The organism is Burkholderia stagnalis (assembly GCF_902830275.1).
Taxonomy (GTDB): domain Bacteria; phylum Pseudomonadota; class Gammaproteobacteria; order Burkholderiales; family Burkholderiaceae; genus Burkholderia; species Burkholderia stagnalis.
In genome coordinates, this window is record NZ_CADESW010000002.1 from 448,401 (window position 1) to 503,709 (window position 55,309).

Consider the following 55,309-nt stretch of genomic DNA (forward strand, 5'->3'; position numbering starts at 1 on the left):
TCGCATGGTTCGAGTGCCACAACCGCAGCCGCTACGACGAAGGCGACCACGTGATCTTCGTCGGCGAGGTCGAGCGCTGCGGCGTGCATCCGGACGCCGCCGCCGCCGCGCCGCTCGTGTTCCACGGCGGCGCCTTCCACGGCCTCACACGGCTTTGATCGCGCCGGTGCGCGCAAGCGCGACCGGCGGGCCTGCCTCGTCCTTCAGCGTCTGCAGCACGATGTTCGAGCGGATGTCCATCACGCCCGGCGCCTTGTACAGGCGATTGAGCACGAAATCGGAATAGTGCTTGAGGTTGTGCGCGAGCACGCGCAGCAGGTAGTGGCTCTCGCCCGTCACGACGAACGCGCCGACCACCTCCGGCCATTCGCGCAGTTCCTCGGCGAAGCGTTCGTGCCATTGCGTCTGCTCGTTGCGCATCGACACCTGCACGAATGCCTCCAGCTCGAAGCCGAGCTTCTCGCGGCTCAGGCAGGCGCGGTAATGCTCGATGACGCCCTGGTCTTCCAGCAGGCGCATGCGCCGCAGGCAAGCCGATGGCGACAGCGAAATCCGTTCCGCGAGATCCAGGTTGCTGATTCTGCCTTCCTCCTGCAGGACCGCCAGAATCCGGCAGTCGGTGGCATCGAGCGTGATCGCATGCATTTTTGGTCCCCGTTTTCCCTGTGATTCGAATTATCTGCCAATCTGGCGCTTTGTCCATGGCTATTTCGCAAGCACTTTCTGCGAGCGTCCGCCTATCATGCGAAGCATCAATTCGCCGATTCGTCACGCCATGGACACACTCTGGGACATCTCCCCGCCCGTCGATCCCGCCACCCCCGTGTGGCCGGGCGACACGCCCGTCACGGTCGAACGCGTGTGGCGGATGGAGGCCGGCTCGCCCGTCAACGTCGCGCGCCTGACGCTGTCGCCGCACACCGGCGCGCACACCGACGCGCCGCTGCACTACGACGCCGACGGCGCGCCGATCGGCGCGGTGCCGCTCGACGTGTACCTCGGCCCGTGCCGCGTGATCCACTGCATCGGCGCATCGCCGGTCGTCACCCCGGACGCCGTCGCGGCCGCGCTCGACGGCGTGCCGCCGCGCGTGCTGCTGCGCACCTATGCGCAGGCGCCCGCCGCGCAATGGGATCCGGCTTTCTGCGCGGTCGCGCCCGCGACCATCGACCTGCTCGCCGAACATGGCGTGAAGCTGATCGGCATCGACACGCCCTCGCTCGACCCGCAGGAATCGAAGACGATGGATGCGCATCGTCGCATCCGCGCGCACCGGATGGCGATCCTCGAAGGCATCGTGCTCGACGCGGTGCCGCCCGGCGACTACGAACTCATCGCGCTGCCGCTCAAGCTCGCGACGCTCGACGCGAGCCCCGTGCGCGCCGTGCTGCGCAAGCTGCCCGGCCGCCCCGACTGAACCACCCGCAACCCGCACCCGACCATCATGATCAAGACCCGTGAAGACGCGCTCGCGCTCGACCGCGACGACCCGCTCGCCCCGCTGCGCGACCAGTTCGCATTGCCAAGCAACGTGATCTACCTCGACGGCAATTCGCTCGGCGCGCAGCCGCGCGCGTCGGCCGCCCGCGCGCAGCAGGTGATCGGCGCCGAGTGGGGCGACGGCCTGATCCGCAGCTGGAACACCGCCGGCTGGTTCGCGCTGCCGCGCCGCCTCGGCAACAAGCTCGCGACGCTGATCGGCGGCGCGCCCGACGAGACCGTCGTGACCGACACGATCTCGATCAACCTGTTCAAGCTGCTCTCCGCAATGCTGCGCTATCAGGCCGAGCGCGCGCCCGAGCGCCGCGTGATCGTGTCGGAGCGCTCGAACTTCCCGACCGACCTGTACATCGCACAGGGGTTGATCGAACAGCTCGGCGGCGACTACGAACTGCGCCTGATCGACGATCCGGCCGAGCTGCCCGACGCGCTCGGCGAGGACACCGCGGTCGCGATGATCACGCACGTGAACTACCGCACCGGCTACATGCACGACATGCCGGCCGTCACGCAGCTCGTGCACGACGCGGGCGCGCTGATGCTGTGGGATCTCGCGCATTCGGCGGGCGCGGTGCCGGTCGACCTGAACGGCGCGCACGCGGACGGCGCGGTCGGCTGCACGTACAAGTACCTGAACGGCGGCCCCGGCTCGCCCGCGTTCGTGTGGGTGCCGGCGCGCCACCACGCGCATTTCTCGCAGCCGCTGTCCGGCTGGTGGGGCCACCGCGCGCCGTTCGCGATGCAGCCCGAGTTCGCGCCCGACCCCGGCATCGCGCGCTTCCTGTGCGGCACGCAGCCGATCGTGTCGATGTCGATGGTCGAATGCGGGCTCGACGTGTTCCTGCAGACCGACATGCACGCGATCCGCCGCAAGTCGCTCGCGCTGACCGACGCGTTCGTCGCGCTCGTCGAGGCGCGCTGCGAAGGCCACGCGCTGAAGCTCGTCACGCCGCGCGCGCATCAGCAGCGCGGCTCGCAGGCGAGCTTCGAACATCCGCACGGCTACGAAGTGATGCAGGCGCTGATCGCGCGCGGCGTGATCGGCGACTATCGCGAGCCGCACGTGCTGCGCTTCGGCTTCACGCCGCTCTATACGCGCTTCGTCGACGTGTGGGACGCGGTCGAAACGCTGCGCGACATCCTCGACACCGGCGCGTGGAAGGCGCCCGAGTTCGCCACGCGCGGCGCGGTGACCTGAGCGGCCCCGGCCGGCGCGTGCGATGCGCACACGCCGGCGGGCCATGCGCCCCGCCGCCCCCTCTTTCAATCCTGGAGACAGTCGTGAACTCTGGTCATATGCAGCCGCCCGGCAACGACGCGCCGGCGGGTTGCCCGTTCTCGGGCGCTCAAACGGCACGCCCCGCGCACGAAGCGCCGCACGTACCGGGCGAAGCCGGCGAGCAAGCCGGCTGGCACAACGCGCAGCTCGATTTCTCGAAGTCGATGAGCTACGGCGACTACCTGTCGCTGAACAAGATCCTCGATGCGCAGCATCCGCTGTCGCCCGATCACAACGAGATGCTGTTCATCATCCAGCATCAGACGAGCGAGCTGTGGATGAAGCTCGCGCTGTTCGAGCTGCGCGAGGCGCTCGACGCAGTGCATCGCGACGCGCTGCCGCCCGCGTTCAAGATGCTCGCGCGCGTGTCGCGCATCCTCGAGCAGCTCGTGCAGGCGTGGAACGTGCTCGCGACGATGACGCCGTCCGAGTATTCGGCGATGCGGCCGTATCTCGGCCAGTCGTCGGGCTTCCAGTCGTACCAGTACCGCCAGCTCGAATTCCTGCTCGGCAACAAGAACGTGCAGATGCTGCAGCCGCACGCGCATCGCCCGGACATCCTCGAACAGGTGCGCGCGACGCTCGAGGCGCCGTCGTTCTACGACGAGGTCGTGCGCCTGCTCGCGCGACGCGGCTTCCCGATCGCGCCCGAGCGGCTCGCGCGCGACTGGACGCAGCCGACGCAGCACGACGAAACGGTCGAGGCCGCGTGGCTCGAGGTGTACCGTCATCCGCAGCAGTACTGGGAGCTGTACGAGATGGCCGAGGAACTCGTCGATCTCGAGGACGCGTTCCGCCAGTGGCGCTTCCGCCACGTGACGACCGTCGAGCGCATCATCGGCTTCAAGCAGGGCACCGGCGGCACGAGCGGCGCGCCGTATCTGCGCAAGATGCTCGACGTCGTGCTGTTCCCCGAGCTCTGGCACGTGCGCACGACGCTGTAACCTGCCGCCCGCCCGGCGCCGTCATGGCGACGTGCGGGCCGCTTCCCCCCTTCCCGCCGAGCCGATCGCGCTCACCCCGCCGCGCCGCCGTCGCCAGCGGCTGCCCGGCCTCGCCGCAGCGCACCATCGAAAGTCCGCGTCCCTGCCTTGACTTTCGCTCGCCCGAATACGATCATTCGCCCACATAGAGAGCAAATGATCTATCGCGACCGCAGGCGGCCGCCCGCCTGCATGGGATCCGGGCGGCGTGCCCAGGCGCCAACCCCGGTCGACAGGAGACATCAGATGAGCGATTCGTCCCCCGCCCACGCGCCCGTGCTGCTGCACATCGGCGCGGGCTCGTTCCACCGCGCGCACCAGGCGTGGTACCTGCATCGCGTGAACGCGGCCGTGCCGGCCGCCGAGCGCTGGTCGCTCGTCGTCGGCAACATCCGCGACGACATGCGCGCGACGATGGACGCGCTCGCCGCGCAGCACGGCGTCTATACGCTCGAGACGGTCACGCCGCAAGGCGAGCGCGCGTACGAGACGATCCGCGCGATCACGCGCGTGCTGCCGTGGTCGATCGATCTCGCCGCGCTGATCGACGCGGGCGCCGATCCGGCTTGCCGGATCGTGTCGTTCACCGTCACCGAAGGCGGCTACTACCTCGACGAGCACAACCGGCTCGACCTCGCGAACCCCGACCTCGCAGCCGACCTGCAGGGCGCGCGCACGACGCTGTACGGCGCGCTCGCGGCCCTGCTCGCCGAGCGGATGAAGCGCGGCGCGGGCCCGCTCACGCTGCAGAGCTGCGACAACCTGCGCAGCAACGGCGCGCGCTTTCGCGCGGGCATGCGCGCGTTCCTCGAACGGCGCGGCATGGATGAACTGCTCGCGTGGTTCGACGCAAACGTCGCGTGCCCGAGCGCGATGGTCGACCGGATCACGCCGCGCCCGACCGACGACGTGCGCGAGCGCGTGCGCGCGGCGACCGGCGTCGACGACGCGTGCCCGGTGATGGGCGAAGCGTTCATCCAGTGGGTGATCGAGGACCGCTTCGCGGCCGGCCGGCCGAAGTGGGAGCTGGCGGGCGCGGAACTCGTCGACGACGTGCACCCGTACGAGGAAGCGAAGATCCGCATCCTCAACGCGACCCACAGCTGCATCGCATGGGCCGGCACGCTCGCGGGCCACACCTACATCCACGAAGGCACGCACGACGCGGCGATCCGCCGCTTCGCGCACGACTACGTGACGCAGGACGTGATCCCGTGCCTGAGCCCGAGCCCGCTCGATCTCGCGCGCTACCGCGACGTCGTGCTCGAACGCTTCGGCAATCCGTACGTGCTCGACACGAACCAGCGGGTCGCCGCGGACGGCTTCTCGAAGATTCCCGGCTTCATCGCGCCGACGCTCGCCGAATGCTTCGCGCGCGGCGCGGCGCCCGTCGCGACCGCGGTGCTGCCCGCGCTGTTCCTGCGCTTTCTCGAACGCTGGGCGCGCGGCGCGCTGCCGTATGCGTACCAGGACAGCGTGATGGACGAACACGCGGCGCGCGCGATCGTCGGCGCGGACGACCCGGTCGCCGCACTGTGCGCGGACCGTCAGCTATGGGGCTCGCTCGCCGGCAACGCGGCGCTGTTCGAAGCGATGCGCGCGGCGCTCGCGCGCGTCGACGCCTGGCTCGCGCCACGCTGACGCGCACGGGGCGCGGCGCGCGCGTCGGGTCAAACCGGCATTGGCACACGCCGTCCCGCGCGGCTAAAGTAGCGGCTCCCCCCTGACGGAACGGATCGCACATGTATCTCGGCATCGACCTCGGCACCTCGGAAGTGAAGGTGCTGCTGCTGGCCCCGGACGGCACGGTCGTCGGCACCGCGGGCACGCCGTTCACCGTGTCGCGGCCGCATCCGCGCTGGGCCGAGCAGCATCCGGACGACTGGTGGCGCGGCACCGTCGATGCGCTCGCCGCGCTGCGCGCGCGTCACCCGCAGGCGTTCGCGCAGGTGCGCGGCATCGGCCTGTCCGGCCAGATGCACGGCGCGGTGCTGCTCGACCGCGCCGAGCGCGTGCTGCGCCCCGCGATCCTGTGGAACGACATGCGCAGCGCCGACGAATGCGCGCTGCTCACCGAACGCGCGCCCGGCCTGCACGCGCTCGCCGGCAACCTCGCGATGCCGGGCTTCACCGCGCCGAAGCTGCTGTGGGTCGCGCGGCACGAACCCGACGTGTTCGCGGCCACCGCGTGCGTGCTGATGCCGAAGGACTACCTGCGCTTGCGGCTGACCGGCGCGAAGGTGTCCGATCCGTCCGATGCGGCCGGCACGCTGTGGCTCGACGTCGCGCGCCGCGACTGGTCCGACGCGCTGCTCGCCGCGTGCGGGATGACGCGCGCGCAGATGCCGCGCATCGTCGAAGGCAATGCGCCGTCCGGCACGCTGCGCGCCGACGTCGCGCGTGAACTCGGGCTGTCGGAGGCCGTCGTCGTCGCGGGCGGCGGCGGCGACAATGCAACCAGCGCGCTCGGCATCGGCGCGATCCATGCGGGCGACGGCTTCGTGTCGCTCGGCACGTCGGGCGTGCTGAGCGTCGTCGGCGACCGCTTCATGCCGAACCCGGCCTCCGCGGTGCACGCGTTCTGCCACGCGATTCCGGACCGCTGGCAGCTGATGAGCGTCGTGCTGTCGGCGGCGAGCTGCCTGCGCTGGGTCTGCAAGCTGACCGGCACCGACGAGCCGGCGCTGCTCGCGGAAGTCGAGGCGCTCGACCCCGACGCACGGGCGAACGCGCCGCTGTTCCTGCCTTACCTGTCCGGCGAGCGTACGCCGCACAACGACCCGTACGCGCAGGGCGTGTTCTTCGGGATGACCCATGCGACCGAGCGCGCGCATCTCGGCTATGCGGTGCTCGAAGGCGTGACGCTCGGCCTCGCCGACGGCTTCGATGCGCTGCATGCGGCCGGCGTCGAGACCGACAGCCTGTCGCTGATCGGCGGCGGCGCGCGCAGCGCGTTCTGGGCGCAGCTGATCGCCGATGCGCTGGACGTGCGCACGCGCCAGCACGGCGGCGGCGAGACGGGCGCTGCGCTCGGCGCGGCGCGGCTCGGCTGGCTCGCGGTCGGCGGCGATCCGCGCACGGTGCTCGCGAAGCCGCCGGTGCGCGCGGAGTACGTGCCCGATGCGGCCCGCCATGCGATGCTGCGCACGCGCCTCGCGGCGTTCCGCGAGCTGTACACGCACGTGCGCCCGCTCTACGAACCGTCGCGCGCGCGGCTCGCCTGAGCGGCCCGCGCCCGCGCGCCGCGCGTGGGCGGTGCGCGCACGGCCGCCGGCGCCGAGTGCGGTACAGTGCAACCCATTGCGCCGCCCGCCGGCCCGCCAAGATCCGAATCGAATCGCTATCGTGCCCAAGTCCTCAGAAAAACTCGATCTCGCCACCCGCGCGGCGTGGCTCTACTACGTCGCGGGCGACACGCAGAACGAAATCGCCGAGAAGCTGCAGGTGTCGCGCCCGGTCGCGCAGCGCCTCGTCGCGTTCGCGGTGGAGAAGAACCTGATCCGCGTGCGCGTCGATCACCAGCTCGCCGACTGCCTCGACCTCGGCATGCAGCTGTCGAAGCGCTACGGCCTGTCGATGTGCGAAATCGTGCCGGTCGACGACGATGCGCCCGAAGCGATCGACCGCAAGCTCGCAGTCGCCGGCGCGCAGGTGATGGAGCGCTACCTGAACGAGACGCGGCCGATGGTGATCGCGGTCAGCAGCGGCCGCACGCTGAAGGCCGCGGTCGCGCAGATCGCGCAGCTCGACCGGCCGCAGCACCGGCTCGTGTCGATGGTCGGCGCGATCGCCGCCGACGGCTCGTCGAACCGCTACGACGTCGCGCAGTACATCTCCGAGAAGACGGGCGGCAAGCATTTCCTGCTGCCCGCGCCGCTGTTCGCGGACAGCGACGCCGAGCGCGCGCAGTGGTGCAATCACCGGCTGTACCGGATCGTCGAGGCGCTGTCCGGCGAAGCCGACGTCGCGTTCGTCGGCATCGGCAACATCGGCCCGCACTGCCCGCTTTACGAGGACGGCTTCATCACCGCGCCTGAGCGCGACGAGATGATCGCGCTCGGCGCGGTGGCCGAACTGCTCGGCGAACCGATCGACGCGCAGGGGCGCCGGATCGCGGCGTCGACCAGCGCGCGCGTGACGAGCGTGTCGCTCGGCACGCCGCCGAAGCGGCCGACGATCGCGTTCGCGGGCGGGCCGAAGAAGCACGACGCGGTGATCGCCGCGCTGCGCGGCGGCTGGCTGTCGGGGCTCGTCACCGACGAGGCCTGCGCGCGGGCGGCGCTGGAGGCGCGGGCCGCCTGAGAGCGCCGCGCAGCATTCACGCCGGCTGCGGCGCGGTGAACCCGTGGCGATGCGCGCGCCACGCGCCGAGCCATGCCGCCGCCAGCAGCCCGGCCAGCACCCACGGCATCACGCCCGCACCGGGCCCGTCGAGCAGCAGGCCGCCGACGATGCCGCCGCCCGCGATCGCGAGATTCCACACGGTCACCAGCATCGATTGCGCGACGTCGGCGGCGTCCCCCGCCGCATTCGCGGCAGCGGTCTGGAACAGCGTCGGCGCGCCGCCGAACGCGAGCCCCCACAGCGCGACGCCCGCATAAACGGCCGGCACGCCGCCGCCCGCGCCGAGCATCAGCGCCGCGCATGCGAACAGCGCGATGCCGGCGAGCGTCAGCCGCCGCTGCGCGTGGCCGATCCATGCGCCGGTAAGCGCGATGCCAACCAGCGATGCCACGCCGAACACGAGCAGCACCGCGTCGACCTGGCCGCCCATCCCCGCCCCCGCGAGAAACGGCGCGATGTACGTATAGAGGATGTTGTGCGCCAGCACGTACGCGAACATCACCGCCAGCACCGGGCGCACGCCGGGCAGCGTCAGCACGCCGAGCACCGGCCGGCGCGCGCCGGCCGGCTGCCCCGGATGGTCGGGCACGCACGCGCGCACCCACACGATCAGCGCGAGCGCCGCGAGCGTGATGCACGCGAACGCGATGCGCCAGCCGAGCGCCGTGCCGAGCGCGGTGCCGGCCGGAATGCCGATCGACATCGCGACCGGCGCGCCGAGCATCGCGACCGCGATCGCGCGGCCACGGAGCCGCTCGCCGACCATCCGGCTCGCGTAGCCGGCCAGCAGCGCCCACAGCAGGCCGCCCGACATCCCCGCGACGAACCGCGCGACGAGCGTGAGCACGTAGTACGGCGAGACGGCCGTCAGCGTGTTCGACACGACGAAGCCGGCCAGCGCGGACAGCAGGAGCCGGCGGCGGCGCATCCCGCGCGTCGCCGCGACGAGCGGGATCGCCGCGACGATCGAGCCGATCGCGTACACCGTCACGAGCTGGCCGACCAGCGCCTCGGTCACGCGCAGGTCGCGGCCCATCTGCGTCAGCAGGCCGGCCGGCAGCGCCTCGGTGAGGATCGTGACGAAGCCGGCCGCGGCCAGCGCGAGCAGGTTCGCGACCGGCAGGCGTTCGCGCGCCGCCGCCTGCTCGTGCGCGGGCCGCCCGGAAACCGATGCGCAATCGCTCATGCCGCGCTCCGTGCGTCGACGCCGTACACCGCATCGCGCACGTCGGTCACGATGCGCCCGTGCATGCCTTCGTACAGCGTGTTGCTCAGCGCGACGACCGTCAGCCCGGCCGCACGATCGACGAACCACGCATGCCCGTACGCGCCGCCCCAGCGCCAGGTGCCGACCGACTCCGGCGACTGCGCGGCCGCCGGATCGCGCAGCACCGAAAAACCGAGCCCGAAGCCGAACCCCGGCGCGGCCGGCAAATCGTGCGCGCCCGGCTGGATGCGCGCCATCTCGTCGATCCAGCCGGCTTCCAGCCAGCCGTCGCGGCCGGTGCGCAGCGCTTCGAGCAGCGCCAAACAATCGCGCGCGGACCCCACCATGCCCGCGCCGCCCGACGGCCATGCCTGCGCGTCGAACGCGCGCGCGGGCGCGAAGCGGATGCCGATGGTGTCGTCGAACACCGGCACGAGATCGGCGTCCGCCATCCGGCGCGGCGCGCCGGCCGTGCTCACGTAAGGCGTCGCGAAGCGCGCGGCGTCGTGCGCGACGAACGCGGTGTCGGTCATGCCGAGCGGCGTCGTGACGAGCGCCGCGACCGCGTCGGCGAGCGGCCGTCCGTCGACCGCCTCGATCAGCGCGCCGGCCACGTCGATCGCCAGCGAATAGCCCCACGACGTGCCGGGCGCGTACTGCAGCGGCACGCTCGCGATGCGCCGCACGTTATCGGCGAGCGTGATGCGCGCGAGGTCCATCCCGTCGGACACGCCGGCGCGCGCATACGGGCCGTCGCCGTCGGCTTCGAGGAAGCGGTAGCCGAGGCCGGCCGTATGCGACAGCAGATGACGCAGCGTGATGCGCGCGGGCTGGCCGTCGGGCAGGGTCGGCGTGAAGTCGGGCAGCCAGCGCGCGACCGGGTCGTCGAGCCCGATGCGGCCCGCCGCGACGAGGCGCATGACCGCGGCCGTCACGATCGGCTTGGTGACCGACGCGAGCCGGAACAGCGCGTCCTCGCGCATGGGCGTGCCCGCTTCGCGATCGGCGAGCCCGACGGCGCGCGCGTAGCGCAGCGCACCGTGGCGCGCGACCAGCACGACCGCGCCGACCATGCGCTCGTCGGCGAGCGCGCGCTCGAGCGCGCCGTCGAGCCGGCTGCACAGCGCGGCGTCCGGTTCGGCTTCGTAAGCGGTGACAGGCAGGGATGACATGGCGTGACCTCGGCAGTGGAAGGAACGCCCATCGTAGGGAGCCGGCAAAACAAGAAAAACTGGGCTAGAGTTCCGGACACTCCGGACGCCGGCGTCCGCAATCGGGGATCGTGCATGGAAAGTCTGGGCGGCTTCGTCGTCTTCGTTCAGGTCGCGGAAACGCGCAGCTTCGTCGCGGCCGGGCGCGCGCTCGGGCTGTCGGCGTCGGCGGTCGGCAAGCGGATCGCGCGGCTCGAGGCGCGCCTGAACGTGCGGCTCTTTCACCGCAGCACGCGCAGCATCACGCTGACGGCCGAAGGCACGCGCTTTCTCGAACGGTGCCGGCGCGTGCTCGCCGAAATCGACGCGGCCGAGCAGGAGCTGACGCACAGCGCCGAAGCGCCGCGCGGGCGGCTGCGCGTGAGCCTGCCGACGATCGGCACGCTGCTGCTGCCGGTGCTCGCCGACTTCATGGCCGCGTATCCGGAGATCGAACTCGACATCGATTTCAGCGACCGGCTCGTCGACGTCGTCGACGAAGGCTTCGACGCGGTGCTGCGCACCGGCCGGCCGTCCGACTCGCGGCTGTCGTCGCGGCTGCTCGGCCATTTCCGCCAGCATCTCGTCGCCTCGCCCGCCTACCTCGAACGGCACGGCACGCCGCGCACGCCGGCCGACCTCGCGATGCACCGCTGCCTGCACTATCGATTCCCCAGCAGCGGCAAGCTCGAAATCTGGCCGCTGCGCGCGCCGCACTCGGGCCTGCAGCCCGAGGTGCCCGTCTCGATGGTCAGCAACAACGCGGAAACGCGCCTGTGCTTCGCGCTGCGCGGGCTCGGCATCGCCTGCCTGCCCGAATTCTTCGTGCACGACGGGCTCGCCGACGGCAGGCTGCGCGCGGTGCTCGACGAACACGTCGCGAGCCTCACGCCGTTCTACGTGCTGTGGCCGTCAGGCCGCCATCCGACGCCGAAGCTGCGCGCGTTCGTCGACTACATGGCGCAGCACCTGCGCCTCTGATCCAGCGTCACGCCGCCTTCGCATGCGGGCTGAGCCGCCGGAACGCCTGCCCCTGCTCGTCGAACAGGTGGCAGTGCCCGGCGTCCGCCTGCACGCGCAGCGCCTCGCCGGTGCGATACGTGTCGAGCGGCGGAATCCGCGCGATCAGCCCGTCCGGCGCGACGGCCGACTCCGCATACAGGTACGCGGCATCCCCGAGCGATTCGACGGCCATCGTTCGCGCGGCAACGCCGTCGGCCCCTGCCCCGACCCTCAGATGCTCGGGCCGCACGCCGACCGTCACCGCCGCGCCGCGCTGCAGCCCGCCCGCGTCCACCGCGACGCGCTGCGTCTCGCCGCTGTCGAAGCGCACCAGCACGCCGTCCGCGTCGACCGCTTCGACCGTGCCCTTCAGGAAGTTCATCTTCGGCGAGCCGATGAAGCCCGCGACGAACTGGTTCGCCGGCGCGTGGTACAGCGTGTTCGGCGTGCCGACCTGCTGCACGCTGCCGCCCGACAGCACGACGATCTTGTCCGCGAGCGTCATCGCCTCGACCTGGTCGTGCGTCACGTAGATCATCGTCGTCTTCAGCTCGTCGTGCAGCCGCGCGAATTCCAGCCGCATCTTCACGCGCAGCGCCGCGTCGAGGTTCGACAGCGGCTCGTCGAACAGGAACACTTTCGGCTTGCGCGTGATCGCGCGGCCGATCGCGACGCGCTGCCGCTGGCCGCCCGACAGCTGCTTCGGCTTGCGGTCGAGCAGGTGGTCGATGTGCAGGATCTTCGCGGCCTGCTTGACGGCCTGGTCGATCTCGGGCTTCTTCGCGCCGGCGAGCTTCAGGCCGAACGCCATGTTGTCGTACAGCGTCATGTGCGGGTACAGCGCATACGACTGGAACACCATCGCGATGCCGCGCTTCGCGCTCGGCACGTCGTTGACCTTCGCGCCGTCGATCAGCAGGTCGCCGCTCGAGATGTCCTCGAGCCCCGCGATCATCCGCATCAGGGTGGATTTGCCGCAGCCGCTCGGGCCGACGAACACGACGAACTCGCCGTCGGCGATGTCGAGGTTCACGTCGCGCAGCACGTCGTTGTCGTCGTAGCGCTTCGCGATGTTGCGCAGGAGCACGCTTGCCATGATCTGTCTCCGTTGGATTCGTTGAATCCGTTGAATTCGTTTGATGCGCCGCGCGCGCGGCGCGTGGTTCAGTGCGGCAGCACCGCGCCCGTCGCCTGCCAGCGCGCGACGTAGCCGGGCAGCTCGCGCATGTCGTCGAACACGTGCCGCGCGCCGATGCCGCGCAGCGCGTCGACCTGCGCGGGCGATGCGTGCCCCGCGCCGACGAAGCCGAGCACCGTCATGCCGGCCGCGGCCGCCGCGGTGATGCCGGCCGTGCTGTCCTCGACGACGAGGCATTGCGCAGGCGACGCGCCGAGCGCGTGCGCGGCCGCGAGATACACGTCCGGCGCGGGCTTCGGGCGCGCGACGGCGTCCGCGCAGAACAGCCGCTCGCCGAAGAAGCGCTTGAGGCCCGTGCGCGCGAGCGCCGCCTCGACGTACGCGCGGTAGCTGTTGCTCGCGCACGCGATCGGAAGCGACAGCGCGTCGAGCGCGGCCGCGATGCCGTCGACGGCCGGCGCGTTCACGGCCGCCGCCTCGACCGCGCGCCGGATCGCGTCGACGTCGGCCACGCCCAGCGCACGGCCCGCCGCGTCGCTCGCGCCGGCCAGCACGCGTTCGATCCGCAGGCCGAGCAGCGGCATCACGACCGGCCGCGCGTCGACGCCGGGCCAGCGCGCTTCGAGCTCGCGCACCAGCACGTCGGCGGCCACCGCCTCGCTGTCGATCAGCACGCCGTCGCAATCGCAGATCAACACGCCGTCGTGCTGCATGTCGCTCACACGTTCGCCGGCAGCACCTTCTCCGACGGCACTCATTTCACCGCCCCGAACGTGAGCCCGCGCACGAGCTGCTTCTGCGACAGCCAGCCGACGATCAGGATCGGCGCGACCGCGAGCAGCGAAGCGGCGGACAGCTTCGCCCAGAACAGCCCCTCGGGGCTCGAGTACGACGCGATGAACACCGTCAGCGGCGCCGCGTTCGAGCTCGACAGGTTGATGCTCCAGAACGCCTCGTTCCACGACAGGATCACGAGCAGCAGCGCGGTGGACGCGAGCCCCGGCAGCGCCATCGGCATCAGCAGGTAGACGATCTCCTGCCACGTCGACGCGCCGTCGATGCGGCCTGCCTCGAGGATGTCCTTCGGAATCTCGTTGAAGTAGGTGAACGTCATCCACACCGCGATCGGCAGGTTGATCAGCGTGTAGACGATCACGAGCCCCGACACGGTGTCGAGCAGGCCCGCGTTCTTCCACAGCAGGTAGATCGGCACCAGCACGCCGACCGACGGCATCATCTTGGTCGACAGCATCCACAGCAGCACCTTCTGCGTGCGGCGGTTCGGGAAGAACGCCATCGCGTACGCGGCCGGCACCGCGAACAGCAGGCAGATCGCCGTGACGCCCGCCGAGATCAGCACCGAGTTCCACGCGAATGCGAAGTAGTCGCTGCGCGCGAGCACCTCGCGGAAGCTGTCGAGCGTCGGCATGAAGAACAGCGTCGACGCATACGCCTGCTGCTCGGTCTTGAACGCGGTGATCGCCATCCAGAAGATCGGGAAGAACAGCAGCAGCGCGATCAGCCACGCGAACGCGCCGGGCAGCGCGCGCCGCACGAGGCCGAACACCGCCGGCATGCGCCGGCCGGCATCGAGAGTCAGGTCGCTCATTTCTCGTACTCCCCCTTCAGGTTGCGCGCGAGCATCCGTACCAGGAAGAACGACACGACGTTCGCGACGACGACGGCGAGGATCCCGCCCGCCGACGCGAGGCCGACGTCGAACTGCTGCAGGCCGAGCGCGTAGATCAGGTACGACAGGTTGGTCGTCGCGTTGCCGGGGCCGCCGCCCGTCGTCGTGTAGATCTCCGCGAAGATCGACAGCAGGAAGATCGTCTCCATCATCACGACCACCGCGATCGCGCGCTTCAGGTGCGGCAGCGTGATGTAGAAGAACATCGCGAACGGGCCGGCGCCGTCGATGCGCGCGGCCTCCTTCTGCTCCTGGTCGAGCGACTGGATCGCGGTGAACAGGATCAGGAACGCGAACGGCAGCCACTGCCATGCGACGATGATCACCACCGCGGTGAGCGGATAGTCGGCGAACCAGTCGACCGGCGTCATGCCGAGCGCGCGCATCGCGTTCGCGACGAGCCCGTACACCGGGTGCAGGATCATGTTCTTCCAGATCAGCGCGGAGACCGTCGGCATCACGAAGAACGGCGCGATCGCGAACAGGCGCGCGATGCCCTGCCCGTAGAACTTGCGGTCGAACAGCACCGCCATCAGCACGCCGCCGATCACGGTGATCGCGAGCACCGCGCCGATCAGCGCGAGCGTGTGCCAGATCGCCGGCAGGAACGACGGATCGGTTGCGAGGAACCGGTAGTTGTCGAGGCCCGCGAAACCCTTCACGTCCGGGTTCAGCAGGTTGTAGCGCGAGAACGAGAACCAGATCGTCATCGCGAGCGGAATCGACATCCACAGCAGCAGCACCGCGACGGACGGCGACACGAGCCAGCTCGCGCCGCCGCGCGGGCGGCCGGGCGCGGCGCCCGGCGGCGCATCGCCGACCGGCGCCGCATGGCTCAGGGGAAGACGTAAGTGACGCATGATCGGGACCACCTCCGATTGAAACGCGGGCGCAACGGCCTGCCCGCCTTGCTGCGTTGTCGCGCGCCGCGCGCGACGGCGCGGCGCGCGGCGCGTTACTTCTGGTAGCCGGCCTGCCGCACCGCGCGGTCGGCCGCGGCCTGCCCGGCCGCGAGCGCCTGGTCGACGCTCGATTGCCCCGCCACCGCGCCCGCGACGCTCTGCCCGACCACCGTGCCGAACGACTGGAATTCAGGAATCCCGACGTATTGCACGCCCGTGTACGGCACCTTCTTCGCGGACGGATCGGTCGGGTCGGCCGTCTGGATCGCCTTCAGCACGAAATCGGAGAACGGTGCGGCGGCCTTGTACTCGGCGCGCTGGTAGGTCGACGTGCGCGTGCCTGGCGGCACCGACGCCCAGCCTTCATCCTTGCCGACCATCTCGATGTACTGCTTCGACGTCGCCCACGCGATGAACTTCCTTGCCGCGTCCTGCTGCTTCGACGTCTTCGGGATCGCGAGCGCCCACGCCCACAGCCAGTGCGAGCCCTTCGGCGTCGCCGCGACCGGCGCGGCCGCATAGCCGATCTTGTCCGAGACCTGCGACTGCTGCTTGTTGTAGAGGATCCCCGCCGCAACCGTCGCGTCGATCCACATCGCGCACTTGCCGGACGCGGTCAGCGTCAGGTTCTCGTTGAAGCCGTTCGAACTCGCGCCCGGCGGGCCGTTCTTCTTCAGCAGGTTCACGTAGAACGTGACCGCCTTCTTCCATTCCGGCGACGTGAGCTGCGCATTCCATTTCTCGTCGAACCAGCGGCCGCCGAACGTGTTCACCACGGTCGACAGGTATGCCATGTTCTCGCCCCAGCCGGCCTTGCCGCGCAGGCAGATGCCGTACACGCCGTTCGACTTGTCGGTCAGCTTGTCCGCGAACTCGGCAATCTGGTCGTAGGTCGGCTGGTCGGGCATCTTCAACCCCTTCGCCGCGAACAGGTCCTTGCGATAGAACGTCATCGAGCTCTCGACGTAGAACGGCAGCGCGTACAGCTGGCCGTTGTACGACAGGCTGTCGCGCGCGGTCTTCACGACATCGTTCAGGTCGTAGTCGGCCGGCAGGTTCGTCACCGGCGCGAGCCAGCCGCGCTTGCCCCACTGCGGCGTCTCGTAGGTACCGATCATCACGACGTCGAACTGGCCGCTGCCGGTCGTGATGTCGGTGGTCGCGCGCTGCCGCAGCACGTTCTCCTCGAGGATCACCCAGTTCAGCTTGACGTCGGGGTTGGCCTTTTCGAACGCGGGCGACAGCTTCTTCAGCTCGATCATGTCCGGATTGTTCAGCGTGGCGACGGTCAGCGTCGCTGCGTGCGCGCCGCAGGCAGCCGTCGCGAGCGCGGCGCACGCGAACAGGCGGGCGGCGGAGGGCGATTTTCGTTGCATGGCGTGTCTCCTGTGTTTTATTGATGGTGTCGATGTGTCGTCGGCCAGCGCGCGGGCGGCCGGGTTGCCGCCCCATTCCGTGCGCGCGGGCCGCCTGTCTCAGCTCATCCAGTTGCCGCCGTCGACGTTCAGCGTCTGGGCGGTCACGTAGTCGGCATCGGCCGACGCGAGGAACAGCGCGGCGCCCGTCAGGTCGGCGGGCACGCCCATCCGGCCGAGCGGCACCGCTTCGCCGACGAGCCGCTTCTTCTCGCCGAGCGGCCGGTTCTCGTAGCGCGCGAACAGCGCGTCGACCTGCTCCCACATCGGCGTGTCCACCACGCCCGGCGCGATCCCGTTCACGTTGATCCGGTGCGGCGCGAGCGCGAGCGCGGCCGACTGCGTGTAGCTGATCACCGCGGCCTTGGTCGCGCAGTAGTGCGACACGAGCGCCTCGCCGCGCCGCCCGGCCTGCGACGACATGTTGACGATCTTGCCGCCGCGCCCCTGCTCGACCATCCGCTGCGCGACCGCCTGCATCAGGAAGAACATCCCCTTCACGTTGACCGCGAACAGGCGGTCGAACACGTCCCAGGATTCGTCGAGGAGCGGGCGCATGTCGAACAGCGCCGCGTTGTTGAACAGGATGTCGATGCCGCCGAACCGCTCGGCCGCGGTGGCGACGATGCGCGCGATGTCGTCGCGGCGGGTGACGTCGGCGCTCACCGCGATCGCGCGGCCCGGATGGGCTTCGATGAGCCGCGCGAGCGATCCGCCGGCCGGCTTCACGTCGACGAGCACGCAGCGCGCGCCCTCGTCCAGATAGCGTTGCGCGACCGCTTCGCCGATGCCGCTTGCGGCGCCCGTCAGGATCGCGACCTTGTCCTGCAATCTCACTGGCTGTCTCCGGTTCGTTCTGCGTTGTGCGACGTGCCGCCGGGTGAGCGATTGCTCGCGACACGAATAATTGCTCTGATTGCGATCAAATGATCGGATACGGAACCGAGGCTGTCAAGGCGGATCGCACCGGTTTCGATGATGCGGTGCGGCACGACGGCGTGCGAGGAATGGCGGTGGACGCCGGCCGGGCAAGGCGCAGCGGGATTGTGTGCGGCGCGGATCGACACGAACGTGTCGGCTGGCCGCATGCGCGGCGGCGCGATACGTTATATCATCGCGATATTCTCGTTCCCATCGCCCGTATTGCGCCATGGCTACTTCATCGTCACATGCGTCACACGCATCGATCGCCGAGCGGCTCGCGCGCGCCGACGCGTTCGCCGCGGAGCACGGCCTCGCGTGGACGCCGCTGCGCCGGCAGGTCTACGAACGCGTGCTCGCCGCGCAGCGCCCGATCGGCGCGTACGACCTGCTCGCCGAACTCGAGCCGCAGCGCGGCCGGGTGCCGCCCACGACCGTGTATCGCGCGCTGGATTTCCTCGTCGAGCACGGCTTCATCCACCGGATCGAATCGAAGAACGCGTTCTTCGCGTGCTGCGAGATCGGGGTGCCGCACGAAGGCCAGTTCCTGATCTGCGAAGCCTGCGGCGAAACCGTCGAGATTCCCGGCGGCGACCTCGCGAAGCAGTTGTCCGCGAGCGCGCCCGCGCACGGTTTCGAGGTGCACCACCAGGTCGTCGAGCTGAGCGGCCTGTGCGGACACTGCAAGGCCAAACCGGCGCAGCGCTGACGCCGCGCTTTCCACACGAGGAGATTCATGTCCCATGCCCTGACGCGCGCGCCGCTGCGTGCGCCGCTGCCCGCCCCGACGCGCGTTGCGCGTCCCGTCCGCTGGCTCGCCGCCGGCCTCGCCGCGCTGTCGCTCGCCGTGCCCGCGCTCGCGCAGGCGGCGGCCGTGAACGTGGTCGCGGCCGAGAATTTCTACGGCGACGTCGCGTCGCAGATCGGCGGCCGCCACGTCGCGGTGACGAGCATCCTCAGCAACCCCGACCAGGATCCGCACCTGTTCGAGGCGAGCCCGAAAACCGCGCGCGCGCTGCAGCAGGCGCAGCTCGTGATCTACAACGGCGCCAACTACGATCCGTGGATGGCCAAGCTGCTCGGCGCGTCGAAGCAGGCGAAGCGCGCGACGATCGTCGTCGCCGATCTGGTCGGCAAGAAGGCCGGCGACAACCCGCACCTGTGGTACGACCCGGCGACGATGCCGGCCGCCGCGCGCGCGATCGCCGCGGCGCTGGGCCGCGCGGACCCGGCGAACCAGGCCGACTACGATGCGAACCTCGCGAAGTTCGTCGCGTCGCTGAAGCCGATCGACGACAAGGTCGCCGCGCTGCGCGCGCAGTACAAGGGCGTGCCGGTGACCGCCACCGAACCCGTGCTCGGCTATCTCGCCGACGCGATCGGCGTCGAGATGCGCAACCAGCGCTTCCAGCTCGCGACGATGAACGACACCGAGGCGAGCGCGTCGGACATCGCCGCGTTCGAGAACGACCTGCGCAAGAAGCAGGTACGCGCGCTGATCTACAACAGCCAGGCCGAGGAGCCGATGACGAAGCGCATGCTGAAGCTCGCGCGCGACGCCGGCGTGCCGACCGTGAGCGTCACCGAGACGCAGCCGGCCGGCAAGACCTTCCAGCAATGGATGCTGGGCGAGCTCGACGCGCTCGACAAGGCGCTTTCCGGCAGCAAGCCATGAGCGCGACGCCTCACGCCCTCGAACTCGATCACGTCACGCTCGACCTGGGCGGACGCACGATCCTGCGCGACGTCAGCTTCTCGATCGAGCCCGGCGAGTTCGTCGGCGTGCTCGGGCCGAACGGCGCCGGCAAGACCACGCTGATGCGCGCGGTGCTCGGCCTCGTGCCGGTGGCCGGCGGCGCGCTGCGCGTCGGCGGCACGCCGGTCGCGCGCGGCAACCCGTCGATCGGCTACATGCCGCAGATCCGGAGCGGCCTCGCGAGCCGCCGGATGCGCGGCTACGACTTCGTCGCGATGGCCGCCGACGGGCACCGCTGGGGCCTGCCGCATGCGAACGCCGCGACCCGGCGCGACGTCGACCGCGTGCTCGAGCTCGTCGACGGCCGCGCGCTCGCGCGCCGGCCGCTGTCGGAGCTGTCCGGCGGCGAACGGCAGCGGCTGCTGCTCGCGCAATGCCTGCTCGGCAGCCCCGGGCTGCTGCTGCTCGACGAGCCGCTGATCAGCCTCGATCCGAACCACCAGCGCGGCGTCGTCGAGCTGGTGCGGCGCGTGCAGCGCGAGCTCGGCATCACGGTGCTGTTCTCCGCGCACGAACTGAACCCGCTGCTCAACGCGCTCGACCGCGTGCTGTATCTCGGCAACGGCGTCGCGGCGCTCGGCACCGTCGACGAGGTGATCACCAAGCCGGTGCTGTCGCGGCTGTACGGCTCGCCGATCGACGTGATGCGCGTGAACGGCAGGATCTTCGTGATGTCGGGCGACGTGGAGGTCGAGAAGCACGACCACGAGCACGAAGGCGACGACGACGGCCACGCGCACGGCGGCCACGGCCATCACCACCACGGACACGCGCACCCTCACGCGAGCGGGCAATCACACGATGTTTGAATACGATTTCATGATCAACGCCTTCGCGGCGTCGGGAATCGTCGCGGTGCTCGCGGGCATCGTCGGCTACTTCCTGGTGCTGCGCGGGCAGACCTTCGCCGGCCACGCGCTGTCCCACGTCGGCTTCACCGGCGCGACCGGCGCGGTGCTGCTCGGCATCTCACCGATCTGGGGGATGGTGGGCTTCACGCTCGCGGCCGGCATCGGCATGGGCGCGCTCGGCGAGCGGCTCGCGGGGCGCGACGTCGCGATCGGCGTGATCCTGTCGGTCGCGCTTGGCTGCGGCCTGCTGTTCCTGCATTTCTATACGTCGTTCGCGACGCAGGTGACGGCGCTGCTGTTCGGCAACGTGCTGGCCGTCAGCCACGACACGCTCGCGGTGCTGGCCGGGATCGGCGCGGTGAGCCTCGCGGCGCTCGCGCTGATGGCGCGCCCGCTGCTGTTCGCGTCGCTGCAGCCCGAGCTCGCCGAAGCGAAGGGCGTATCGCTGCGCGCGGTGTCGGTGCTGTTCCTCGCGGTGTGCGCGCTGGCGGTTGCCGCGGCCACGCAGATCGTCGGCGTGCTGCTCGTGTTCACGCTGCTGGTCGGCCCGGCCGCCGCCGCGCAGAACGTGTCGACGCGGCTGTCGACGGGCGTCGTGCTCGCCGCGCTGTTCGCGCTGTTCGAAGCGTGGGCCGGGATCACGCTCGCGTATCACACCGACTGGCCGACGAGTTTCTGGATCACCGCGCTGTCGGCGCTCGTGTATGGGGCGAGCCTGTTGCGGCGGCATGCATGACGCGCGCGGCAGCGCGACTGCGTGCATCATGAAAAACGCCGGCGTGCCTTCGAAGGCCACGCCGGCGTTTTTCATTGCGCGTCCCGCATGACGCGGGTCACGCCGTCATCGCCCGAGCTGGCGCGCATGATGCGCGATGTGATCCGCGATGAACGTCGAGATGAAGTAGTACCCGTGGTCGTAACCCGCGTGCCGCCGCAGCGTCAGCGGCTGGCCCGCCGCCGCGCAGGCCGCCTCGAACACGTCGGGATTCAGCTGGTTCGCGAGGAATTGATCGGCGAGCCCCTGATCGACGAGGATCCCTCCCGTGAACTTCCGCGCGTCGGCGCGCGCGACCAGCTCGCTCGCGTCGTAGCGCTTCCACGCGTCGCGATCCGCGCCCAGGTAGCCTGAGAACGCCTTCTCGCCCCACGGGCAGCGCGTCGGCGCGGTGATCGGCGCGAACGCCGACACCGAGCGATACACGTCCGGATTGCGCAGCGCGAGCACGAGCGCGCCGTGCCCGCCCATCGAGTGGCCGAAAATGCCGAGCCGCGCACCGTCGATCGGCAGCTCGGCCGTCACCGTCTCGCGCAGCTCGTCGACGACATACGAGTCCATCCGGTAATGCGTCGACCACGGCGCTTCGGTCGCATCGACATAGAAGCCCGCGCCTGCGCCGAAGTCCCACGCGTCGGTCTCGCCCGGCACGCCCGCGCCGCGCGGGCTCGTGTCGGGCATCACGAGCGCAAGCCCGTGCTGCGCCGCGTATTGCTGCGCGCCGCCCTTGATCGCGAAGGTCTCCTCGGTGCAGGTCAGCCCTGCCAGATAGAACAGCGCCGGCACGCGGCCGTGCGCGGCCTGCGGCGGCAGGTACACGGCGAACTTCATCGGCAGGCCGATCACCGCGGAGTCATGCCGATAGAAGCGCTGCTCGCCGCCGTGGCACGCGTGTGACGAAACGAGTTCGAGCATCGTCGTCGCTCCGCGATCAGTACAGCACGACCGAGCGGATCGACTCGCCCTTCTTCATCAGGTCGAAGCCGTCGTTGATCTTCTCGAGCGGCAGCGTATGCGTGATCAGGTCGTCGATGTTGAGCTTGCCTTCCATGTACCAGTCGACGATCTTCGGCACGTCGGTGCGGCCGCGCGCGCCGCCGAACGCCGAGCCCTTCCATTCGCGGCCCGTCACGAGCTGGAACGGCCGCGTGCTGATTTCCTCGCCGGCCGCCGCGACGCCGATGATGAACGACTGGCCCCAGCCCTTGTGCGTGCATTCGAGCGCCTGGCGCATCAGCTTCACGTTGCCCACGCATTCGAACGAGTAGTCCGCGCCGCCGTCGGTGAGCTGCACGATGTGGTCGACCACGTTCTCGACTTCGTTCGGGTTGATGAAGTGCGTCATCCCGAACTTCTTCGCGAGCTCGACGCGCTTCGGGTTGATGTCGACGCCGATGATCTTGTCCGCGCCGACCATCTTCGCGCCCTGGATCACGTTCAGGCCGATGCCGCCCAGCCCGAACACGACCACGTTCGCGCCCGCCTCGACCTTCGCCGAGTACACCACCGCGCCGACGCCCGTCGTCACGCCGCAGCCGATGTAGCAGATCTTGTCGAACGGTGCGTCCTCGCGCACCTTCGCGACGGCGATCTCCGGCACCACGATGTAGTTCGAGAACGTCGACGTGCCCATGTAGTGGAAGATCGGCTTGCCGTCGAGCGAGAAGCGCGACGTCGCGTCGGGCATCAGGCCCTTGCCCTGCGTCGCGCGGATCTTCTGGCACAGGTTCGTCTTGCGCGACAGGCAGAACTTGCACTCGCGGCATTCCGGCGTATAGAGCGGAATCACGTGATCGCCCTTCCTCACCGTGCCGACGCCGGGGCCGACGTCGACCACGACGCCCGCGCCTTCGTGACCGAGAATCGCCGGGAAGATCCCTTCCGGGTCCGCGCCCGACAGCGTGTAGTAGTCGGTATGGCAGATGCCCGTCGCCTTCACCTCGATCAGCACCTCGCCCGCGCGCGGCCCTTCCAGATCGACTTCCTCGATCGTCAGCGGCGCACCCGCCTTCCATGCAATCGCGGCTTTCGTCTTCATCGTGTGACTCCTATCAATAGACATGGCCGCGCCGCGCATCGTCGCGCGCGGCACGGCGAAATGAAATCGTGCTCGCCATGATGGCCGATCGCCGCACGCGCCACGTGCGCGAAACAGCCGCCAGGTTGCCGGAATGCGTCATCGGTGACGCAAAACGACAAGTGCCCGAGTTTAAACGCCCATCGTGAACCATGCATCGGTTCGCGCATAGAGGTCGATGAAGCGCGCATGCCGCACCGCGAGCGCCGCGTCGCCGCGCGGCGCGGCCACCGGCGACGCGCCCGGCGCGAGCGCGGGCAGCGCGTCCTCGCGCCAGTGGCCGAGCGCGACGCCCGCAAGCAGCGCCGCGCCGCGGGTCGCCGCGTTCGGGCAATCGACCGCCTCGAGCGACGCGTCGAGCGCATCGGCCAGCAACTGCCGCCAGCGCGGATCGACCGAGCCGCCGCCCGCGAGGCGCAGCGACGCGACCGGCACGCGGGCCGCGTCGGCATCGCCCGTTCCGCGAATCGCATCGAGCCCCGCGCGCAGTGCGAACGCAACGCCTTCGAACGCCGCGCGCATCATCGCGCCGCGCGTGTCGCCGAGCCCGAGGCCGAGCCAGCCGCCGCGCGCGTCCGGGTTCATCCACGGCGAGCGCTCGCCGCTCAGGTAGGGCAGGAAGCACAGCCGTTCCGATGCGGGCTGCGCGAACGCGTCGTCGTAGGCGGCCGGCCAGTCCGCATAGCCGAGCCAGCCGCGCGCCGCTTCGAGCGCGAGCCCGACGTTCTGCATCGCCGCCATCGTGTAGTAGCCGCTGCCCGCCGCCGCGCGATAGCGATGCAGCCCGCGCCGCGCGGCCGGCAACTGGCCCGCGAGCACGACGATCTGCCCGCCGCTGCCGGTGGTCAGCAGCGCGTCGCCGTCGGCGACGAGCCCGCTGCCCAGCGCCGCGCACGCGGTATCGGCCGCGCCGGTCGCGAGCGGCACGCCGGCCGGCAGGCCGAGCGCCGCGGCCGGCTCGGCGGCGAGCACGCCGCACGGCGCGCCCGACGCGCGCACCGGCGCGAACAGTTCGCGCCGCAAGCCGAAGCGGCCGAGCAGCGCCGCATCCCACGCGCCGTCCGGCGCCGCGAGCGCGGTCGCGCACGCATCGCTCGGATCGGCGGCCATCTCGCCGCCAAGCACGACGCGCAACCAGTCCTTCGGCTGCACGGCCCAGCGCGCGGCGCGCCACGCGGCCGGCTCGTGCGCGGCAACCCAGCGCAGCAGCGGGCCCGCCATGCCCGGCGCGACCGGGTTCGCGCCGTCCGGCCAGTCGGCCGCATCGGCGAAGCGCACGGCGCGCGTGTCGGGCCAAAGCAGCGCGGGACGCACCGGGCGGCCGGCCGCATCGAGCAGCACGACGCCGTGCATCTGCCCGGAAAAGCCGATCGCGCGAACCTGCGCGCGCTCGTCGGCGGGCAGCCGCGCGGCCGCGCGCACGAGCGCCTGCCACCACGCATCCGGCGCGATTTCCGCCCAGCCGGGCTGCGGCGACGACAGTGCATAAGGTTCGCTCGCGACCGCCCGTTCGACGCCGTCGGCGTCGAGCGTGACGAGTTTCACCGAGCCGGTGCCGAGATCGATTCCGAGCAAGCGCATTACGTGGCGACGATTCGAATTGAGGGATTCAGATGATAGCGGGACTGGCGTACTCGCCCCATTAATCGGCGCGCGTATTCGCCCCCCCGAAAAACCGCTGCTTACGGGATAACCCGGTGCAGTTTTTCGCAAGTCGAAATGGCCATTATTCCGCATCAGCGATACACACCATAAAGCGGCCGATATTTGACAGGGGCGCCAGCGCTATTTTGGATGGCTATAAAACCGGGAAACCTCACTCCCACGGCGATTCCCGATGCGCGACATCCCGCACCATGCCGAATTGGCATATCGAACCAGCAAAGAACGGAATAGAACCCAGTGCTCTTGTTGCGGTTTTGCATTCCGCATAACTTCGTACCACCTCGAATACAAGATCATGGAGTGAGACAGATGCAATCGAACACGGCCCATCCGTGCGATGAGGTGTTGCCGGCCGGCAAGCTCGTTACGCTCGGACTGCAGCACGTTCTCGTCATGTACGCCGGCGCGGTCGCCGTGCCGCTCATCGTCGGCGGCGCACTCAAGCTGCCGAAAGACCAGATCGCGTTCCTGATCAGCGCCGATCTGTTTTCCTGCGGCATCGCCACGCTGATCCAGACGCTCGGCCTGTGGATCTTCGGCATCCGCCTGCCGGTCATCATGGGCTGCACGTTCGCCGCGGTCGGCCCGATGATCGCGATCGGCACGAACCCCGGCCTCGGCATCCTCGACATCTTCGGCTCGACGATCGCGGCCGGCATCATCGGCATCGTGCTCGCGCCGACGATCGGCAAGCTGCTGAGATTCTTCCCGCCCGTCGTCGTCGGCACGGTGATCTCGGTGATCGGCCTGTCGCTGATGGAGGTCGGGATCAACTGGGCCGCGGGCGGCGTCGGCAACCCGGAATACGGCAGCCCCGTCTACCTCGGCCTGTCGCTGCTGGTGCTCACGCTGATCCTGCTGATCAACAAGTTCGGCCGCGGCTTCATCGCGAACATCTCGGTGCTGCTCGGCATCGTCGCGGGCTTCGCGATCGCGTTCGCGATCGGCCGCGTGAACACCGACGGCGTGTCCGTCGCGCCGTGGGTCGGGATCGTGATGCCGTTCCATTTCGGCTGGCCGCACTTCGACCCGCTGTCGATCGCGACGATGGTCACGGTGATGTTCGTCACCTTCATCGAATCGACCGGGATGTTCCTCGCGGTCGGCGACATGGTCGACCGGCCGGTCGACCAGGATCGCCTCGTGCGCGGCCTGCGCGTCGACGGCCTCGGCACGCTGATCGGCGGCATCTTCAACTCGTTCCCGCATACGTCGTTCTCGCAGAACGTCGGCCTGATCGGCGTGACGGGCGTGAAGAGCCGCTTCGTCTGCGCGACGGGCGGCGTGATCCTGGTGCTGCTCGGGCTGTTCCCGAAGATGGCGCAGGTCGTCGCGTCGGTGCCGCCGTTCGTGCTCGGCGGCGCGGGGATCGTGATGTTCGGGATGGTCGCCGCGAACGGCGTGAAGGTGCTGTCGAAGGTCGACTTCGTGAACAACCACCACAACCTGTTCATCGTCGCCGTGAGCATCGGCATGGGCCTCGTGCCGGTCGTGTCGCCGCACTTCTTCTCGAAGCTGCCGGGCGCGCTCGCACCGATCCTGCACAGCGGCATCCTGCTCGCGTCGGTATCGGCGGTTGTCCTGAACATCGTGTTCAACGGCGTGAAGGGCGAGAAGGAGGCGAAGTGCGACATCCGCCGCGCCGGGCACGACTTCGACGGACGGCCGGCCGACCTGCATTGATGCACGGACGCGCCGCGAACCGCGGCGCATCGTCCGGCCGCCAGACGCCACGGCACCGCCGTGGCGTTTTTCATGGCGCGGCGGCCGCGCGAATCGATCGCCGCAAATGGAAACGCCACGGATTTTCATCCGTGGCGTTGTCGTATGCGCCGGCGCCCGGGTGACCTCCGCAGCGGCCACCCTTGGCTGCCTGCCGCAGGAGGTTACCCGTTGGCCGCCGTCGATGCCGGCGCCGGCGCGGCCGCCTTGTCGTAGTCGACCGCCTGATCGGCCGGGCGCGGCGTCTCGCCGGCCCGCTGGATCCAGCCCCCGCCCAGCGAGCGGTACAGGTCGACGAGGTTCGTCCACCGTGCGAGCCGCGCGCTGATCAGCGACTGTTGCGCCGCGTACAGGTCCGTCTGCGCGGTCAGCACCGACAGGTAGCTGTCCACGCCGTTCTTGTAACGCAGGTCCGACAGGTCGTAACGACGCTGCTGCGCGTGCTCGTTGCGCTGCAGCGCGGCGATCTGCTGGTCGTACGTGCCGCGTGCGGCCAGGCCATCCGACACCTCGCGGAACGCCGACTGGATCGCCTTCTCGTAGTTCGCGATCTCGATGCGCTTCTGCACGTTCGCGAGATCGAGGTTGGCGAGGTTCGCGCCGCCCTCGAAGATCGGCATCGTGATCTGCGGCGCGAACGACCACGCCGCCGTGCCGGCCTTGAACAGCCCGCCCAGCGTCGGGCTCGCGGTGCCGAACGCGCCCGTCAGCGAGATCTTCGGGAAGAATGCCGCGCGCGCCGCGCCGATGTTCGCGTTGGCCGCGAGCAGGTTCTGCTCCGCTTCCATGATGTCCGGACGGCGTGTGAGCAAGTCCGACGGCAAACCGGCCGGAATGTCGGTCAGGAAGTTCTGCGCGTCGAGCGGCAGGCCCGGCGGCAGGTCGTCCGGCAGCGGCTGGCCGATCAGCAGCACCAGCGCGTTCAAGGCCTGCGCGCGGGCACGCGCCTGCGCCTGCTGGTTCGCCAGCGCCGTTTCGACGATCGTCTGCGCCTGGCGCAGGTCGAGCTCCGAGCCGGTGCCGTTGTCGAACTTCAGCTTCGTCAGGTCGTACGACGCCTGCGCGGATTTCAGCGTGTCTTCCGTCACCTTCAGCAGGTCGTCGGTCGACAGCACCGTCAGGTACTGGTCCGCGACCTGCGACACCAGCAGGATCTCCGTCGCCTTGCGCGCCTGCGCGGTCGCGAGGTATTTCGCGAGCGCCTGGTCCTTCAGGCTCTGAATCCGGCCGAACAGATCGAGCTCCCACTGCGCCTGCAGCCCGACGTTGTACGTCGTCGAGATGTTGCGCCCCGGGATCGCCGTGAGCCCGTTCGGCGTGCGCGTGCGGTTGCCGGTGCCCACCGCGTCGAGCTTCGGGAACAGGTCCGCGCGCGTGATCTGGTACTGCGCGCGCGCCGCCTCGATGTTCAGCACCGACACGCGCAGGTCGCGGTTGTTCTTCAACGCGATGTCGATCAGCCGCTGCAGGCGCGGATCGACGAAGAATTCGCGCCAGCCGATGTCGGTCGCCGCCTGGCCGTTCGCGCTGCGCGCGCCGGCCGTCGCGGCCGGCTGCGTCGCATAGACGCCACCGGACGGGAACGCCTGCGCGACGGGCGCATCGGGCCGCTTGTAGTGCGGCGCCATCGTGCAGCCCGTGGCGAAAAGCGCGACCGCGATTGCAGTCAAAGCATGTTTTTGCATCATCACTGCCCCTTCTTCTCGTCGTCGCCGTGGCTGCCCTTCTCCGCCTCGTGCATGTGGTCCTGCGCAAGACGCAGCGCCTCGTCGACGTCTTCCTTCTCGCCGCTGAAGATCGCGCGGATCTTCACGAAGAACATCGGGATCATGAAGATCGCGAGGAACGTCGCGGTGATCATCCCGCCGATCACGCCCGTGCCGATCGCGTGCTGGCTCGCCGAACCCGCGCCGTTGCTGATCGCGAGCGGCATCACGCCGAGAATGAACGCGAGCGACGTCATCAGGATCGGACGCAGCCGCAGGCGCGCCGCTTCCAGCGCGGCCTCGATCGGCCCCATCTTCTCCGTCTGCTGCAGTTCGCGCGCGAACTCGACGATCAGGATCGCGTTCTTCGCCGACAAGCCCACGGTGGTCAGCAGGCCGACCTGGAAGAACACGTCGTTTTCCAGACCGCGCATCGTCGCCGCGAGCAGTGCGCCGATCACGCCGAGCGGCACGACCATGATCACCGAGAACGGGATCGACCAGCTTTCATACAGTGCCGCGAGACACAGGAACACGACGAGGATCGAGATCGCGTACAGGATCGGCGCCTGCGAACCCGACTGGATTTCCTGGTACGACAGCCCCGTCCACGAATAGCCGACGCCGTCCGGCAGCTTCTTCGCGAGCGCTTCCATCGCCGCCATCGCCTGGCCGGTCGACTTGCCCGGTGCGGCCTGGCCCTGGATTTCCATCGCCGAGATGCCGTTGTAACGCTCGAGCTTCGGCGAACCATACGTCCAGTGACCGGTCGCGAACGCGCTGAACGGCACCATCCCGCCCGAGCCGTTGCGCACGTACCAGATGTTCAGGTCTTCCGGCGTCATCCGGAACGGCGCATCGGACTGCACGTACACCTTCTTGATCCGGCCGTCGGTGTCGAGGAAGTTGTTCACGTACTGCGATGCCCACGCGATCGAGAACGTCTGGTCGATCGCCGACGCGGTGACGCCGAGCGCATTCGCCTTCTCGCGGTCGATGTTCACCTTGTACTGCGGCGTATCGTTCAGGCCGTTCGGACGCACGCCCTGCAGCGTCGGATCCTTCGAGGCCATCCCGAGCAGCTGGTTGCGCGCGGCCATCAGCGCGTCGTGGCCGACCCCCGCGTTGTCCGTCAGCTCGAAGTCGAAGCCGGCGGCGGTGCCGAGTTCCGGAATCGACGGCGGGTTGAACGGAATCACGAGCGCGTCCTTGTAACCCGCATAGCGCCCGAACATCCGGCCGATCAGCGCCTGGACCTTCTGGTTCGCGTGCTGACGCTTCGCATAGTCCTTCAGCCTGACGAACACGAGGCCCGAGTTCTGGCCGCGGCCCGCGAAGCTGAAGCCGTTGACCGTAAACGCGGATTCGACGATATCCTTCTCGTCCTTCAGCAGGTAGTCGGAAATGTTCGCGAGCGTCTTCGCGGTGGTTTCCTGCGTCGAGCCGGACGGCGTCTGCACGATCACGAACATCAGGCCCTGGTCTTCATCCGGCAGGAACGACTTCGGCAGGCGCACGAACAGCAGGCCGACCGCGACGATCACGACCAGGTAGATGATGAGCCAGCGGCCCGAGCGCTTGATCACGTGGTGCACGCCGACGTGGTACTTGTCGCGGCTCTGGTTGAACGTGCGGTTGAACCAGCCGAAGAAGCCCTTCTTCTCTTCGTGATGGCCCTGCGGAATCGGCTTGAGGATCGTCGCGCACAGCGCCGGCGTCAGAATCAACGCGACGAGCACCGACAGCACCATCGCCGACACGATCGTCAACGAGAACTGGCGATAGATCGCGCCCACCGAGCCGCCCGAGAACGCCACCGGCACGAACACCGCCGACAGCACGAGCGCCACGCCCACCAGCGCGCCGGTGATCTGGCCCATCGCCTTGCGGGTTGCTTCCTTCGGCGACAGCCCCTCTTCCGCCATCACCCGCTCGACGTTCTCCACCACCACGATCGCATCGTCCACCAGCAGGCCGATCGCGAGCACGAGGCCGAACATCGACAGCGTGTTGATCGAGAAGCCCACCATCGACATGATCGCGAACGTGCCGAGCAGCACCACCGGCACTGCGATCGTCGGGATGATCGTCGCCCGCAGGTTCTGCAGGAACAGGTACATCACGAGGAACACGAGCACGATGCCTTCCAGCAGCGTCTTGACCACTTCCTCGATCGACAGCTTCACGAACGGCGTCGTGTCATATGGATACGCCACCGACAGGCCGTGCGGGAAGTACTTCGACAGCGTGTCCACCTGCTGGCGCACCGCCTTCGCCGTCGCGAGCGCGTTCGCGTTGGTCGCGAGCTGGATGCCCAGCGCCGCGCTCGGCTTGCCGTTGTACTTGGTGTCGAAGTTGTAGTTTTCCGCGCCGAGCGCGACGTGCCCGACATCCTTCAGGCGCACCTGCGAACCGTCCTGGTTGACCTTCAGCAGGATGTTGCCGAACTCCTCCGGCGTGCGCAGCAGCGTCGCCTCGGTGATCGTCGCCTGCAGCATGGTGCCCGGCTTCGCCGGCGTGCCGCCGAGCTGGCCGCCCGCGACCTGCACGTTCTGCGAGCTGATCGCGCTCGTCACGTCGACCGGCGTGAGGCCGTAGTTGGTCAGGCGGTTCGGATCGAGCCAGATCCGCATCGCGTACTGCGAGCCGAACAGCGTGACGGTGCCGACGCCGTTGAGACGGCTGATCGGATCCTTCACGTGCGACGCGACGTAGTTCGCGAGGTCGTAGCGGTTCATGCTGCCGTCTTCGGACGTGAAGGCGAGCACCAGCAGGAAGCTGCTGCTCGACTTCGTCACCGACAGGCCGAGCTGCTGCACGACCTGCGGCAGGATCGGCGTCGCGAGCGACAGCTTGTTCTGCACCTGCACCTGCGCGATATCGGCGTTGGTGCCCGGCGCGAACGTCAGCGTGATCGTCGCGGTGCCCGAGTCGTCACTCGTCGACGACATGTACAGGAAGTTGTCGAGACCGCTCATCTGCTGCTCGATCACCTGCGTCACCGTGTCTTCCACCGTCTTCGCGGAAGCGCCCGGATAGTTCGCGGTGATCTGGATCGATGGCGGGGCGATCGTCGGATACTGCGAGATCGGCAGCGTGAAGATCGCCGCGACCCCGGCCAGCATCAGGATGATGGCGATCACCCACGCGAAGATCGGGCGATCGATAAAAAACTTTGCCATGAAACAGGCTCCCTGTTATTGCGCGCTCGACGCGGCGGCGCTCGAAGCCGCTGCGCCCGATGCGGCTGCACCCGATGCGGCGGCGAACGAACCCGCGGCAGCCGGCGCGGCGGTTGCGGCAGCGCCCGAAGCGGCGCCCGGCGCTTGCGCGAGCGTCGCCGGCACGGCCTTCACGGTCGCGCCCGGGCGCACCTTGTCGATGCCTTGCACGATCACGCGGTCGCCCGCCTGCAGGCCGCCTTCGACGACCCAGTCCTGGCCCTGCATGCCCGCCGTCGTCAGCTGGTGCGGCGCGACCTTGTTGTCCGCGCCGACCACCAGCGCGACCGCCTGGCCCTTCTGGTCATGCGTGACGCCGATCTGCGGCACCAGGAACGCGTTCTCGTTCACGCCTTCCTCGATGCGCGCGCGCACGAACATCCCCGGCAGCAGCACGCGGTCCTTGTTCGGGAAGATCGCGCGGATCGTCACCGAGCCCGTCGCCTGGTCCACCGTCACGTCCGAGAACTGCAGCTTGCCCGGCTCCGAATACGTCTTGCCGTCTTCCAGGATCAGCGACACCTTCGCCGCGCCCGGGCCGCTCGTCTTCAGCTTGCCGCTCTGCACGTCCTGGCGCAGCTTCAGCCCGTCGAGGCTCGACTGCGTGAGGTCCACGTACACCGGGTCGAGCTGCTGCACGGTCGACATCAGCGTCGCCTGGCTCGCCTGCACGTAGGCGCCCGGCGTGACCTGCGAGATGCCGACGCGGCCCGTGATCGGCGACACGACGTCCGTGTAGCCGAGGTTGATCTGCGCGGTGTCGACCGCGGCCTTGCCGGCCGCGACGTCGGCGGCGGCCTGCCCTTGCGCGGCCACCGCGTTGTCGTAGTCCTGCTTGCTGATCGCGTTCGCGCCAACGAGCACCTTGTAGCGCGAGACGAGTGCGTTCTGCGTCGCGAGGTTCGCCTGCGCCTTCGCGAGCGTCGCCTTCGCGCTGTTCAGCTGCGCGATGTAAGGCGCCGGATCGATCTTGTAGAGGCGCTGGCCGGCCTTGACGTCGCTGCCTTCGGTGAATTCACGGCGCAGCACGATGCCGTCGACCCGCGCGCGCACCTGCGCGACGAGGAATGCGTTGGTGCGGCCCGGCAACTCGGTGAACACCGCGACGTTTTGCGGCTGGACGGTGACGACGCCGACTTCCGGCGTTTGCGGCGGCGGTGCCGATTCTTTTTTCCCGCACGCGGCCAGGAAAACGGCGGCCGTCGCGACAGTGATTAGGCGGTATGGAACCCGTTCGACGCGCATGGAGCGACCTCTGTGTATAACCAATGGAATGAGTGCTGCACCCGACCCGAGCGCAACACGGATGCGCCTCGCGGCGCAGATCGAACACCTGAATTACTGGACTGCTGGATACAGCAAGCGGCACGAGACCACAGTGCCGACGAGACGCCGCGAACTGCGGCCTGGTACTTTGGCGGGAATCAGCAGCTGGGATATTAACTGATTGCCCCTTTGGCCATTCGATCGTAGGGTGCTATTGTATATACATTCACGAATGTATGTAAAAAGCCCTCTCAGCCCACCCCACGAATCGGTATTACGGATTGTTACGAATCGCAAGCATATCCGGTTTTGGACTTCCGGAGCGAGGGTGTGAACCTTATTATCCCGCCCACCGATCGATCACCCCAGGCCTGCATATGGTCAGACGCACCAAGGAGGAAGCCCTTGCCACGCGCAACAGCATCCTCGACGCCGCCGAACACGTATTCTTCGAGAAAGGCGTATCGCACACGTCGCTCGCGGACATCGCCCAGCACGCCGGCGTGACGCGCGGCGCGATCTACTGGCACTTCGCGAACAAGGCCGAACTGTTCGACGCGATGTTCGACCGCGTCTTCCTGCCGATCGACGAGCTGAAGACGATGCCGAGCGACGCGCCAGGCAGCAACCCGCTCGACAAGGTCCGCAAGATCCTGATCTGGTGCCTGCTCGGGGTCCAGCGCGATTCGCAGCTGCGCCGCGTGTTCAGCATCCTGTTCATGAAGTGCGAGTACGTCGCGGACATGGAGCCGCTGCTGCAGCGCAATCGCGCCGGCATGAGCGAGGCGCTGCACGCAATAGAAGGCGATCTCGCGATGGCCGTCAGGCTGAAGCTGCTGCCCGAGCGGCTCGATACCTGGCGCGCGACGCTGATGCTGCATACGCTCGTAAGCGGCTTCGTGCGCGACATGCTGATGCTGCCCGACGAGATCGATGCGGAGCGGCACGCGGAAAAACTCGTCGACGGCTGTTTCGACATGCTGCGCTACAGCCCGGCGATGCTGAAGGACGAGGATTGATGCAGCCTGCCGGCGGCGGATTGCTGGCTCTATATAGAGTAGAGCCGGCTCGCGGCCCCGCTCTGCCACCGGCCGCCGGCCGCCCCCGGCGAACGAACCGGCCCCCGCTCAGGCCGCCTCGGCGCGACGCGCGCGCGCCCGCCGGTTCGAGCCGGACACCGAATCGCGCGCCGGCATCGCGCCGCCCGCCAGCCCTGCGATCCACGCATCGGTCGACATCACGGCCGCGAAGTTCGACTGGAACACGACCGTGAACGCACGATGGATCTCCTCGGCGCTCGCCGCGCCGGCCGCGTTCTCGTACGGCACCGCGCCCGTCGCATCCTCCAGGTACTCGACGCCCAGGCCCGCGTGCGCGGCGTGGTACACCGTCGACGCATTGCAGTTGTGGGTCATGTAGCCGGCCACCGCGAGCGTGTCGATGCCGTGCGCGTCGAGCCACGCGGCGAGATCGGTGCCCGCGAACGCGCTCGCATGCGCCTTCTCGATGCGGTGCGCGTACGGCCGCGACGCGACTACCGGATGCAGCGCGACGCCGTCGGTGCCGGGCGCGAAGATCGGCGCGCCGGCCGGCGCGACGTGCTGGACGACGATCACCGGCACGCCGGCCGCATGCGCGGCATCGATCGCACGGCCGATGTTCGCGAGCGACGTGTCGACGCTCGGGTATTCGATCGGCAGGTCGCCCGTCACGTATTCGTTCTGCACGTCGATCACGATCAGCGCGCGGCGGGAAGCGGGTTTCGTCATGGCGTTCTCCAGGTTCGGACGCGCCGCCCCGCCCCGGCGCGGGGCGGTCGGCAGCGCGATGCGATGCATTGTCGAGCCGCGCCGCCGGCCGCGACAGTGGCCCGATTGCCATTCTTCGATAGAATCAGGCCATCCCGCTCCGGAGCCTGCCATGGCCGCTGACGCCTCGCCCACCGTCGTCGCCGCGATCGCGTTCGACGGCATCAGTCCGTTCCACCTGTCGGTGCCGTCCGTCGTGTTCGGCCGCGAACGCGACGCGGCCGACACGCCCGCGTTCGATTTCCGCGTGTGCTCGGCGGATCGGGGCCCGCTCGCGACGACGGGCGGCTTCACGATCTCGGCGCCGCTCGGCCTCGACGCGCTCGACGACGCGCAGATCGTCATCGTCCCGAGCTGGCGCGACCCGGCCGAAACCCCGCCGGCGGTGCTGCTCGACGCGGTGCGCGCCGCCGCCGAGCGCGGCGCGCTGCTGGTCGGGCTGTGCCTCGGCGCGTACGTGCTCGCGGCCGCGGGCCTGCTCGACGGTCGCCCGGCCACCACGCACTGGGCGTGGGCGGACGACTTCGCGCAGCGCTTTCCGCGCGTGAAGCTCGATCCCGACGTGCTCTACGTGGATGACGGCAACCTGATGACGTCGGCCGGCACCGCCGCCGGGCTCGACTGCTGCCTGCACGTGGTGCGCCGGCGTTTCGGCACGGAAGCGGCGAACCAGATCGCGCGGCGCCTCGTGATTCCGCCGCACCGCCAGGGCGGACAGGCGCAATACGTGCCGCAGCCCGTCGCCGCGCACCCGCGCGACGCGCGGCTCGCGGGCCTCCTCGACTGGGTGCGCGCGCACCTGGATACCGCGCACAGCGTCGATTCGCTCGCGGCGCGCGTGCTGATGAGCCGGCGCACATTTACGCGCCACTTCCGCCACGCGACCGGCACGACCGTCACCGCCTGGCTGCAGGCCGAACGGCTTGCGCGCGCGCAGCACCTGCTGGAAACCACGGGACACTCGATCGACGCGATCGCGCAGGCGGCCGGCTACGGCTCGAGCGTGTCGCTGCGCCTGCATTTCGCGAGCGCGCTCGGCACGTCGCCGTCGGCCTATCGACGGGAATTTCGTGGAACGCCGCCCGACGCGCGGCGCTGACGGCCGCCGCGCGGGCGGCGGCCGGCCGGTTCGTGCCCAGCGTTGACTCAGCCGTTGAACCAGCGCGCCGCGTAGAGCAGCATCGCGACGAACAGGATCATCGCCGCCCACGCCCAGACGGGCACCGTGCCCGATGCGCGGTGCGGCAGCGCGCTGGCTGCCCGGCCGGTCAGCGCGTTGCCGAGATGCTGCAACGGCGGCCGCTTGGCGGTGGCCGCCAGCGACGCGGGACGCAGGAACACGTGCTGGCGCCGCTGCGGGCTCGTGCGCGCGAGGTTCGGCGCGAGGCCGTGCTTCGCCTGCACGACCGCGCAGAACTCGCTGAAGAAATCGTCGGCCCACTCGTGGAGCGCGTTCTCGATCTGCCGCGCCGGCAGTTCGGCGAGCGGCCCGGTCGCCGTCGCCCACACCACGTACTCGACGCGGGTGGCGCCCGCGTCCTCCGCTTCCGGATACAGCACGATATCGATCTGGCCGCGCAGCGCGCCGAGGCCGTCGGCCCGCGCCTTGAAGTTCAGGATCCGGCGCGGCAGCCCTTGCGCGTCGCCCTGCTCGCCCGCGACGTGCGCCCGCACGTCGTAACGCGCGCGCAGCGGGCCGAGCGGCACCGTCAGCGTCAGCGCGTACTCGCCGCGCGCCAGCTCGACGAACGATTCGCAATGGTCGAAGCTCGCGCGCAGCAGCGCGATGTCCTCCAGCGACTCCCGGACCACCGACGGCGCAAGCGGAATGCGAAGTGCGTCGTTCAGTTCCATGATGCCTCCCCGATGAACACTTGCCGGCTCAGGACGTCTCGACGAGACCGTCGACCCTGGCGGCATCGAAGGCGACATAGCGCGCGAGCGCCAGCGCCGCCTCCTTCGGTTCCTCGTAACTCCATGCGGCGTTCTCGATCACGCCGTCTTCGGTCTGCAAATCAAAATAGCTCGCATGCCCCTTGAGCCCGCAGACCGTCGTGAGGCTCGACCGCACGAGCCGTTGCATGTTGACGTCGGTGCGAGGCAGATAGTGGACGTCGGGCAGGCCCGCCTCGCGCACGGTCAGCGCGCCGAGCGAATCCGCATACGTAATCCCCTGATGGATCACACGCACGCGGTGACGGTTCGGCACGATTTCGAGGCGAGGATCGACTGCATCAGACATCGTTCTCCCCAACGGACGTTCCGGCAGGCTGGCCGGGGTTCGCACAAGAAGCAAAAAAGCCACGGCGCGGATGCCGTGGCTTTCATTATCGGCGAAAGTCGCACGAATTGTGCGTCCGTCGCCAAAACCGCACATGGCCGGTCATTTCGCGGCCCACGTGAACGCCTGTTTGACGCCGCCCTTCGCGGTGATCGTCACGCTGCGCGTCTGGTCCTTGCCCTGGTACGACGCCAGCACCGTGTAACGGCCCGGCGGCAGTTTCACGAGCATGTACGGCCCGCGCGCGTCGGTCTTCAGCACCTCGGCGCCTTTCTCGTCGGTAATCCGCACGTGGACGTCGGCGAGGAATTCGCCGCCCGCGCCGGTGAAGCGCAACGCGAGCGGCCAGGCCGCCTCGTTGCGCTGGAACGCCGTCGATTCGTCCTGGCCGACGCCGCCGGACACGAAGCTGACGTCGCCTTGCCGGCGCGGGGCCGGCAAGCCATCCGACTGCGCGTACGCGCCGCTTGCGCCGGCCGCGAGGCCCGCGGCCAGCGCCGCGGCGATCGCGAATCGGGACACTCTGCGTGGATATTGCATGGCACTCTCCTTTGAGTCGGAAGGGATGCCGGGCACCACGGCAGCGCAGGCGGCCGGGCCGCCGCGCCCGGCCAGGGCGGGCTCGCGCGGGCGCGGGCCCCGATCAGCTCAGGTCGACCGGCACGAAGATCTGTGCATTGTCGCGCTGAATCAGCAGCGCCAGGCTGTTGCCCGCATTCTTCACCGCGTCGCGCAGCTGTTCGGCGCTCGTCACCGGCCGGCCGTTCACCGCGAGGATCACGTCGCCCGGCTGGATGCCCGCCGACGCGGCGGGGCCGCCCGCCTGCTGCACGATCAGCCCGTGCGACAGCTGCGCCGCGTTGCGCTCCTGCGGCGACAGCGGCCGCACCGCGACGCCGAGCCGGCCCTGCTCGACCGGGCCGCCTTCGTTCGCTGCGAGCTTGGTGTCGGCCAGCGAGCCGAGCGTCACGCTGATCGTCTTCTTCGACTTGTCGCGCCACACCTGCAGATCGGCCTTCGAGCCGGGCTTCAGGCTCGCGATCTGCGCCGGCAGCGCGGTCGAATCGGCGACCGGCACGCCGTTGACGGCCAGGATCACGTCGCCCGGCTGCAGGCCCGCCTTCGCGGCCGGGCCGTTCGGATCGACCGAGCTGACGAGCGCGCCGTCCGGCTTCTGCAGGCCGAACGAGCTCGCGAGCGTCTGGTTCATGCCCTGCACGGCGACGCCCAGGCGCCCGCGGCTCACGTGGCCCGTCTTCACGAGCTCGTCCTTGACCTTGATCGCCTCGTTGATCGGGATCGCGAACGACAGGCCCTGGAAGCCGCCCGTCTGCGAATAGATCATCGAGTTGATGCCGATCACCTCGCCCTTCAGGTTGAACAGCGGGCCACCCGAGTTGCCGGGGTTGACCGGCACGTCGGTCTGGATGAACGGCGTGTAGTTCTCGTCGGGCAGCGCGCGCGACTTCGCGCTGATGATGCCGGAGGTCACCGTGTTGTCGAAGCCGTACGGCGAGCCGATCGCGACCACCCACTGGCCGACCTTGCTCTGCGCCGGATCGCCGATCTTCACCGTCGGCAGCCCGCCCGCGTCGATCTTCAGCACGGCGACGTCGGACTGCTTGTCCGCGCCGACCACCTTCGCCTTGTATTCGCGCTTGTCGGTCAGCTTGACGGTGACGACGTTCGCGCCGTCGATCACGTGCGCATTCGTCAGGATATAGCCGTCCTGGCTGATGATGAAACCGGAGCCGAGGCTCGCGCTCGGCTGGTCGTCGGGCTGCGCGTTGCCGCCCATGCCGGGCATCTGGCCGTAGAAGTGCTTGAAGAACTGGTAGAACGGGTCGCTCGGATCCATCGGCAGCTGCGGCCCGCGCCGCGACGCCACCTGCTTCACGACGTGCTTCGCGCTGATGTTCACGACCGCCGGGCCGTAGGTTTCCACCAGCCCGGAGAAATCGGGGATGCCGGTCTTCGCGGCCGCTTCGGCCGGCATCAGCGCGGCTGCCTGCGCGGGCGTGATGATCTGCGGATCGGCGTGCCGGGTGCCCGCGACGTAGCCGGCGGACAGCGCGGCCGCCACCGCGACGGCAATGGCGCCACGCGTCAGGATTCGGGTGTTCATCGTAGGACCTCCTCATTGTTACGACGCAGCGTAACGGCGCTGGCTTAAAGGAGGCTTAATCAGCCTTGAGCGGGGTTTGAAGCGCTCGAACGGCCGGCGTCAGACGGCCGCCGGCGCCTCCGCCGGCACGTCGGCGTCGCGGAACACGACGCTGACGAGCAGGCCGCCCGCCGCCGCGTCGCCGAGCGACACCGTCGCGCCCTGCTGCGTCGCGACGCGCTTGACGATCGCGAGCCCGAGCCCGCTGCCCGACACGTCGGTGCGCGCCCGCGCGGAGCTGTCGCGATAGAAGCGGTCGAACACGCGCTCGCGCTCGTCGGCCGGGATGCCCGGCCCGCTGTCGCCGATCTGCACGCACGCGCGGCCGGCCGCGTCGCGCGTCAGCGACACGTCGATGCGGCCGCCGTCGGGCGTGTACTTGACCGCGTTGTCGAGCAGGTTGCCGAACATCACGCGCAGCGCGGCGACGTCGGCGACGACCCGCGCCGGCCGGCACTCCTCGAAACCGAGATCGATATGGCGCCGCTGCGCGAGCGGCGCGTGCGCGGTCACGCATTCGGCAAGCAGTGCCTGCAGGTCGAGCGGCTCGCGCACCGTGCCACCGTCCGGTTCCGCGCGCGCGAGCGCGAGCAGTTGCTCGGCGAGGCGCGTCGCGCGCGTCACGCCGTCCTGCAGGTCGACGAGCGCCTCGCGGCGCGACGCATCGTCCTTCGCGCGCGCGACGAGCTGCGCCTGGATCTGCACGGCCGCGAGCGGCGTGCGCAGTTCGTGCGCGGCGTCGGCGACGAACGCCTTCTGCGTGTCGAGCGCGGCCGACAGCCGCGCGAGCAACCCGTTCAGCGCGTGCACGAGCGGCTGCACCTCGAGCGGCAACGGCGAATCGGCCAGCGGGTCGAGCGCCTCCGGCCGGCGCGCCTCGACCGCGCGCGTCACGCGCCGCAGCGGCGCGAGCCCGCGCCCGACGATCATCCACACGGCCGCGCCGAGGAACGGCAGCAGCACGATCAGCGGCCACAGCGTGCGCAGCGCGACGTTCGCCGCGAGCCGGTTGCGCACCGACAGCGGCTGCGCGAGCTGCACGACGTTGTCGCCGACGATCGCGCCGTACACGCGCCATTCGCCGCGGTCGGTGCGCTCGGTCGAGAAGCCGAGCTCGGCGCGCGGCGCGATCGGCGCGCGCGGATGCGAGAAGTACATCAGCACGCCGTTGCGGTTCCAGATCTGGATCACGATGCCTTCGTCGCCGTTGGTGCGCGAGCCGAACACCTGCGAGAACGGCTCGGACGGCAGCGCCGCAGCAATCTCCTGCAGCTGGTAGTCGAACAGCTCGTTCGCCTCCGCGAGCGCCTGCCGGTAGATCAGCCAGCCCGCGACGCCCACGCCGGCGACGACGATCGCCAGCAGCCAGATCAGCAATTGATGACGAATCGACCTCACGCGTCAGCTTTCCTTGACGACCATGTAGCCGAGCCCGCGCACGTTGCGGATCAGGTCCGAGCCGAGCTTCTTGCGCAGTGCGTGGATATAGACCTCGACGGTGTTGCTGCCGATTTCCTCGCCCCAGCCGTACATCTTCTCCTCGAGCTGGCTCTTCGACAGCACCGCGCCCGGCCGCGCGAGCAGCGCCTCGAGCAGCGCGAACTCGCGCGCCGACAGCGCGACCGGCGCGCCGTCGAGCGTCACCTGGTGCGACGCCGGGTCGAGCGTCAGCCCGCCGTGGCGGATCAGCGACTCGCTGCGCCCGGACTGGCGGCGGATCAGCGCGCGCATCCGCGCGCCGAGCTCGTCGAGATCGAACGGCTTGACCAGATAATCGTCGGCGCCCGCGTCGAGCCCCTTCACGCGGTCGGCCACCGCGTCGCGCGCGGTGACGATCAGCACCGGCAGCGACAGCCCGCGCGCGCGCAGCGTGCGCAGCACGTCGATGCCGTCGCGCTTGGGCAGGCCCAGGTCGAGCAGCAGCAGGTCGTACGCCTCGCCGCCGAGCGCGGTGAGCGCCGCCTCGCCGTCCTGCACCCAGTCGACCGCGAAGCCGTCCGAGCGCAGCGCCTTGCGCACGCCCTCGGCGATCATCCGGTCGTCTTCGACTAGCAATATCCGCATCTGGGTCGGCATCCGTGGGACGAGTGAAACATGCCGACCATTGTAGCGCCGCGAATCGCGCGTGCGGCCCGGCGGCCCGCGCGAACGGCCTGCCGATGCGCGGTTTCGTCGGACCTGCGCGCACTTGTCTCTACAATGTGCGCTTTGGCGCCGCGCGCGCCGCCCCCGCATCCGTTTTCCCGTCTTCGCCCATGCCGATTTCCGTCCTCGCCGCCCGGTTCGCGCCCCGCGCCCGCCTCTGCCTGCGCGCCGCCGCCGTCCTCTCCGCCTGCACCGCCCTCGCCTTCGCGCCGCCCGCGCAGGCCCGCAAGAAAGCGCACAAGCCGCCCGCCGTATCCGCCGCCGCGCGCGCGGCCGGGCTGCCGCCGGCCGTGCTCGTCGCGCTGCAGCGCGCGAAGGTGCCCGCGTCGGCGATGAGCGTGGTGGTCGAGCGGGTCGGCGACCCGGAGCCGCTGATCGCATGGAACGCGAGCCGTCCGATGCTGCCGGCGTCGACGATGAAGCTCGTGACGACCTTCTCGGGCCTGTCGATCCTCGGCCCCGACTTCCGCTGGCGCACGAGCGCGTACGCGGACGGCCCGGTCGACCCGGACGGCACGCTGCAGGGCAACCTGTACATCAAGGGCACCGGCGATCCGAAGCTCGTGCCGGAGGAACTGGTCGACCTCGTCGAGAAGATCCGCAAGGCCGGCATCCGCCGCGTGAACGGCGGCCTCGTGCTCGACAAGACCTATTTCGCGGCGTCGACGCGCGACCTGCCGGCGTTCGACGACGACGCAAGCGCGCCGTACAACGTCGGCCCCGATCCGCTGCTGTACGCATTCAAGGCCATCTCGTTCACGGTGACGCCGGGCGACGACGGCAAGGTCGCGGTCGACGTGCTGCCGCCGCTCGCGAACCTGTCGATCGACAACCAGCTCTACGAGGGCGGCGGCTCGTGCGGCGCGGCGGCGTCGGCCGCACGCCCGACGCTGACGGCCGGCGACGGCATGCTGACCGCGTCGTTCGCGGGCGACTACCCGCTGCGCTGCGGCGCGCGCACGACCAACCTCGCGATCCTCGACCACACGACCTTCTTCGCGCGCGGCTTCCTCGCGTTGTGGCAGCAGGACGGCGGCACCATCGCGGGCCCCGTCAGCGAGGGCAAGGTGCCGGCCACCGCGCGGCCCGTCGCCGTGCATCACAGCCCGGTGCTCGGCAGCGTCGTCTACGACATCAACAAGTTCAGCAACAACGTGATGGCGCGCAACCTGTTCCTGACGATCGGCGCGGAAAGCGGCAAGCCGCCCGCCACGCCCGAGCAGTCGAGCCGCGTGATCCGCGCGTTCCTGCAGAAGAACGGCGTCGCGATGCCCGATCTCGCGCTCGACAACGGCTCGGGGCTGTCGCGCGACGAGCACGTGAGCGCGCAGTCGCTCGCCGCGCTGCTGCAGGCCGCGAACGCGAGCCCGGTCGCGCAGGCATTCATCGATTCACTGCCGATCGCGGGCATCGACGGCACGATGAAGAACCGGCTCACCAACGCGGGCGTGCTCGGCAACGCGCACATCAAGACCGGCACGCTGCGCGACGTGCGCGCGATCGCGGGCTACGTCGCGGGCGCGGACGGCACGAGCTACGTCGTCGTCAGCTTCATCAACGACGATCACGCGGAAGCCGCGCGCGCCGCGCACGACAGCCTGCTCGAATGGATCTACGCGGGCGCGCACTGAGCCGTGGCCGGGCCGGCACGCCCGCCCGGCCCGCGCGCAAGCCGTTTCCGTAAAACGGGGCCGCACCGCCCGGCCCCGCACGGCGCGGCTTCGGTAGAAACCCTGTCCTCTGAGGGAACCCTCTACGCTGCCCCCTCGCCTAGCGCGACCCGATTGCGTAGGCTGTTGCCCTGATCAATATCGATCGGGCCACAGGCCCGGCCACATGGCTTGCAGGGGATAGGAGGAGACACGTCCATGCGATTCGACGTCGAATTGCTGCTGCTCGCACTGGCGCCCGTCTTCCTGCGCTGCATCGGCCGGGAAGCCCGGCACCTCGCGCGCAAGCGTCCGCAGGACGCCGTTTACGGCTGGCGCGACACGCTGCCCGCGGTTTTCGGCCCGCCTGAACGGGCGAGCACTTATCATGCACGCATCGTCGGCGCCGCCGTCGACGATCCCCGCGCCGCACTGTTCGCGGGCCCGCACCGACAACACTAGAATCCATTTCAGCCAACGGCCGCCGCGCGACCCGAACCTGAGCGGGCAAGCGGCAGATGCAAGACATCGGGCCATATCTACGAGGAGATCCAACGATGCAACCACAACGCACCGCACCGTCCCGCGCCCGGCAACGCCTGCTGCGCACCGCTCAGGTCGCGATCGCCGGCGCCGCGCTCGCGCTGCTCGCCGCATGCGGCGGCGGCGGCGACGACAACAACAACGCGTCCAGCACGCCGCCGTCAGGCGTGAAGATGCAGGTCGTCTCGTTCGGCGACAGCCTGTCCGACGTCGGCACCTACTCGCAGATCCTGCTCGGCTTCGGCGGCGGCCGCTTCACGACCAACCCGGGCCAGGTCTGGACGCAGAACGTCGCGACGTACTACGGCGACACGCTGCAGCCGGCCAACCAGGGCGGCTTCGGCATCCCGCTGCAGGCGACGGGCGGCCTCGGCTATGCGCAGGGCGGCTCGCGCGTCACGCTGCAGCCGGGCATCGGCCACGCGGACGCAAGCGTGCCGAATTCGGACTTCGCGCAGGCGACGACGACGCCGATCGCCGACCAGGTCAAGCAGTACCTGTCGCAGCACGGCAGCTTCAACGCCGGCCAGATCGTGCTGATCAACGGCGGCGCGAACGACATCTTCTACCAGGCGCAGGTCGCGCAGGCGCAGGGCAATACGCCGGCCGCCCAGCTCGCGGCCGCGCAGGCGATCGGCCTTGCCGCGCAGCAGCTTGGCGGGCTCGTGCAGCAGATCGTCGCGGCGGGCGCCACGCACGTGTTCGTGTCGAACGTGCCGGACATCGGCGGCACGCCGCTCGCGCTGCAAGGCGGCACGCAGGCCGTGTTCACGCAACTGTCGGGGCTGTTCAACAAGACGCTCGCGGGCACGCTCGCCGCGCTCAAGGTCGATCCGACGAAGTACAAGCTGGTCGACGTGTTCACGTGGCAGGACGGCATCGCGGCCGCCTACCAGGCGAACGGCTTCACCGTGTCGAACACCGACACCGCGTGCAACCTGAAGGCGATGGTGGCGGCCGCAACGAAGTTCGGCGCGCCGGTGCCCACGGCCTTCGGTTCGTCGCTGTTCTGCTCGCCGCAGACCTACACGACGCCGAACGCGGACCAGACCTTCATGTTCGCCGACTCCGTCCACCCGTCGACGCGCCTGCACGCGCTGTACGCACAGTTCGTCGAGCAGCAGATCGCAGCGACCGGCGTCGGCAAGTAAGCGCGGCGCACGCGGCCCTTTCGCGGCCGCAAACGAAAATGCCCGACCGGTTCGCCGGTCGGGCATTTTTTTGTCGCGTGTCGCTGTTCGGTACGTCAGGTTCCCGGACGAGCGCGCGACCGCCCTACTCCCGCGCCTCGAACGCGGCCGCCGCGCGGCCCAGGCGATCGTTGACCGCGATCCACTCGACGGTGTCCGGCAGCTTCTCGACGAGAATTCGCACGACCTGCGCGCGATCGAGCGCGCGCAGCATCCCGTACAGCTCGCGCGCATACGCCTGCGGATCTTCCGGCGCGGCGACGAAATGGACGTCGGCGGCCTGCGCCCAGCGGCCCGCGCGCGACGCGCGGGCAACCAATGCGACCCGCTCGCCCGCCGCATGCGCGGCCGCGAGCAGCGGCTCGAGCGCATCGAACGGCAGCAGCGCGAGCGGCGTGCGCGGCGCGTAATGCGCCTTCAGCGTGCCGGACGCGCGCGGCGCGGTGGCGTCGCTGCCGTCCGGCAGCCGCGGCGCGCGGCCGAGCACGTCGGCGATCTGCTGCGGGCTCACGTGGCCCGGGCGCAGCAGCGCGGGGAAGCCGCGCGACAGGTCGAGGATGGTCGACTCGATGCCGACTTCCGACGGCCCGCCGTCCAGCACGTGCACCGTATCGCCGAACTCGTCGCGCACGTGCTGCGCGGTCGTCGGGCTCACGTGCCCGAACCGGTTCGCGGACGGCGCGGCGACGCCGCCGTGCCCGCCGCGCCGCGCGCTGAACGCGGCCAGCAGCGCCTGCGCGACCGGATGCGACGGGCAGCGCAGGCCGACCGAGTCCTGGCCGCCGCTCACCGCGTCCGGAATGCGCGGATGGCGCTTCAGGATCAGCGTCAGCGGGCCCGGCCAGAACGCGTCGATGAGCGCCTGCGCATCGGCCGGCAGCGCGTCGACCCAGTAGCCCGGATCGCCGCCCGGCGGCAGGTGCACGATCACCGGGTGGTTCGCCGGCCGGCCCTTCGCCGCGTAGATGCGCGCGACCGCGTCGGGGTTGGCGGCATCGCCGCCGAGCCCGTAGACGGTCTCGGTCGGGAACGCGACGAGCTGCCCCGCATCGAGCAGCGCGGCGGCCGCGTCGATCTGCTCGCGCGTGACGGAGGTCGGGAGATCGGTTGGCATCGGCACGGCGCTCAGTCGAGCGGCACGCGCAGCAGCTGCGCGCACGCGGTGGCCGCGGCAAGCGCCTCGTCGCGCGTCGCCGCCGTGAAGTTCACGTGGCCCATCTTGCGGCCGACGCGCGCCTCTTCCTTGCCGTACAGGTGCAGATGCGAAGCCGGCATCGCCGCGACCTGGTCCCACGGCGGCGTGACCGCGTCGCCGGCGGCGCCGTTCGGGAACCACACGTCGCCGAGGATGTTCAGCATCGCGGCCGGCGAATGCTGGCGCGGGTTGCCGAGCGGCATGCGCGTCATCGCGCGCACCTGCTGCTCGAACTGGCTCGTCGCGCACGCATCGACCGTGTAGTGGCCGGAGTTGTGCGGGCGCGGCGCCATCTCGTTCGCGACGAGCGAGCCGTCTTCCAGCACGAAGAATTCGACGCACAGCACGCCGACGTAGCCGAGCGTGTCGGCAATCCGCACCGCGGCCTGCTGCGCCTGCTCGACGAGCGCGGCGTCCGCCGCCGGCGCGGGCACGACCGTCAGCGCCAGAATGCCGTCGTGATGCGCGTTCTGCGCGAGCGGGAACGCGGCCGAGCGGCCGTCGGCGCCGCGCGCGATCAGCGCCGACACCTCGTATTTCAGCGGCAGGCGCTTTTCGAGCACGCACGGCACGCCGCCGAGCGCCGCGTGCGCGTCGCGCGCTTCCTGCGCGGTGCGTACCCGCACCTGCCCCTTGCCGTCGTAGCCGAGGCGCGCGGTCTTCAGGATGCCCGGCAGCACCGCGTCGAGCGCGGCATCGTCGAGCGCGGCGAGCGCCGCGGCCGATTCGAGCACCACGTGCGGCGCGACCGGCACGCCGGACGCCTCGATGAAGCGCTTCTCCGCGATCCGGTCCTGCGCGACCGCGACGCAGCGGCCGGCCGGCGCGACGAAGGTCGTGCGCGCGAGGAAATCGAGGCTCGCGGCCGGCACGTTCTCGAACTCGGTCGACACCGCGTCGCACAGCGCCGCCAGTTCGGCGAGCGCGGCCTCGTCGTCGTACGCGGCGCGCAGGTGGCGGTCCGCGACCGTGCCGGCGGGGCTGGTCGGATCGGGGTCGAGCACCGCGACGCGATAGCCCATCGATTGCGCGGCGAAGCAGAACATGCGGCCGAGCTGGCCGCCGCCGACCATGCCCAGCCAGGCGCCGGGCAGGATCGGGGAAGAGGATTGAGGAGTGGTCATGTCAGTGGTCGGTCGCGGCGGGCAGCGCGCCCGCCGCAGTGAGGACAATCCGGGTTCGACGACCCGTTTGCCGGGCTGCCCTGGTTCGCGGGCGGCCCATTGCGTTCATTCCAGCGGCGGCAGCACCATCGCGTGCGCGGCCTCGTTCTGGCGCACGCGGAACGCGGCGAGGCGGTTCGCGTAGTCGACCGACGTGCCGGACAGGATCGACACCGCGAACAACGCCGCGTTCGCCGCGCCGGCCTCGCCGATCGCGAAAGTCGCGACCGGCACGCCCTTCGGCATCTGCACGATCGAGTGCAGCGAATCGACGCCCTTCAGGTACTTGCTCGCGACCGGCACGCCGAGCACCGGCACCGTCGTCTTCGCGGCGAGCATGCCCGGCAGGTGAGCCGCGCCGCCCGCGCCCGCGATGATCGCGCGCAGGCCGCGCTCGCGGGCCTTCTCGGCATAGTCGAACATCTCGTCGGGCATCCGGTGCGCGGACACGACCTTTGCCTCGTAAGGCACGCCGAATTCCTGCAGGATCGCCACCGCATGCTTCATCACGTCCCAGTCGGAACTCGAACCCATCAGCACGCCGATGAGCGGCGCGCTGTGCGTGTGGGCGGTCTGGACTTCACTCATCGCACGTTCCTTTCGTCGAAGCTCAGGCGAGCTGCTCGCCGGTGATGCGCTCGAGCGCTTCCTGGTACTTCGCGGCCGTCTTCTCGACGACGTCGGCCGGCAGCGCCGGCGCCGGCGCCGTCTTGCCCCACGGCTGCGCCTCGAGCCAGTCGCGCACGAACTGCTTGTCGAACGACGGCGGGTTCGTGCCGACCTGGTACTGGTCGGCCGGCCAGAAGCGCGACGAATCGGCCGTCAGCACTTCGTCCATCAGGTAAAGCTTGCCGTGGTTGTCGAGACCGAATTCGAACTTGGTGTCGGCGATGATGATGCCGCGCGTCGCCGCGTAGTCGGCTGCTTCCTTGTACAGGCGGATCGAGATGTCGCGGATCGTCGCGGCCAGCTCGGTGCCGATGCGGCGCTCGGTTTCCTCGAACGTGATGTTCTCGTCGTGCTCGCCCATCTCGGCCTTCGCGGCGGGCGTGAAGATCGGCTCGGGCAGCTTCTGCGCGTTCTGCAGGCCTTCCGGCAGCTTGACGCCGCACACCGCGCCGCTCGCCTGGTATTCCTTCCAGCCGCTGCCGGCCAGGTAGCCGCGCACGACCGCCTCGATCATGATCGGCTCGAGGCGCTTGACCACCACGCCGCGGCCCTTGACCTGCTCGACCTCGTCGGCCGCGACGACGGCTTCCGGCGCGTCGCCCGTCAGGTGGTTAGGGACGATGTGCGCGAGCTTGTCGAACCAGAAGTTCGCCATCTGGTTCAGCACGCGGCCCTTGTTCGGAATCGGCTCGCCCATGATCACGTCGAACGCCGACAGGCGGTCCGTCGTGACGATCAGGAGCTTGTCGTTGCCCACCGCGTAGTTGTCGCGGACCTTGCCGCGACCGAGGAGCGGCAGCGAGCGGAGCGTGGATTCGTAAAGGGTAGACATCGTCTTTTCGCAGATAAGGAGCCAAACACAAAAAGGGAAACGCCGTTCCCCGCGGCTGGCGGGAACGGCGGCCTTGCGATTCGTCGGCGCACCCGGGCAACGTGGCCCGGGCGGCGCCGGCCGGCCCTGGTTCGGCCGGCGGGACGGTCACGGCCGGCGGACATCCGCCGGCCGGCAGCCCCGGATCGTACTACAGTCTCAGCGCACGACCTGCGCGAGCTCGCCGGCCTTGTACTTCTCGGCGATCTTGTCGAGCGACACCGGCTTGATCTTGCCGGCCTGGCCTTCGCAGCCGAATGCGAGGTAGCGGTCGACGCAGATCTTCTTCGCCGCTTCGCGCGCGGGCTTCAGGTAGTCGCGCGGATCGAACTTGCCCGGGTTCTCGAACAGGTAGCGGCGGATCGCGCCCGTGATCGCCAGACGCAGGTCGGTGTCGATGTTGATCTTGCGCACGCCGTGCTTGATGCCTTCCTGGATTTCCTCGACCGGCACGCCGTAGGTTTCCTTCATGTCGCCGCCGAACTGGCGGATTTCTTCCAGCAGCTCCTGCGGCACCGACGACGAACCGTGCATCACGAGGTGCGTGTTCGGAATGCGCGCGTGGATTTCCTTGATGCGCTGGATCGACAGGATGTCGCCCGTCGGCTTCTTCGAGAACTTGTACGCACCGTGCGACGTGCCGATCGCGATCGCGAGCGCATCGCACTGCGTGAGCTTCACGAAATCGGCGGCCTGCTCCGGATCGGTCAGCAGCTGCTCGCGGGTCATCGTGCCCTCGGCGCCGTGGCCGTCTTCCTTGTCGCCCTTCATCGTCTCGAGCGAGCCGAGCACGCCGAGTTCCGCCTCGACCGTCACGCCGATCGAGTGCGCCATCTCGACGACCTTGCGCGACACGTCGACGTTGTATTCGTACGATGCAACCGTCTTGCCGTCCGCCTCGAGCGAACCGTCCATCATCACGCTGGTGAAGCCGCTGCGGATCGCCGCCATGCAGACCGCCGGCGACTGGCCGTGATCCTGGTGCATCACGACCGGGATGTGCGGATACGACTCGACCGCGGCCTCGATCAGGTGGCGCAGGAACGGCTCGCCCGCATACTTACGCGCGCCGGCCGACGCCTGCATGATCACGGGTGCGCCGACCTGGTCCGCCGCCGCCATGATCGCCTGCACCTGCTCCAGGTTGTTCACGTTGAAGGCCGGCAGGCCGTAACCGTGCTCTGCCGCGTGGTCCAGCAATTGACGCATTGATACGAGAGGCATTGTGGAACTCCTTGAATGAAAACCGGTGCGCCCTGTGCGCCGGCGCGGCCTGGCCCGGTGTTCCCCCGGGCGGACGGGCGCGGCTGAGCGTCGAATAGCGGCATTTTATCGCGAAGCGCCACCGAATCCGACCGGTTGGCGTTCCGTGCTCGCAATTTGTTACGTTCGCACGGCACAATGCGGCCAAAAAAGAGAAAAAAACCGCGCGGGCCATCTGGCCCCGCGCGGTTTTTCGCAATTAAACAGTGTCGGATCGAATCCGAAGGTCAGTAGTGCTCGCCGACCCGGACGATCTTCAGCGTGTTGGTGCCGCCCGCCTGCCCCATCGGCTCGCCGACGGTCAGCACGACCATGTCGCCGCGCGCGACCAGCCCGCGCTGGACGATCAGCTCGATCGCCTGCTGGAGCGCGCCGTCGCGGTCGCTGTTGAAGTCGACGTGCAGCGGCGTGACGTTGCGGTACAGCGCCATCGTGCGCTCGCTGCCGACCCGCGGCGTCAGCGCGAAGATCGGCACGTGCGTGTAGTGGCGCGACATCCACAGCGCGGTCGCGCCCGATTCGGTCAGCGCGACGATCGCCTTCGCGCCGAGGTGGTACGCGGTGAACAGCGCGCCCATCGCGATCGACTGGTCGATCCGCGTGAACGTGCGGTCGAGGAAATCCTTGTCCAGCTCGACATGCTCGGACTTCTCCGCTTCCACGCAGATGGCCGCCATCGCCTCGATCGTCACGACCGGGTACTTGCCGGCGGCGGTTTCAGCCGACAGCATCACCGCGTCGGTGCCGTCGAGCACCGCGTTCGCGACGTCCGACACCTCGGCGCGGGTCGGCACCGGCGCGTGGATCATCGATTCCATCATCTGCGTCGCGGTGATCACGAGCTTGTTCGACTCGCGCGCCATCCGGATCATGCGCTTCTGCAGCGCCGGCACCGCCGCGTTGCCGACTTCCACCGCGAGGTCGCCGCGCGCGACCATGATGCCGTCGGACGCGTCGAGGATGCTCTGCAGCGCCGGAATCGCCTCGGCGCGCTCGATCTTCGCGATCATCTTCGGCTTGATGCCGTACGGCGCGCCCGCGATGTTCGCGAGCTGGCGCGCCATTTCCATGTCGGTCGCGTTCTTCGGGAACGACACCGCGACGAGATCCGCGCCGAGCGACATCGCGGTGCGGATGTCTTCCATGTCCTTCGCGGTCAGCGCGGGCGCCGACAGCCCGCCGCCCTGCCGGTTGATCCCCTTGTTGTTCGACAGCTCGCCGCCCACCTTGACGGTCGTGTGGATCTCCTCGCCGAGCACGCGCTCGACGGTCAGCACGATCAGGCCGTCGTTCAGCAGCAGCACGTCGCCCGGCTTCAGGTCGCGCGGCAGCTCCTTGTAGTCGAGGCCGACGCGATCGTCGTTGCCCAGCTCGCAGCCCGCGTCGAGGATGAACGGCTGGCCCGCCGACAGCGTGGTCTTGCCGTTCTCGAACTTGCCGACGCGGATCTTCGGGCCCTGGAGGTCCGCCATGATCGCGATCTCGCGGCCGACCTTGCGGGCGGCCTCGCGCACCATCTCGGCGCGCTGGCGGTGATCATCGGCGGTGCCGTGCGAAAAATTGAGCCGCACGACGTCGAGGCCCGCCTGCATCATCTGCAGCAGTGTCTCCGGCGAACTGGAAGCCGGGCCGATCGTGGCGACTATCTTGGTGGCGCGCTGCATGAAACTCCTCATCTGGATCAAGGTGGATGCGCTGGGTGAAACGCTGCGAGAGCCGGACGCGGCAGGCCCAGCGGCGGCCGCTCCGGGGGGCGCGCCGGTGCTGTCGCCCGGCGTCGCTTTGTTCTGAATCTCGTGGTGCTGCTCGACCGCGTCGCCGGCGGTCGCGGGCACGCGCGGGGTGGTGTTCGCCCGTGCGGGCGCGCGCTTGCGCCTGCCCGCACCGGCCGCCGGCTCCGCCTTCGCGGAGCGCGCGGCCTTCGTCACCCCTGCGCGCGCCGCCACGCTCAGGCCGCCCGCGTTTCGAGCACTTCCACCGCCGGCAGCTTCTTCCCTTCGAGGAACTCGAGGAAGGCGCCGCCGCCGGTCGAGATGTAGCTGACCTGGTCGTGGATGCCGTACTTCGCGATGGCCGCGAGCGTGTCGCCGCCGCCCGCGATCGAGAACGCGGACGATTTGGCGATCGCGTCGGCGAGCGTCTTGGTGCCGTTGCCGAACTGGTCGAACTCGAACACGCCGACCGGGCCGTTCCACACGATCGTGCCGGCCTTCTCGAGCTGGCTCGCGAGCGCCTTGGCCGTTTCCGGCCCGATGTCGAGGATCATGTCGTCGGCTTCGATGTCGGCAACCTTCTTCACGGTCGCGACGGCCGTCGGCGAGAATTCCTTCGCGGTGACGACGTCGGTCGGGATCGGCACCGACGCGCCGCGCTTGCGCGCGTCGTCGATGATCGCCTTCGCCTCGGCGACGAGGTCGGCTTCCGCGAGCGACTTGCCGATCGGCAAACCGGCCGCGAGCATGAACGTGTTCGCGATGCCGCCGCCGACGATCAGCTGGTCGACCTTCTCCGCGAGCGACTTGAGGATCGTCAGCTTGGTCGACACCTTCGAGCCGGCGACGATCGCCACCAGCGGGCGCGCCGGGTTGCCGAGCGCCTTGCCGAGCGCGTCGAGCTCGGCGGCGAGCAGCGGGCCCGCGCACGCGACGCTCGCGTACTTCGCGATGCCGTGCGTGGTCGCCTCGGCGCGGTGCGCGGTGCCGAACGCGTCGTTCACGTACACGTCGCAGAGCTGCGCCATCTTCTGCGCGAGCTCGTCCGAATTCTTCTTCTCGCCCTTGTTCACGCGGCAGTTCTCGAGCAGCACGACCTGGCCCGGCGCGACGTTCACGCCGTTCTCGACCCAGTTCGCGACGAGCGGCACGTCGCGGCCGAGCAGCTCGGCAAGGCGCTTCGCAACCGGCGCGAGCGAATCTTCCGGCTTGAACTCGCCCTCGGTCGGGCGGCCGAGGTGCGACGTGACCATCACGGCCGCGCCGGCGTCGAGGGCTGCCTTGATGGCCGGCGCCGACGCGCGCACGCGCGTGTCTTCGGTGATGTTGCCGTGGTCGTCCTGCGGCACGTTCAGGTCCGCGCGGATGAAGACGCGCTTGCCGGCGAGCTGGCCGGCGGCGATCAGGTCGGTGAGACGCTTGACTTGGCTCATGTTGAACAGATTGAAGTAGTGGATGGGGAAAGGGGGTCTGATGCAACACGTGCGCGGGCTGCCGCGGGGGGCGCCGGGTGCGGGCCGTGGCTGGCGGTTCCGCATGACGCGCACGGGTAAAAAATCCGGAACGGGCATTCTAGCCGATCCATCCGGCCGGCAGCCCCGTGCGGCGGCGAATTCCGCCTATTTGGGATCGCGCGGGATATTGCGCCGCAGCAATCCATGGCCCGGCGCGTCAGGCGACCAGCCGCAGCACGGTGAACATGAGCATCCCGACGACGATCGTGCCCAGCATGCTGCGCCGCCACATGAACCAGCCGAAGCCGGCGAGCGCCGCATAGAACTGATGATTGGCGAGCGCGAACGACAGCCCGGCCGGGGTCTCGAGCACGTCGGGCAGCACGACGGCGGCCAGCGCCGCCGCAGGCGCGTAGCGCAGCGCGCGCTGCACGCGCTCCGGCAGCACGGTGCGCTCGCCGCCGATCAGGAACAGCGCGCGCGTGACCGCCGTGACGACCGTCATCCCGACGATCACGAGCCAGATCTCCAGCGCGCTCATTCGACCTCCTTCTGCTGGACGGTCTCGGTGCGGATGCGGCGCCAGTCGGCCCGTTCGACGAAGAAATCGGCGGTGCAGCCGGCCGCGAGCGCGGCCAGCACCGCGAGCGGCAACGCGAGCCGGTACGGCAGGTCGAACGCGACGAGCGACACGATGCCGGCGACCGCGACGGCCGCGAGCGTCGAGCGGTTCGCGACCGCCGACACCATGATCGGGATCAGCGCGAGCGTGCCCGCCAGCTCGAGCCCCCAGCTCGCGGGAAAGAAGCTCGCGAGCAGGATCCCGGCGAGCGACGACACCTGCCACGACAGCCAGCTCGACAGCGCCATCCCCCAGAAATAGGCTTCCTTGCCCGGCACGTAGCCGTTCGCGAAGCCCTGCTTCTGGAACAGCAGGTAGATCACGTCGCCGTTGAAATAGCCGATCGCGAGACGCCGCCACAGCGGCAGGTAGGAGAAGTGCGGCGCGAGGCCGACGCTGAAGATCACGAAGCGCGTATTGACCATCGCGGCGGTGAGCAGCACGGTCCAGAGCGGCAGCTTCGCGGCGAGGAGAGGCAGCACCGCGAGCTGCGACGAGCCCGCGTAGACGAGCAGCGACATCGCGCTCGCCTGCCCGATCGTCATCACCGACTTGCTCATCGCGATGCCGGTGACGAGCCCCCAGGACAGGATCGCCATCAGCGTGGGCGAATAGTCGCGCGCGCCCTGGAGCAGCGCGAAGCGGTCGGTGGCGGACAATCGTGCAAGCATGGGGGAATGCGCCGCGGCGGACGGTGTGTCGGGGCGCAGGCGTCTCCTGCCGGCGCGGCCCGTCGTGGTTGGAATCGGTACCGGGCGATTATAGCCCCGCCCCTCGCCGACCGACCGGTTTGCCGCCAAAAGACGCTAAAATATGCGTCTTTCCAGCGTAACGCCGCACACTCGGCCGCGCGCCCAGTATCCCAGGAGATTCCTATGTCAATGGCCGACCGCGACGGCAAGATCTGGATGGACGGCAAGTTGATCGACTGGCGCAATGCCACGATCCACGTGCTGACCCATACGCTGCACTACGGCATGGGCGTCTTCGAAGGCGTGCGCGCATACAAGACGGCCGACGGCAGCACGGCGATCTTCCGCCTGCAAGACCACACGAAGCGCCTGCTGAACTCCGCGAAGATCTTCCAGATGGACGTGCCGTTCGACCAGGAAACCCTCGAAACCGCGCAGCGCGACGTCGTGCGCGAGAACGGCCTCGAATCGGGCTACCTGCGCCCGATCATCTGGGTCGGCTCGGAGAAGCTCGGCGTGTCCGCGAAGGGCAACACGATCCACGTCGCGATCGCCGCATGGCCGTGGGGCGCGTACCTCGGCGAGGAAGGCATGACGAAGGGCATCCGCGTGAAGACCTCGTCGTTTACCCGCCACCACGTGAACGTGTCGATGGTGCGCGCGAAGGCGTCGGGCTGGTACGTGAACTCGATCCTCGCGAACCAGGAAGCGACCGCCGACGGCTACGACGAGGCGCTGCTGCTCGACGTCGACGGCTACGTGTCGGAAGGCTCCGGCGAGAACTTCTTCCTCGTGAACCGCGGCAAGCTGTTCACGCCGGACCTGTCGTCGTGCCTCGACGGCATCACGCGCGACACCATCATCACGCTCGCGAAGGACGCCGGCATCGAGGTAATCGAGAAGCGCATCACGCGCGACGAGGTCTACACGGCCGACGAGGCGTTCTTCACCGGCACCGCGGCCGAAGTCACGCCGATCCGCGAGCTGGACCGCCGCACCATCGGCAGCGGCACGCGCGGCCCGATCACGGAAAAGCTGCAATCGGCGTTTTTCGATATCGTGTCGGGCAAGAACGAGAAGTACGCGCACTGGCTGACGAAGATCTGAGCGCGCGTCGCGCCCGACCGCTCCCCCATACACCCAGCTTCATCAAGAGAAAGACCCATGAGTGAAATCAAGGAAATGCCGCTCGTCGAGCTGACGGCCAAGGATCTTCCCGCCTACTGCCCGAACCCCGCCATGGCCCGCTGGAGCGCGCACCCGCGCGTGTTCATCGAC

The 55,309-nt window shown here is 69.5% G+C and carries 52 protein-coding genes and 1 pseudogene (2 of these 53 only partly in view); 21 read left to right on the top strand and 32 right to left on the bottom strand.

Annotated features, from left to right (window positions below):
* Positions 1 to 158: the final stretch of a flavin reductase family protein gene (locus tag HWY45_RS06040; RefSeq protein WP_059802068.1), read on the top strand. 352 nt of this gene lie to the left of the window's left edge; 158 of the gene's 510 nt are visible here — the last part of the coding sequence; its start codon lies off the left edge, out of view; its stop codon occupies positions 156 to 158.
* Here the strand turns inward: HWY45_RS06040 and HWY45_RS06045 are convergent.
* Positions 145 to 645 carry an Lrp/AsnC family transcriptional regulator gene (locus HWY45_RS06045; RefSeq protein ID WP_017334015.1) on the bottom strand — a complete coding sequence of 167 codons (501 nt, stop codon included), beginning with the start codon at positions 643 to 645 and terminating at the stop codon, positions 145 to 147. The two genes, HWY45_RS06040 and HWY45_RS06045, sit on opposite strands and share 14 nt — an antisense overlap.
* Positions 646 to 775: 130 nt before the next feature.
* Here HWY45_RS06045 and kynB point away from each other — a divergent pair, with 130 nt between their 5' ends.
* The 6 genes from kynB (at position 776) to HWY45_RS06075 (ending at position 8,064) form a co-directional block, all read left to right on the top strand.
* Positions 776 to 1,417, top strand: a complete 642-nt coding sequence (gene kynB, locus HWY45_RS06050) for an arylformamidase (protein ID WP_059879707.1) — start codon at positions 776 to 778, stop codon at positions 1,415 to 1,417.
* Positions 1,418 to 1,444: 27 nt separating this feature from the next.
* Positions 1,445 to 2,698, top strand: a complete 1,254-nt coding sequence (gene kynU / locus HWY45_RS06055) for a kynureninase (protein WP_059879710.1) — start codon at positions 1,445 to 1,447, stop codon at positions 2,696 to 2,698.
* 98 nt (positions 2,699 to 2,796) lie between these two features.
* Positions 2,797 to 3,723, top strand: a complete 927-nt coding sequence (gene kynA, locus HWY45_RS06060) for a tryptophan 2,3-dioxygenase (protein WP_059802079.1) — start codon at positions 2,797 to 2,799, stop codon at positions 3,721 to 3,723.
* Positions 3,724 to 4,008: 285 nt separating this feature from the next.
* Entirely contained in the window at positions 4,009 to 5,403 is a 1,395-nt protein-coding gene (gene dalD, locus HWY45_RS06065; RefSeq protein WP_059879712.1) for a D-arabinitol 4-dehydrogenase, read from the top strand.
* Between the two features lie 101 nt (positions 5,404 to 5,504).
* Positions 5,505 to 6,986, top strand: a complete 1,482-nt coding sequence (gene xylB, locus HWY45_RS06070; RefSeq protein WP_059802083.1) for a xylulokinase — start codon at positions 5,505 to 5,507, stop codon at positions 6,984 to 6,986.
* Between the two features lie 121 nt (positions 6,987 to 7,107).
* Entirely contained in the window at positions 7,108 to 8,064 is a 957-nt protein-coding gene (locus HWY45_RS06075; RefSeq protein ID WP_059557243.1) for a sugar-binding transcriptional regulator, read from the top strand.
* Between the two features lie 16 nt (positions 8,065 to 8,080).
* Here HWY45_RS06075 and HWY45_RS06080 read toward each other — a convergent pair whose 3' ends face one another.
* Both HWY45_RS06080 and HWY45_RS06085 read right to left on the bottom strand, forming a co-directional pair.
* A complete protein-coding gene (locus HWY45_RS06080) occupies positions 8,081 to 9,292 on the bottom strand; it encodes an MFS transporter (protein ID WP_059879716.1) in 1,212 nt (403 codons plus the stop codon).
* The gene (locus tag HWY45_RS06085) at positions 9,289 to 10,485 is read right to left on the bottom strand and encodes a serine hydrolase domain-containing protein (RefSeq protein ID WP_059879719.1); all 1,197 of its coding nucleotides are present in this window, start codon (positions 10,483 to 10,485) and stop codon (positions 9,289 to 9,291) included. Before HWY45_RS06085 ends, HWY45_RS06080 begins: the two co-directional genes overlap by 4 nt.
* A 114-nt stretch (positions 10,486 to 10,599) precedes the next feature.
* On the opposite strand from HWY45_RS06085, the gene HWY45_RS06090 reads away from it, so the two are divergent.
* A complete protein-coding gene (locus HWY45_RS06090) occupies positions 10,600 to 11,484 on the top strand; it encodes a LysR family transcriptional regulator (protein WP_059879722.1) in 885 nt (294 codons plus the stop codon).
* A 7-nt stretch (positions 11,485 to 11,491) separates the two neighbouring features.
* On the opposite strand, the gene HWY45_RS06095 is transcribed toward HWY45_RS06090, so the two are convergent.
* From HWY45_RS06095 to HWY45_RS06125, 7 genes are all read right to left on the bottom strand, one after another.
* The gene (locus HWY45_RS06095) at positions 11,492 to 12,601 is read right to left on the bottom strand and encodes an ABC transporter ATP-binding protein (RefSeq protein WP_059879724.1); all 1,110 of its coding nucleotides are present in this window, start codon (positions 12,599 to 12,601) and stop codon (positions 11,492 to 11,494) included.
* 68 nt (positions 12,602 to 12,669) lie between these two features.
* On the bottom strand, positions 12,670 to 13,401 hold the full coding sequence (locus HWY45_RS06100) for an HAD family hydrolase (RefSeq protein WP_059879729.1): 732 nt from the start codon (positions 13,399 to 13,401) through the stop codon (positions 12,670 to 12,672).
* Complete coding sequence (locus HWY45_RS06105; RefSeq protein ID WP_059879731.1) at positions 13,398 to 14,252, bottom strand: carbohydrate ABC transporter permease; 855 nt, start codon at positions 14,250 to 14,252, stop codon at positions 13,398 to 13,400. The genes HWY45_RS06100 and HWY45_RS06105 overlap by 4 nt, the downstream gene beginning before the upstream one ends.
* Positions 14,249 to 15,193 (bottom strand): carbohydrate ABC transporter permease, encoded by a 945-nt coding sequence (locus HWY45_RS06110; RefSeq protein WP_059879732.1) that lies wholly within the window; start codon positions 15,191 to 15,193, stop codon positions 14,249 to 14,251. The genes HWY45_RS06105 and HWY45_RS06110 overlap by 4 nt, the downstream gene beginning before the upstream one ends.
* Before the next feature lie 95 nt (positions 15,194 to 15,288).
* Complete coding sequence (locus tag HWY45_RS06115; RefSeq protein ID WP_059557226.1) at positions 15,289 to 16,611, bottom strand: ABC transporter substrate-binding protein; 1,323 nt, start codon at positions 16,609 to 16,611, stop codon at positions 15,289 to 15,291.
* A 99-nt stretch (positions 16,612 to 16,710) separates the two neighbouring features.
* A complete protein-coding gene (locus HWY45_RS06120; protein WP_059802103.1) occupies positions 16,711 to 17,487 on the bottom strand; it encodes an L-iditol 2-dehydrogenase in 777 nt (258 codons plus the stop codon).
* Complete coding sequence (locus HWY45_RS06125) at positions 17,484 to 17,717, bottom strand: hypothetical protein (RefSeq protein WP_124480820.1); 234 nt, start codon at positions 17,715 to 17,717, stop codon at positions 17,484 to 17,486. Before HWY45_RS06125 ends, HWY45_RS06120 begins: the two co-directional genes overlap by 4 nt.
* An 83-nt stretch (positions 17,718 to 17,800) precedes the next feature.
* On the opposite strand from HWY45_RS06125, the gene HWY45_RS06130 reads away from it, so the two are divergent.
* Genes HWY45_RS06130 through HWY45_RS06145 form a run of 4 tightly spaced genes read left to right on the top strand, consistent with a single transcriptional unit; the run spans position 17,801 to position 20,914 of the window.
* Positions 17,801 to 18,280: a Fur family transcriptional regulator gene (locus tag HWY45_RS06130; protein ID WP_059557222.1), complete on the top strand. Its 480-nt coding sequence runs from the start codon at positions 17,801 to 17,803 to the stop codon at positions 18,278 to 18,280.
* Between the two features lie 27 nt (positions 18,281 to 18,307).
* Positions 18,308 to 19,246, top strand: a complete 939-nt coding sequence (locus tag HWY45_RS06135) for a metal ABC transporter solute-binding protein, Zn/Mn family (RefSeq protein ID WP_059879734.1) — start codon at positions 18,308 to 18,310, stop codon at positions 19,244 to 19,246.
* Positions 19,243 to 20,136, top strand: coding sequence for an ABC transporter ATP-binding protein (locus HWY45_RS06140; RefSeq protein WP_059879735.1), 894 nt, complete (start codon positions 19,243 to 19,245; stop codon positions 20,134 to 20,136). Before HWY45_RS06135 ends, HWY45_RS06140 begins: the two co-directional genes overlap by 4 nt.
* Positions 20,129 to 20,914 carry a metal ABC transporter permease gene (locus HWY45_RS06145; protein WP_059879736.1) on the top strand — a complete coding sequence of 262 codons (786 nt, stop codon included), beginning with the start codon at positions 20,129 to 20,131 and terminating at the stop codon, positions 20,912 to 20,914. The genes HWY45_RS06140 and HWY45_RS06145 overlap by 8 nt, the downstream gene beginning before the upstream one ends.
* Positions 20,915 to 21,019: 105 nt before the next feature.
* On the opposite strand, the gene fghA is transcribed toward HWY45_RS06145, so the two are convergent.
* The 3 genes from fghA to HWY45_RS06160 form a co-directional block, all read right to left on the bottom strand.
* Positions 21,020 to 21,868 (bottom strand): S-formylglutathione hydrolase, encoded by an 849-nt coding sequence (gene fghA, locus HWY45_RS06150; protein WP_059879737.1) that lies wholly within the window; start codon positions 21,866 to 21,868, stop codon positions 21,020 to 21,022.
* A 16-nt stretch (positions 21,869 to 21,884) separates the two neighbouring features.
* Positions 21,885 to 22,991 carry an S-(hydroxymethyl)glutathione dehydrogenase/class III alcohol dehydrogenase gene (locus HWY45_RS06155; RefSeq protein ID WP_059557212.1) on the bottom strand — a complete coding sequence of 369 codons (1,107 nt, stop codon included), beginning with the start codon at positions 22,989 to 22,991 and terminating at the stop codon, positions 21,885 to 21,887.
* Positions 22,992 to 23,162: 171 nt separating this feature from the next.
* The gene (locus HWY45_RS06160; protein ID WP_059879738.1) at positions 23,163 to 24,611 is read right to left on the bottom strand and encodes a xylulokinase; all 1,449 of its coding nucleotides are present in this window, start codon (positions 24,609 to 24,611) and stop codon (positions 23,163 to 23,165) included.
* Between the two features lie 393 nt (positions 24,612 to 25,004).
* Between HWY45_RS06160 and HWY45_RS06165 the strand changes: the two genes are divergently transcribed.
* Positions 25,005 to 26,378 (top strand): nucleobase:cation symporter-2 family protein, encoded by a 1,374-nt coding sequence (locus HWY45_RS06165; RefSeq protein WP_059557208.1) that lies wholly within the window; start codon positions 25,005 to 25,007, stop codon positions 26,376 to 26,378.
* 203 nt (positions 26,379 to 26,581) lie between these two features.
* Here the strand turns inward: HWY45_RS06165 and HWY45_RS06170 are convergent, their stop codons facing one another.
* Genes HWY45_RS06170 through HWY45_RS06180 form a run of 3 tightly spaced genes read right to left on the bottom strand, consistent with a single transcriptional unit; the run spans position 26,582 to position 32,589 of the window.
* Positions 26,582 to 28,105: an efflux transporter outer membrane subunit gene (locus HWY45_RS06170; protein ID WP_059802117.1), complete on the bottom strand. Its 1,524-nt coding sequence runs from the start codon at positions 28,103 to 28,105 to the stop codon at positions 26,582 to 26,584.
* Positions 28,105 to 31,305: an efflux RND transporter permease subunit gene (locus HWY45_RS06175; RefSeq protein WP_059557204.1), complete on the bottom strand. Its 3,201-nt coding sequence runs from the start codon at positions 31,303 to 31,305 to the stop codon at positions 28,105 to 28,107. The genes HWY45_RS06170 and HWY45_RS06175 overlap by 1 nt, the downstream gene beginning before the upstream one ends.
* A 15-nt stretch (positions 31,306 to 31,320) precedes the next feature.
* Positions 31,321 to 32,589, bottom strand: a complete 1,269-nt coding sequence (locus HWY45_RS06180; protein WP_059879740.1) for an efflux RND transporter periplasmic adaptor subunit — start codon at positions 32,587 to 32,589, stop codon at positions 31,321 to 31,323.
* A gap of 398 nt (positions 32,590 to 32,987) precedes the next feature.
* On the opposite strand from HWY45_RS06180, the gene HWY45_RS06185 reads away from it, so the two are divergent.
* Positions 32,988 to 33,629, top strand: coding sequence for a TetR family transcriptional regulator (locus tag HWY45_RS06185; RefSeq protein WP_059557200.1), 642 nt, complete (start codon positions 32,988 to 32,990; stop codon positions 33,627 to 33,629).
* Between the two features lie 108 nt (positions 33,630 to 33,737).
* On the opposite strand, the gene HWY45_RS06190 is transcribed toward HWY45_RS06185, so the two are convergent.
* On the bottom strand, positions 33,738 to 34,379 hold the full coding sequence (locus tag HWY45_RS06190; RefSeq protein WP_150999200.1) for a cysteine hydrolase family protein: 642 nt from the start codon (positions 34,377 to 34,379) through the stop codon (positions 33,738 to 33,740).
* A gap of 151 nt (positions 34,380 to 34,530) precedes the next feature.
* Between HWY45_RS06190 and HWY45_RS06195 the strand changes: the two genes are divergently transcribed.
* Complete coding sequence (locus HWY45_RS06195; protein WP_059879746.1) at positions 34,531 to 35,517, top strand: helix-turn-helix domain-containing protein; 987 nt, start codon at positions 34,531 to 34,533, stop codon at positions 35,515 to 35,517.
* A 47-nt stretch (positions 35,518 to 35,564) separates the two neighbouring features.
* Here the strand turns inward: HWY45_RS06195 and HWY45_RS06200 are convergent, their stop codons facing one another.
* The 6 genes from HWY45_RS06200 to HWY45_RS06225 form a co-directional block, all read right to left on the bottom strand.
* Positions 35,565 to 36,272: an SRPBCC family protein gene (locus HWY45_RS06200; RefSeq protein ID WP_059802128.1), complete on the bottom strand. Its 708-nt coding sequence runs from the start codon at positions 36,270 to 36,272 to the stop codon at positions 35,565 to 35,567.
* A 28-nt stretch (positions 36,273 to 36,300) separates the two neighbouring features.
* Positions 36,301 to 36,660: a DUF427 domain-containing protein gene (locus HWY45_RS06205; RefSeq protein WP_059879748.1), complete on the bottom strand. Its 360-nt coding sequence runs from the start codon at positions 36,658 to 36,660 to the stop codon at positions 36,301 to 36,303.
* Between the two features lie 141 nt (positions 36,661 to 36,801).
* Positions 36,802 to 37,239 (bottom strand): carboxypeptidase-like regulatory domain-containing protein, encoded by a 438-nt coding sequence (locus HWY45_RS06210; RefSeq protein WP_059879751.1) that lies wholly within the window; start codon positions 37,237 to 37,239, stop codon positions 36,802 to 36,804.
* Between the two features lie 103 nt (positions 37,240 to 37,342).
* Positions 37,343 to 38,824 carry a DegQ family serine endoprotease gene (locus tag HWY45_RS06215; protein WP_059879754.1) on the bottom strand — a complete coding sequence of 494 codons (1,482 nt, stop codon included), beginning with the start codon at positions 38,822 to 38,824 and terminating at the stop codon, positions 37,343 to 37,345.
* A 99-nt stretch (positions 38,825 to 38,923) separates the two neighbouring features.
* Positions 38,924 to 40,261 (bottom strand): ATP-binding protein, encoded by a 1,338-nt coding sequence (locus HWY45_RS06220; RefSeq protein WP_059879757.1) that lies wholly within the window; start codon positions 40,259 to 40,261, stop codon positions 38,924 to 38,926.
* A gap of 3 nt (positions 40,262 to 40,264) precedes the next feature.
* Positions 40,265 to 40,927 carry a response regulator gene (locus tag HWY45_RS06225; protein ID WP_059557338.1) on the bottom strand — a complete coding sequence of 221 codons (663 nt, stop codon included), beginning with the start codon at positions 40,925 to 40,927 and terminating at the stop codon, positions 40,265 to 40,267.
* Between the two features lie 191 nt (positions 40,928 to 41,118).
* On the opposite strand from HWY45_RS06225, the gene dacB reads away from it, so the two are divergent.
* The 3 genes and pseudogenes from dacB to HWY45_RS06240 all read left to right on the top strand — a co-directional run bounded on the left by dacB (position 41,119) and on the right by HWY45_RS06240 (position 44,351).
* A complete protein-coding gene (gene dacB / locus HWY45_RS06230) occupies positions 41,119 to 42,639 on the top strand; it encodes a D-alanyl-D-alanine carboxypeptidase/D-alanyl-D-alanine endopeptidase (RefSeq protein WP_059879760.1) in 1,521 nt (506 codons plus the stop codon).
* Between the two features lie 237 nt (positions 42,640 to 42,876).
* Positions 42,877 to 43,005 (top strand): annotated as a pseudogene (locus HWY45_RS06235) (sterol desaturase family protein); the annotation flags it as partial.
* 209 nt (positions 43,006 to 43,214) lie between these two features.
* Positions 43,215 to 44,351 (top strand): SGNH/GDSL hydrolase family protein, encoded by a 1,137-nt coding sequence (locus tag HWY45_RS06240; RefSeq protein WP_059879763.1) that lies wholly within the window; start codon positions 43,215 to 43,217, stop codon positions 44,349 to 44,351.
* Positions 44,352 to 44,475: 124 nt separating this feature from the next.
* On the opposite strand, the gene HWY45_RS06245 is transcribed toward HWY45_RS06240, so the two are convergent.
* From HWY45_RS06245 to pyk, 6 genes are all read right to left on the bottom strand, one after another.
* Positions 44,476 to 45,504, bottom strand: coding sequence for an L-threonylcarbamoyladenylate synthase (locus HWY45_RS06245; protein WP_059557178.1), 1,029 nt, complete (start codon positions 45,502 to 45,504; stop codon positions 44,476 to 44,478).
* A gap of 11 nt (positions 45,505 to 45,515) precedes the next feature.
* Positions 45,516 to 46,709, bottom strand: coding sequence for a 5-(carboxyamino)imidazole ribonucleotide synthase (locus tag HWY45_RS06250; protein ID WP_059879766.1), 1,194 nt, complete (start codon positions 46,707 to 46,709; stop codon positions 45,516 to 45,518).
* A gap of 105 nt (positions 46,710 to 46,814) precedes the next feature.
* Positions 46,815 to 47,336 (bottom strand): 5-(carboxyamino)imidazole ribonucleotide mutase, encoded by a 522-nt coding sequence (gene purE, locus HWY45_RS06255; RefSeq protein WP_031402584.1) that lies wholly within the window; start codon positions 47,334 to 47,336, stop codon positions 46,815 to 46,817.
* A 22-nt stretch (positions 47,337 to 47,358) separates the two neighbouring features.
* On the bottom strand, positions 47,359 to 48,249 hold the full coding sequence (locus HWY45_RS06260; RefSeq protein ID WP_059802142.1) for a phosphoribosylaminoimidazolesuccinocarboxamide synthase: 891 nt from the start codon (positions 48,247 to 48,249) through the stop codon (positions 47,359 to 47,361).
* Positions 48,250 to 48,447: 198 nt separating this feature from the next.
* Entirely contained in the window at positions 48,448 to 49,512 is a 1,065-nt protein-coding gene (fba, locus tag HWY45_RS06265) for a class II fructose-bisphosphate aldolase (protein ID WP_059557172.1), read from the bottom strand.
* Positions 49,513 to 49,778: 266 nt separating this feature from the next.
* Entirely contained in the window at positions 49,779 to 51,215 is a 1,437-nt protein-coding gene (pyk, locus tag HWY45_RS06270; protein ID WP_059557168.1) for a pyruvate kinase, read from the bottom strand.
* Between pyk and HWY45_RS37140 the strand changes: the two genes are divergently transcribed.
* On the top strand, positions 51,214 to 51,342 hold the full coding sequence (locus HWY45_RS37140) for a hypothetical protein (RefSeq protein WP_256702799.1): 129 nt from the start codon (positions 51,214 to 51,216) through the stop codon (positions 51,340 to 51,342). The genes pyk and HWY45_RS37140 overlap by 2 nt on opposite strands.
* Before the next feature lie 157 nt (positions 51,343 to 51,499).
* Here HWY45_RS37140 and HWY45_RS06275 read toward each other — a convergent pair whose 3' ends face one another.
* From HWY45_RS06275 to HWY45_RS06285, 3 genes are all read right to left on the bottom strand, one after another.
* The gene (locus HWY45_RS06275; protein WP_059802143.1) at positions 51,500 to 52,696 is read right to left on the bottom strand and encodes a phosphoglycerate kinase; all 1,197 of its coding nucleotides are present in this window, start codon (positions 52,694 to 52,696) and stop codon (positions 51,500 to 51,502) included.
* Positions 52,697 to 52,934: 238 nt separating this feature from the next.
* Positions 52,935 to 53,258, bottom strand: coding sequence for an AzlD domain-containing protein (locus tag HWY45_RS06280; protein ID WP_059879769.1), 324 nt, complete (start codon positions 53,256 to 53,258; stop codon positions 52,935 to 52,937).
* Complete coding sequence (locus HWY45_RS06285) at positions 53,255 to 54,010, bottom strand: AzlC family ABC transporter permease (protein WP_059802145.1); 756 nt, start codon at positions 54,008 to 54,010, stop codon at positions 53,255 to 53,257. The genes HWY45_RS06280 and HWY45_RS06285 overlap by 4 nt, the downstream gene beginning before the upstream one ends.
* A gap of 204 nt (positions 54,011 to 54,214) precedes the next feature.
* Here HWY45_RS06285 and HWY45_RS06290 point away from each other — a divergent pair, with 204 nt between their 5' ends.
* Together HWY45_RS06290 and HWY45_RS06295 are read left to right on the top strand one after the other, a co-directional pair.
* Positions 54,215 to 55,138 carry a branched-chain amino acid transaminase gene (locus tag HWY45_RS06290; RefSeq protein WP_059557161.1) on the top strand — a complete coding sequence of 308 codons (924 nt, stop codon included), beginning with the start codon at positions 54,215 to 54,217 and terminating at the stop codon, positions 55,136 to 55,138.
* A 57-nt stretch (positions 55,139 to 55,195) separates the two neighbouring features.
* Positions 55,196 to 55,309 carry the 5' portion of a zinc-finger domain-containing protein gene (locus HWY45_RS06295; protein ID WP_017334071.1) on the top strand. 81 nt of this gene lie beyond the right edge of the window, so 114 of the gene's 195 nt are visible here — the first part of the coding sequence; its start codon is at positions 55,196 to 55,198; its stop codon lies off the right edge, out of view.

Bases quoted from the DNA above. Each gene is read 5' to 3' on its own strand.
- HWY45_RS06045 (WP_017334015.1), bottom strand. From the start codon at position 645: ATGCATGCGATCACGCTCGATGCCACCGACTGCCGGATTCTGGCGGTC.
- kynB (WP_059879707.1), top strand. From the start codon at position 776: ATGGACACACTCTGGGACATCTCCCCGCCCGTCGATCCCGCCACCCCC.
- kynU (WP_059879710.1), top strand. From the start codon at position 1,445: ATGATCAAGACCCGTGAAGACGCGCTCGCGCTCGACCGCGACGACCCG.
- kynA (WP_059802079.1), top strand. From the start codon at position 2,797: ATGCAGCCGCCCGGCAACGACGCGCCGGCGGGTTGCCCGTTCTCGGGC.
- dalD (WP_059879712.1), top strand. From the start codon at position 4,009: ATGAGCGATTCGTCCCCCGCCCACGCGCCCGTGCTGCTGCACATCGGC.
- xylB (WP_059802083.1), top strand. From the start codon at position 5,505: ATGTATCTCGGCATCGACCTCGGCACCTCGGAAGTGAAGGTGCTGCTG.
- HWY45_RS06080 (WP_059879716.1), bottom strand. From the start codon at position 9,292: ATGAGCGATTGCGCATCGGTTTCCGGGCGGCCCGCGCACGAGCAGGCG.
- HWY45_RS06085 (WP_059879719.1), bottom strand. From the start codon at position 10,485: ATGTCATCCCTGCCTGTCACCGCTTACGAAGCCGAACCGGACGCCGCG.
- HWY45_RS06090 (WP_059879722.1), top strand. From the start codon at position 10,600: ATGGAAAGTCTGGGCGGCTTCGTCGTCTTCGTTCAGGTCGCGGAAACG.
- HWY45_RS06095 (WP_059879724.1), bottom strand. From the start codon at position 12,601: ATGGCAAGCGTGCTCCTGCGCAACATCGCGAAGCGCTACGACGACAAC.
- HWY45_RS06100 (WP_059879729.1), bottom strand. From the start codon at position 13,401: ATGAGTGCCGTCGGAGAAGGTGCTGCCGGCGAACGTGTGAGCGACATG.
- HWY45_RS06105 (WP_059879731.1), bottom strand. From the start codon at position 14,252: ATGAGCGACCTGACTCTCGATGCCGGCCGGCGCATGCCGGCGGTGTTC.
- HWY45_RS06110 (WP_059879732.1), bottom strand. From the start codon at position 15,193: ATGCGTCACTTACGTCTTCCCCTGAGCCATGCGGCGCCGGTCGGCGAT.
- HWY45_RS06115 (WP_059557226.1), bottom strand. From the start codon at position 16,611: ATGCAACGAAAATCGCCCTCCGCCGCCCGCCTGTTCGCGTGCGCCGCG.
- HWY45_RS06130 (WP_059557222.1), top strand. From the start codon at position 17,801: ATGGCTACTTCATCGTCACATGCGTCACACGCATCGATCGCCGAGCGG.
- HWY45_RS06135 (WP_059879734.1), top strand. From the start codon at position 18,308: ATGTCCCATGCCCTGACGCGCGCGCCGCTGCGTGCGCCGCTGCCCGCC.
- HWY45_RS06140 (WP_059879735.1), top strand. From the start codon at position 19,243: ATGAGCGCGACGCCTCACGCCCTCGAACTCGATCACGTCACGCTCGAC.
- HWY45_RS06145 (WP_059879736.1), top strand. From the start codon at position 20,129: ATGTTTGAATACGATTTCATGATCAACGCCTTCGCGGCGTCGGGAATC.
- fghA (WP_059879737.1), bottom strand. From the start codon at position 21,868: ATGCTCGAACTCGTTTCGTCACACGCGTGCCACGGCGGCGAGCAGCGC.
- HWY45_RS06155 (WP_059557212.1), bottom strand. From the start codon at position 22,991: ATGAAGACGAAAGCCGCGATTGCATGGAAGGCGGGTGCGCCGCTGACG.
- HWY45_RS06160 (WP_059879738.1), bottom strand. From the start codon at position 24,611: ATGCGCTTGCTCGGAATCGATCTCGGCACCGGCTCGGTGAAACTCGTC.
- HWY45_RS06165 (WP_059557208.1), top strand. From the start codon at position 25,005: ATGCAATCGAACACGGCCCATCCGTGCGATGAGGTGTTGCCGGCCGGC.
- HWY45_RS06170 (WP_059802117.1), bottom strand. From the start codon at position 28,105: ATGATGCAAAAACATGCTTTGACTGCAATCGCGGTCGCGCTTTTCGCC.
- HWY45_RS06175 (WP_059557204.1), bottom strand. From the start codon at position 31,305: ATGGCAAAGTTTTTTATCGATCGCCCGATCTTCGCGTGGGTGATCGCC.
- HWY45_RS06180 (WP_059879740.1), bottom strand. From the start codon at position 32,589: ATGCGCGTCGAACGGGTTCCATACCGCCTAATCACTGTCGCGACGGCC.
- HWY45_RS06185 (WP_059557200.1), top strand. From the start codon at position 32,988: ATGGTCAGACGCACCAAGGAGGAAGCCCTTGCCACGCGCAACAGCATC.
- HWY45_RS06190 (WP_150999200.1), bottom strand. From the start codon at position 34,379: ATGACGAAACCCGCTTCCCGCCGCGCGCTGATCGTGATCGACGTGCAG.
- HWY45_RS06195 (WP_059879746.1), top strand. From the start codon at position 34,531: ATGGCCGCTGACGCCTCGCCCACCGTCGTCGCCGCGATCGCGTTCGAC.
- HWY45_RS06200 (WP_059802128.1), bottom strand. From the start codon at position 36,272: ATGGAACTGAACGACGCACTTCGCATTCCGCTTGCGCCGTCGGTGGTC.
- HWY45_RS06205 (WP_059879748.1), bottom strand. From the start codon at position 36,660: ATGTCTGATGCAGTCGATCCTCGCCTCGAAATCGTGCCGAACCGTCAC.
- HWY45_RS06210 (WP_059879751.1), bottom strand. From the start codon at position 37,239: ATGCAATATCCACGCAGAGTGTCCCGATTCGCGATCGCCGCGGCGCTG.
- HWY45_RS06215 (WP_059879754.1), bottom strand. From the start codon at position 38,824: ATGAACACCCGAATCCTGACGCGTGGCGCCATTGCCGTCGCGGTGGCG.
- HWY45_RS06225 (WP_059557338.1), bottom strand. From the start codon at position 40,927: ATGCGGATATTGCTAGTCGAAGACGACCGGATGATCGCCGAGGGCGTG.
- dacB (WP_059879760.1), top strand. From the start codon at position 41,119: ATGCCGATTTCCGTCCTCGCCGCCCGGTTCGCGCCCCGCGCCCGCCTC.
- HWY45_RS06240 (WP_059879763.1), top strand. From the start codon at position 43,215: ATGCAACCACAACGCACCGCACCGTCCCGCGCCCGGCAACGCCTGCTG.
- HWY45_RS06245 (WP_059557178.1), bottom strand. From the start codon at position 45,504: ATGCCAACCGATCTCCCGACCTCCGTCACGCGCGAGCAGATCGACGCG.
- HWY45_RS06250 (WP_059879766.1), bottom strand. From the start codon at position 46,709: ATGACCACTCCTCAATCCTCTTCCCCGATCCTGCCCGGCGCCTGGCTG.
- purE (WP_031402584.1), bottom strand. From the start codon at position 47,336: ATGAGTGAAGTCCAGACCGCCCACACGCACAGCGCGCCGCTCATCGGC.
- HWY45_RS06260 (WP_059802142.1), bottom strand. From the start codon at position 48,249: ATGTCTACCCTTTACGAATCCACGCTCCGCTCGCTGCCGCTCCTCGGT.
- fba (WP_059557172.1), bottom strand. From the start codon at position 49,512: ATGCCTCTCGTATCAATGCGTCAATTGCTGGACCACGCGGCAGAGCAC.
- HWY45_RS37140 (WP_256702799.1), top strand. From the start codon at position 51,214: ATGAAACTCCTCATCTGGATCAAGGTGGATGCGCTGGGTGAAACGCTG.
- pyk (WP_059557168.1), bottom strand. From the start codon at position 51,215: ATGCAGCGCGCCACCAAGATAGTCGCCACGATCGGCCCGGCTTCCAGT.
- HWY45_RS06275 (WP_059802143.1), bottom strand. From the start codon at position 52,696: ATGAGCCAAGTCAAGCGTCTCACCGACCTGATCGCCGCCGGCCAGCTC.
- HWY45_RS06280 (WP_059879769.1), bottom strand. From the start codon at position 53,258: ATGAGCGCGCTGGAGATCTGGCTCGTGATCGTCGGGATGACGGTCGTC.
- HWY45_RS06285 (WP_059802145.1), bottom strand. From the start codon at position 54,010: ATGCTTGCACGATTGTCCGCCACCGACCGCTTCGCGCTGCTCCAGGGC.
- HWY45_RS06290 (WP_059557161.1), top strand. From the start codon at position 54,215: ATGTCAATGGCCGACCGCGACGGCAAGATCTGGATGGACGGCAAGTTG.